Consider the following 57,671-nt stretch of genomic DNA (forward strand, 5'->3'; position numbering starts at 1 on the left):
ACCCGCGCGGATTGGGATACAGCACGGCCCATCCCTGGCCGGCGTAGTACTGGCCCGGGGATCCCCAGTTGGCCTTGAAGCCGTTGGTGTGGGCGCCCGTCGGGCCGCCGTGGACGTCCACCTTGAGCGGCACGCGCTGGCCGGGGCGGTATCCCACGGGCTTGAGCAGGATCCCTTCCACGGTCCAGCCGTCCGTGGACTTCCATGTGACGACTTCACTCTCGCCGAACGCGATCTGGGCGAGCTGCGGGTTCACGGTCGTCAGCTTTCGTGGAGCTGCGAAGGTCGCGTCGGTGACGTACACGTCCGCGGGTGAGGTCGGCGTGTCCATCGCGAAGGCCACCACGCGTTCGTCATCGGAGAATGACGCTGCGCGCAGCTGCGATCCTGTGGAGAGGCGCTGGTATTGGCCGGTTGCCGGCGTGTAGGCGAACATCGCGCCGAACACGCGATCCTGGGTGCTCACGAAGATGCGCTGTCCGTCGCGCGACCAGCGCAGCTGCCCGACCGAGTAGTCCCACGACGCGGCGGCCGCGTTCTTCGCGGTCCGGGTGGCGAGGTCGTAGGTGAACAGGTTGGTGTTGTGCAGCGAGCGCGGGTACATCCCGTCCCCGTTGGGCTTCCAGTCCTCGAGGAGTGCGCCGAACGCCAGGGTGCGGCCGTCGGGCGACCACACCGGGGTCGACTGCAGGGTCATGTTCGCCGGGCCCGCAACCGTCTCGCTCGCCTTGCTGGCCACGGTGACGATCCGCGCCTCGCGCCGTTCATCGCGAATCAGGGTCGTCGGGCGGGCCAGGAAGGCGAGGCGCGTCCCGTCCGGGGACCAGGTCGGCGTTCCGGCGACCGAGAACGCCCCACTCGTGATCTTCTCCGCCTTTTTTGTTGCGACATTCACGACCCAGATGTGCGGCATCCGCATGTCCCCCTCGAACGTCTTGGGGTCGTCGCGACGGCGCGCCTTCGCCTCGGCGTCACGGGTGAGCGAGTCCGTGGTGAGGTAGGCGATGGACTGGCTGTTCGGCGCCCAGGTGTATCCACTGACCCCGTCGCGTGCCGTGGTGAGGGCGAACGCTTCGCCGCCATCGGCGTGCATCAGCCAGACTTGTGGCCGTGGGCCGTCCGTGCCATTCGCCGCCCCTCGCGCGGAGACAAACGAGATGTAGCGACCGTCGGGTGACCACTGCGGGGCGGACTCTCCGCGTTCGCCAAACGTGAGCTGACGATTGCCACTGCCGTCGGCGCGAATGATCCAGACATGCGAGCGCATGTCGTGCTGGTCGCCCTTGCTGGTGTCGCGTGCGGCGGGGTGCTCCCACGCCGCAATGCTGTAGAGGATGCGCGACCCATCGGGGGAGACCTGCACGGACCCGGCGTTCTTCAGGTCCATGATGTCATCGATGGTGATCGGGCGCTGGGCACCGACGACAGAGGTGCCGAGCACGGTGACGAGGAAGGCAGTGGAGAAGCGCATGGCGGGGCGGGCTGGGGTCGAGATCGGGGAAATTGGGCACCGGACCCCTGTGGCGCGAGCGGTCGGGGGGCGACGGTTGTCATCGTCCGGACGGCGGTCCAGAATCTCTGCATGCGAAACGCCCTCCTTCTGGCCGGCCTTGCCGCGAGCGCCCTGGGTGCCCAGGACGCCGACCTCATCCTGCGCAACGGCCGAATCTGGACCGGGGATACCCTCCGCCCAGCCGCCCAGGCCGTCGCAATCCGCGGCGACCGGTTCATTGCCGTCGGCAGCAACGCGGCAATGTCCAGGCACCGGACCGCGCGGACCCGCGTCATCGACCTCGGGGGGAAGTTCGTCACCCCCGGGTTCATTGACGACCACACGCACTTCAACCAGGCCGGGGCGTTGCTCATCGGGGCGAACCTCCTGGACGTGAGCACGCCGGCGCCGTTTGCCGCGCGCGTCAATGCGGCCGTCGCCCGCATGAGCCCCGGGCAGTGGCTGACGGGTGGCGATTGGGGCGCCTACGAAGACAACCCCGCCAGCTCGACCGGTGCGCAGGCCGTGCCGGTGTCGCAGCGCTTTTCGCCGGATCGGTCGATCATCGATTCGGTTAGCGGGTCGATCCCCATGTTGTTCAATCGATGGGACCGAAGTGCCTGGCTTGCGAACGGGTTGGCGCTGGAACGGGCGGGCCTGTCGTGTGGGCAACCCGTGGCCGGGCTCGAGTGCGTGAGCGGGCGAGCGACGGGCCGCGTCGCGGATGACGCGCTCGCCCGCGTGCGGGCCGCCGTCGCCCCCAAGACCTTCGACCAGCGCCTGCGCGAGGCGCGCGCGGCCATGACGCACCTCGCCGAGTTGGGGGTGACGACGATCCATGACATCACCCCGCCGTTCCAGCTCCCCGTCTACACCGAGTTGAAGCGACGCGGAGAGCTGACCGTGCGGGTCTTCGCCCGGCCCACGCTCGACAAGTGGAACGAGATGACCTACGCCGGGATTGCGCCCGGCTTTGGCGACGACTGGGTGCGCGTGCGCGCGCTGAAGGGTTTCGTCGACGGGATCCAGGGGAACTCCACGGCCCGGTTCTACGAACCGCAGCTCCACAGCGGCAAGCGCGGCGAATGGCGCGACTCGACGAACACCGCCGCGACCGACGGCCCGGGCTCAGGCATGATGCCAGCCGGCAACATGGAGCGCCTGCTCTTTGGGCTGGACTCTGCCGGCTGGTGGGCGAACGTGCACGCCATTGGCGACGAGGCCATCGACAGCGTGCTCACCATCATGGAAAAGGTGATGCAGGTGAATGGGCCGAAGGAGCGTCGGTGGCGCGTGATCCACTCCCAGGTGATTCGCAACGCGGCCGTCGCACAGCGGTACAAGCGACTCGGGCTCATCGCCGAGGTGCAGCCGTATCACGCCATCGACGACATGCGCTGGATGGAACAGCGCATCGGGGAGCGGGCGCGGTGGGCCTACGCCTTCAAGACCTTTCACGACGCGGGGGTGCCGCTCCTCTTCGGCTCGGACTGGCCTGGGACGAATGCGAGCTGGTACACGGCCAACCCCATGACCATCCTCTATGCGGCGGTCACGAGACAAACGATGGACGGCAAGCCGGAGGGCGGCTGGTTCCCCGAGCAGCGCCTCGACCTGGAGACGAGCCTGCGGAGCTACACGGTGAACAACGCGTGGGCCGAGGGGGAGGAGGCGACCAAGGGGAGCATCACGACCGGGAAGCTCGCCGACCTGGTGGTCATCGATCGGGACCTGTTCGCGATCCCGGGGGTGCAGCTGAAGGAGGCAAAAGTGACGATGACGATGGTGGGTGGGAGGATCGTGTACGGGAAGGGAGCAGGAGGTACCGCACGGAGGTGACGCGGGGTCCGGGGTTGTTCAAGAGCGTGCAGTACGAGCAGTACGAGCGGCACGTGCTGCACGGGGCTGGCGGTGCTCAGCCTCGGGCGCGCTCGTATTGGCGGGGCCAGGGGCCGGCGACGCCTAACGCCTTCGCCGCGGCGAGCGGCCATCGCGGGTTCCTGAGCAATTCGCGCGCGAGCAGCACCAGGTCGGCATCGCCGTTGGCGATGATCGCCTCGGCCTGGTGCGGATCGGTGATCAGCCCCACCGCCCCGGTGGCGATCCCGGCCTCCTCGCGGATGCGACGGGCGAACGGGACCTGGTAGCCCGGTCCCAGCGCGATCTTCTGCGCCGGTGAGAGGCCCGCGGACGACGTATCGATCAGGTCGACCCCTTGCCCACGGAGTTCGCGGGCCAGCGCGACCGACTCCTCCACCGTCCATCCCCCCTCCACCCAGTCTGTCGCGGACAATCGGACGAAGAGTGGAAACTGCTCCGGCCACACCTCGCGTGTTGCGGCGACCACCTCGTGCAGGAAACGGGTCCGGTTCTCGAACGAGCCGCCGTATGCGTCCGTGCGCTGGTTCGCGAGCGGGGAGAGGAATTCGTGGATGAGGTACCCGTGGGCGGCATGCAGCTCAATGACCTGGAACCCTGCGGCGAGGGCGCGCCGTGCGGCCTCGCGAAAGGCGTCGACGGTCGGGTGGATGCCAGCGGCGTCAAGCGCAGCTGGCATCGGGTAGGTTGGCGAGAAGGCCACGGCGCTCGGTGCGACCGGCGTCCAGCCACCCTCGCTCACCGCGCCGCTCCCTTCCCACGGCCGGTGGGTGCTCGCCTTGCGGCCGGCATGTCCCAGCTGGATCCCCGGCACGGCCCCCTGGGCGCTGACAAATGCGGCAATGCGCTTCCACGCATCGCGCTGGGTGTCGTTCCAGATCCCGGTGCAATGCGGGCTGATCCGTCCGTCGGGGCTGACGGCCGTCGCCTCGGCGATGACCAACCCGGCACCGCCGGTCGCCAGCCCGCCCAGGTGGACGAAGTGCCAGTCGTTCGGCACGCCGTCCGTCGCCGAATACTGGCACATCGGCGAGGCGGCAATGCGATTCCGCAGGGTGACGGAGCGCAGGGTCAGTGGCTCGAACAGCATTCGGCGACGGGTCGGTGGAATCCCCGCTGGGGCGGGGACGGTGGAAGCAGCTCCCCTCAGGGCGTGCCGCGCAGGAGGGGGAGGGCCCGTTGCATGATCGGCGTCAGGGCGGCGGGCACGTCGCGCACGTTGCTGTCCGTGTTGAGCGCCACGACGACCCCCGTCCGGGTCTGCGGGTTCACCCAAAAGAAGGAAAGAAAGCCCGCCTGGCTCCCGGTGTGTCCGATCAGTGGGGTCCCCGCGTGGTCGAGGAGGAAGAAGCCAAGCCCCATCCGGCTCTCCGGGGCGGCGCCCTGACGGATGATCGGCTGCCACATCTCGGTGAGGGTCGCGCGCGACAGGACGGCGTCAAACCGGCGCTGCCGCTCGGTGTCGCCCCCGCTGCTGTTCGTCAGGAAGGCGACGTAGCGGGCGAGGTCATCGAGTGGCGCATTCCATCCACCGTTCGGGATGGTGATCCCCGGGTCGAAGTCGCGACCATTCTCTCGCACGGCCGTGGACTTCGTCGCGCTGTCGCGCACGATCGTGTAGTTGTTGGCGCGGTCGTCCGCGAGATGATACGGCGTGGAGCCGAAGTAGCTGCGGTCGAGCTGGAGGGGCGAGAAGATCTGCTTCTGGATGTACCCCACCCATGGATCGCCACTGATCGACTCAATGATGCGGGCAAGGTAGATGTAGGCCGGGTTTGAGTACCCCCAGCGCGATCCCGGACGGAAGACCAGCTGCTGGTACGGCATCATGGCGACCAGCTGGTCCCAGGTGGTGGGCTCGAACGGCTCCCACGGCTTGCCGTTTCCGTACGGCCAGGTGGGGTTCTGGAAGCCGGAGGTGTGGGCGAGGAGCATGCGCACGGTGATGCTGTCCATCATCCCAAAGGGGTCGTGCATGCGGCGCAGCTCCGGCACCCAGCGGATGACCTTGTCATCGAGCGACAGCTTGCCGCGATCCCGCAGCTGCAGGATGGCGATGGCGGTGAGCGTCTTGGTGATCGATCCGTAGTGAAAGATCGAGCGATCGGTGACGGGGGCGTTCCGCGTCCGGTCCGCGAGTCCGTAGTGGTGCCGGGCGACGATGTGCCCGTCCTTCACGAAGACCGCGCTCCCGCCGACCACGTGACCGGCGCGCGCGAGGCTGTCCATCTGCTTGGCGAACGCCGGCCACCCGGCGGGGCGATCCTGGGCGCGCGAGGGCGTGGGGAGCACGGCGGCGGCGAGGGCGAGGGAGAGGGAGAGGGTCAGTCGCATCGGAAGGGGATCGGTACGGGAAAAGCTACCGTCGGAAGCCGGAAGTCGGAGGTCGGGAGACGGCGCTGCCTGCACGGCAACTGCAGGCGACCTTTGGGCCGCATGGCGCGACCGGCGGCTACGCCCCCTGCTCCCGTCGGAGGAGGCGGACACCCTCGAGTCGCGCCAGATCGCGGTCGAAGGTGACCACGTCAAGCGACTCGCGGCGATAATCGGCATGAATGAGCCGATCCACGACTCCCGGCCGTGGCTTTGGCACTCGCGACGACGGGTCAGCCAGCACACCAGCCGCCACGCCGGCGCTGCGCACCCGAGGATCGGCGAGGAAGGCATGGAGCGCTCTCGTCGCCTCGCCGTGCGGCACCGCGTAATGATGCCGGAGCGCGAAGTACGTCTCCGCCACGACGAGGTCCGACACCACAACGGGTGCGCGAGCCGCGGCCAGTTCCGTGCGGGCCCGTTCTCCTTCCGCCTCTGGAAGTCCCGTCAGCAGCCGCAGCACCACCGACGTGTCGAGGCCGACGCTCATCGCTTCCGCCCCTTCACGGCAGCTGCCGCGCGACCGGCGGCGATGCTCGACCGGATCGCCGGCATCGAGTGATCCTCGACAGCGCGGGCATGACTCTCCAGTGCGCCGAACCAGGCCGGGCGCCAGTCCGCGGCACGCGCGGAGGCGTCAGGCGCTTCTGCGGGCGCCGGCGCGTCGAGGACCAGGCGGACTCCCTCCGCCATGAGCTCGCGCACCGTGCGGCCGCGACGGGCCGCCTCGACCTTGAGCCGCCGGTACAGATGTTCGTCGAAGTCGATCGTGGCTTTCATGCAAGCAAGCTAGCTGGTAATATGGGACCCGACCAGTGGCGCGCTTCGGCGTGGTGGACCGGGCAGGGTGCTCGCGATCAGTGGGGTGACGGTCGGACGTTCTCAGCGAGCGAGTCCAGGCATCATTGGGCCGGATGATGCGAATCCCGGAGGCCGCGAGGCCGGGCATCGAGGGCCTTCGCCGGGCCGAAGCCTTGTGACGTCAACTGCGACGCCGCAAACTGGTTAATGTCTAGTCAATGTGATGGTGGACGATGAAACGTGTGACCGCGTTCGACGCCAAGACCCGGTTCGGCGAGCTCCTCGACCGCGTCGCGAGCGGCGAGGAGATCATCATCACACGGCACGATCATCCGATCGCCCGGATTGTCCCGGAGGGGAGACGGCCGCTCGACCAGACCCGCGCCGCGGTCGCTCGCCTTCACGCGCTCCGTGATCGGATTGCCGCTCGACGCGGACCTCGGTCACCATTGACGGCCGCGGATGTCGTCGCGGCGATCGACGATGGCCGGGCGTAAGCGGCGGGCGGCCGCACGGCGACACCGGGTGCAAGTAACGCCCTGAGTGCCGGCCCCCCGACGGAACGCCGCGCGTGCGCCGGCCGTTTGAAATGAGCCGTGCTCGACTCCCCGTACAGCGCCGACATGTTCTGGTCCATCGCCCTCATCGCGCTGCTCATCCAGTGGGTCGCCTTCGTCCCGGCGTTCGCGAGGCGGACCGAGCGCTTCTATGACCTCGTGGGGAGCGCGACGTTTATCACGGCGACGGCGCTGGCGGTCTGGAATGGCTGGCCGCTGGACCTCCGCGCGGCGCTCCTCGCCCTGATGGTGGTAATATGGGCGCTGCGCCTCGGGAGTTACCTCGTCGGGCGCATCCAGCGCGCGGGTCGTGACGACCGCTTCGACGAGATCAAGCAGTCGGCACCGCGATTCCTCCTCGCGTGGACGCTACAGGGACTCTGGGTCGTCATCACCTCGGCCCCAGCGGTCCTCGGCATCGTGTCCGATCGCCGCGCCCAGGCGGACGTCGCGTTGGCGGTGGGTTTCGTCCTATGGGCGGCCGGGTTTCTTATTGAAGTGATCGCCGACGGCCAGAAGGCGCGCTTTGCCGCCGACCCACGGAACCGCGGTCGGTTCATCGCCACCGGGCTCTGGGCGCGTTCGCGTCACCCGAACTACTTCGGCGAGATCCTGCTCTGGGTCGGCGTGGCGGTGATGGCGGCCCCGGTGTTGGTGGGGTGGGAAAGGCTGGCCCTGCTGTCCCCGCTCTTTGTGGCCTGGTTGCTGATGCGCGTCAGCGGGATCCCCATGCTCGAGCGGAAGGCCGAGGCGCGTTGGGGGGCGGAGCCGGCGTATCGCGCATGGCGGGAGCGCACGCCGCGGTTGGTGCCTCGCATCATGGGCGGGCCGGGCGCCGCCTAACGAGCCTCGCGGTTCGCGCGCTGTGCCTGGGCCCACGCCGCGTGCTCGCGCACGATCGGCTCGGGGTCCTGCGCGGCGCGCTGGAGCGCGGGCGCATCGCCGGGTGCGCCACGGTTCCCCAGCGCCACCGCGACATTCCGCGCGAGGCCGCGCCGCTTGGTGCGCAACACCGGGCTTCCGCGAAAACGCGCCCGGAACTGCTCCTCGCTCAATTGAACCAGCTCGGCAAGGTCGGGAGCCACCAGCTCGGGGCGGGTTTGGAGCTCGGGGTCGGTGACGTCGTGGGCGAACTTGACGTTCCACGGACAGACCTCCTGGCAGATATCGCACCCGAACACGAGCTCGCCCATGAGCGGGCGCAGCGGCGCCGGGATCTCGTCCCGTAGCTCAATGGTCAGGTAGGAGATGCAACGCGTGGCGTCCAGCACCCGGGGCGCCACGAAGGCGCCGGTGGGGCACGCCGTCAGGCAGCGCGTGCAGGTGCCGCAATGATCCTCCTCGAACGGCGCATCCGCGGCAAGCGGGAGGTCGAGCAGCAGCGCGCCAAGAAAGAAGAACGAGCCGTGGCGGGGGTGGATCAGGTTCGTGTTCTTGCCAAACCAGCCGAGTCCCGCACGGCGGGCGAGGTCGCGTTCGAGGATCGGGCCGGTGTCTACATACGGCTTGCCGCGCACCGTGGGGGCCACCTCGCCGCGCACGCGGCTGAGCAACTCGTTGAGCCGGTCGACCAGGACGTCGTGGTAGTCGCGTCCGCGTGCATAACGAGCGATCGGTCCCGGCGGTTGCGTGCCCCCATAGTTCATCCCCACGACGATCGCCGACACCGCCCCATCATACACGAGTCGGGAATCCGCGCGCTTCTCGGCTCCACGTGCGAGGTATCCCATGGTGCCGGCGTAGCCCTGCGCGATCCAGTCGTTGAAGGCGCCGATTGTCTCCGACGGACCCAGGGTGGTGATCCCGACAAGGTCGAAGCCGAGGGCGTAGGCCAGCGCCTTGACCCGCGTGGCGTGCCCTGCGGCGTCAGCGGGCGGCGGCCCAGTGTGCATATCGCACCACGTCCTCGGCCGGGGGAATGACATCCGCGTCGCCGTACGCGGTGTACATCCGCCAGCGGACGTACTCGCGGGCCGGGAGCGGTAGGAAGGGGAGCTTGCGCCACCAGCGGCGATCGCGGAATCGCCAGGCGACGACCAGGAGTGCCCGTGCCAGTGCCGGGTTCACGAGCGCCCGAGCGGCCAGGCGCAACGAGAGCTGAAGCCATGACATGGCTGACAAGGTAATCCCTGCGCGGGGATCCCTCACGACGGGACGGGGAACTCCCCGATGGTCATCAGGCCGCGCGGGGCGGAGCATTCCCTCATGCTCCGGGCTTCCCTGGTCCGCGCGGTGGCGGCCGCCATTACTCTGACAACCCTGCTTGGGGTGATCGGGGCGTCGCCGTGCGTCCACCATGAGGCGGTGGACGCAACGCGTGGCGCGGCGCACCACGGTGGCGCGCCGGACCCGCAGCGCGTCCCATGCGACTGCCTCGGTGATTGCGCGGCCAGCGGAATGGTCGGGCTGCCCGAGAGCGCCGTGGCGTCTCACGCGCCACGCGAAGCGCCCGTACAGTTGGTGCCGCGACTCGTCAGTGTGCCGCCGGCGACGACTGACGGGCTTCTCCCGTTCTCGCGACCACCGCCGCGGATCCGTTGGACCTGAGTCGCGACGCGTCGTCCTGACGCGTCCGCTTTCCCCAACCGGACCCCTCATGTCACTGCTGCCCAGATGGGCGCCGCGACGCGTCGTCTTCATTGCCCTCGTCGCCGCTCCCCTTGCCCTCGACGCCCAGGCTCTCCGGGTAACCGGCGAGGTGCGTCATGCCGACTCAAAGCTCCCCGTCGTTGGGGTTCGCGTCACGGCGGCCTTGCGCGCGGTGGCCACCGATTCCCTTGGTCGGTTTGCCATCGACGCCCCGACTGATACCACCACCATCACCCTTCAGCGACTGGGGTTCCGCACCATCGTGCTGATGGCGCGGCTCGCCGGCGGCACGATCGAGCTGGAGCCGCAGCCGACCCTCCTGAATGAAGTGGTCGTGGCGGCCCGAGGTACCGACCTTGGCGCCGCAAGCGCCCTGAGCAGTGGCGCCGTGTTCCGCACGGCCGTTGGCGAACGGGGAGGGAGCTCACTCGCCGAGCGGCTGGAGGGGGTGGAAGGGCTGGCGGTGCAGCGCATGGGGGAGTGGGGGTCTCGTGCCCTGTTGCGTGGGCTCGGAGGGGAGCGGCTCACCGTGATGGTGGATGGGGCGCGCCTGAACCGGGCCTGCACCTTTGGCATGGACCAGGGGCTGTCGACAGTGGCTGCCGGGAGCGTCGAGCGTGTCGAGGTGCTCTCCGGTCCGGGATCCACGTTGTATGGCTCGGGGAACGTGGGCGGGGTGATCAACGTGGTCACGCGTCGACCGCCGGCGACAGAGGGCTGGAATGGTGAGCTGCGGCTGGGTGGTTCGTCCGCCGTGCCGGGCGCGACGCTGGGCGGGGCCCTCGGCGGACGGCGCGGTCGCGTCGACGCGATGGTGACGGCGGATGTCGCCTCGTTTGGAGACTACCGGTCAGGTGTTGGTCGCGTGGACGGGTCGTCCTATCGTGACGGGAACTTCGCGGCGACGCTCGGCCTGGCGCCGACCCCAGCCCAGCGCATTGCGCTTCAGTCAACCCTGTACGAGGGCCGGGACATCGGGTGGCCTGCGATGGCTGGCGCGGCGATTCCCCTTGAGCGACGCCTGCAGTTCGCCACCGACTACGGGTGGCAGGTGGGACGCGGCGTCGTCGATGCCTTCGCGGCGCGGGCGTATGTACAGCGCCTGGACCACCACATGACCATCGACATGTCGATGCCGATGACCGGTACGGGCGGCATGCCGATGACGATGCGATCGCTGACCGACGCGCGTTCGCACTCCACGACCTCCGGCGGACGCGCGCAGGTACGGCTCCTGCCCGCCAGCCGCGCGCGGGTGGACCTCGGACTGGACGCCACACTCTGGGATGCCGAGGCCACGCGATGGAACGAGAGCCTGCGCGTCAGTGGCTCCGGCGCCACCACGCCGGTGAGCCAGGTCGTCCTTCGCACATGGCCGGCCGTGCGGATGTCTGACCTCGGGGCGTTCTCGCAGGGTGAGGTCGACCTCACTTCACGCCTCGCCGCGACAGGCGGAGTGCGCGTGGATCGGGTGTCCCGCCGGGCCGACGACCGCACGTCCAGCGACGAGTCGGTCGGGACCGGCAATGTGGGGCTCCGCGCCGTGTTGCCGCACGGCTTCGCGGCGCGCACCTCGTTAGGCTTTGGCTACCGGGTCCCCGATCCCACGGAGTTGTACGGCGTGGCGCTCCGCCCGGACGGCTTTATTTACCGAGGGTCGCCCACGCTGAGCTCCGAGCGGAGCCGCAATCTCGAGGCGACGCTGGCGTGGGACGGACTCACGGAGCGCGGCCGCACTGGCGCGAGCGTGACGCTGTTCCGCAACGCGCTTAGCGACCTCATCGCTCCGCGGCTCGCGGTCGGGGACTCCGTGTCCGGCCGGCCGGTGCGTGAGTACGCCAACGTGGCCAATGCCCGGCTGCAGGGGATGAGTGCGTCGGCGGACGTGGCGTTGTCGGCCGCTGCCACCCTCCGGAGCACGATGACCTGGACGCATGGAGAGAACCTGGCGACGGGGACGCCGCTCGCCGTGACTCCGCCGCTCGAAGGACTGCTTGCGCTCCGCCTGTCGAGCCCCTGGATGCGCGCGCGGTGGGTCGAGGTGGAATGGAGCGTCGCGGCGCGGCAGGATCGCATCGCGCAGGATGCGGGTGAACAGGTCGCGCCGGGGTATGGTATCGCGCACCTCCGCGGAGGCGCTCCGGTACTCGGCACCACCGTGCAGGTGGGGATCGACAACGTGTTCAACCGCGCGTATCGAGCCCACGTGGACCCACTCAGGCTGTTGCGACCCGGGAGGAACGTGTTCGTGCGACTCACGCGGCCACTGTAGGATCGGTCGCGGCCTCTGCGCACGGTCGACCCTCTCCGCCATGAGGCCCGGCGGAGGGGGGCCGCCTTGGTGGCGCCACGGCGATGATCAGGGGGGGGGCCGCAGGACGCCGCGCCCTGCACTCGATCCGACAGCTTGCTGGCATGATGGTCGTCGCCGGCCGGTGGACCATCACCTCATCCCGCGGTTGCACCATCGACCACCCTCGCGAGGCCCCGGTCGCGGCCGCAGTATTGAGGGATGATCGCTGCTCTTCTCGATGATGTGCGCACGGCGTTGCGCGCCCTGAGCCGAAGCCCGCTGTTTGCGGCAGTGGTCCTCGGATCGCTGGCATTGGGGCTCGGCGGCTCCATGGCAGCGTTCGCGATCCTGGACGGCGTGCGGCTGCGTGCGCTGCCGTTCCCGGATGGCGATCGCCTGGTCTCCCTCAGCGAAGTCCCGGCGGCTGGACCGTCCGCGGCGTGCGGGGCGCGATGCGATGTCTCCTATGCGACGTTTGCTGACGTGCTGCGGCGCCACGAGTTCCGCACGCTGGACGCCGTCATCGGCTTCACCGCTGGCGGCAAGGTCTACATGGCAGGGGGGGAGCCGCTCCCGGTGATGGGTGGGGTGCTCACGCCGGAGGCCTTCAGCCTGTTGGGTGTGACCCCGGTGTTGGGCCGGCCACTGCTGGCTAGTGACGACCAGCTGGGTGCCCCGCTCGTCACCCTGCTCGCGCACGACTTCTGGACCAACCAGTTCGGCGCGGATCCCACCGTCGTGGGGCGGGTCATCAAGCTCAGCGACTCGCAGTACACCGTCGTTGGGGTGATGCCGCCCGGCTTCGACTTCGAGACAGGATCGAAGTTCTGGCTCCCGGCGGTGCCGACCCTCGATCCCAGCACGCGCCCGTCCATCCGGAGCCTCAGCGTGATTGGCCGCCTGCGCCCGGGGCACACCCTGCGGGACCTCGAGGCCGAGCTGCAGCAGCTTGAGATGCCGGACCAGCGCGGCCCAGCCGGGCCCACGCGGATGGTGGTCGCGGCGGCTCCGCTGCGCGAGCGGTACGTCGCCGCGGCGCAACAGTACGACCTGATCTTTGCCGGCATGGTTGGGGGGCTGCTCCTGCTCGCCGTCGCCAACCTGGCGAACCTGACCCTCGTGCGGGCCCTGGACCAACGACGCGAGGTGGCGGTGCGGGCCGCGTTAGGCGCGTCGCGCAGCCGCCTGGCCAGGCAGTTGGTGGTGCAATATGCCCTCCTGGTGCTGGGCGGCACCGTCGCCGGCGCCCTGGTGGCGCAGTGGTTACTGGGCGTCCTCGGTTCGGTGGACGTCCTGAACGCGGGCCGCCTCGCCGGGATGCGCCCGCGGGTGGATGCGCACGTGTGGGGATTCGCGGCGGGTTTGGCCCTGTTGGTCGGTGTCATCCTGTCGATGGCGCCGGTGCGTGTGGCACTCGGCGCCGCCGGCCGCACGGCCTTGCGCGCCGCGGCGGGCAACACGGCCCCGCGCAGCCGCTGGCAACATGCGCTCCTGGTGCTCCAGGTTGCCCTGGCCTTTGCCCTCGTGTCGAGTGGCGTGTTGCTGCAACGGTCGGCGGTGGCCCTCTCGCAAGTCTCGTTAGGTTTCGACGCCGACCGCGTGGTGCAGGGGACGCCGAGTTTCCCGCATCCGTGGCGTGTGCCCGGGGCCTACGTGCCGGTCACCGAGCGACTGCTGCTCGAGCTGGGGCAGCTGCCTGGTGTGCAGTCGGCCGCCGCGCGCACGACCGTCCCGCGTGGGACCGCCTCCTTCACGGTGGACGGCGGGGCACCGCTCGACGCGCGGCTGGCGCCGTCCGTGGAGATTGGGGTCACGCCGGGCTACTTCGAGACGCTGCGGGTGCCGGTGTTGCGTGGACGGGCGTTCTCCGCGGCCGACGTGGCCGGTGGCGCCCCCGTGGCGATGGTCAACGCATGGGCAGCCGCGCGCTGGTGGCCCGGCGCCGATCCGGTCGGCCAGACGGTCCGCGTGGACACCGCGTCCGGCGCGGGGACCACGCTGACGATCGTTGGCGTCGTGGCGGATCACCGGGCGGCGACGGCGACGGCCCTGACCACGGAGCTGGGGGCCGAGCTCTATCGTCCCTGGGCACAGGCGCTGAGTGCCTTTCCGTCGTTTGTCGCCGCGACCTCGGGTGATCCGACGACGCTGTTGCGGCCGTTCCGCGACTTGCTCGTGCGTCATGTGCCCGATCGTCCCGTCGGGGTGGCGCGCGCGACGGAGGGTTATGAGCTGCAGTGGCGCGGGATGCGCACCAATGCCACCCAGGCCGGATGGATCGCCGGCGTTGGTGTGGCGATCGCCTGGCTCGGCATTCACGGGATCACGGCGTATCGGGTGCGGCGGCGCACGCGCGAGATCGGCATTCGTGGCGCGATCGGGGCGTCGCCCGCGCACATCGTGCGGCTCGTCCTCGCCGATGTGGCCGTGTGGGCCCTCGTGGGCCTCGTCCTCGGCCTGCCCCTCGCCCTTGGCGGGGCACGACTGCTCAGCGGGCTCTTGTACCAGGTGCAGGCGACCGATCCCCGGGTGCTGCTGAGTGTTGGTGGCATCCTCGCCGCGAGCGTCGTGGCAGCCACCTTCGTCCCCACGCGTCGCGCCCTCCGGATTCCCGCGGTCGACGCCTGTCGCACCGACGAGTCCGGCGGATGACCCTGTACCACCCCGGAGTTCCCGATGGACATTGAACACGAGCTTGTGGTTGCCGCGCCGATCGACCGCGTGTTTGCCTGCTTCGGCACGGGCCCTGGCCTGGCCGCCTGGTGGACCGACGCATCGACGGCCGAGCCGCGACTCGGCGGCCGCTACACGTTCGGGTTCGACGCCGAGCATCAGTGGGCCGGCGTAGTGCGGGTCTACGACGCGCCCCATACGATCGAGTGGGAGATGACCGAGACCGCTCCCATGGAAGACTGGCGCGGCACGCGCGTGGGGGCGCGGCTGGTGGCCGAGGGGGATGTCACCCGGCTGCACTTCTACCATCGGGGTTGGGACGGCAAGACGGCCCACAAGCGGACTTCGTCGTTTTGCTGGGCGATGTACCTGCGCCTCCTGGCGCGGTTTTGCACCACGGGCGAGGTGGTCCCTTACGCGCGGCGCGACGACCTCTGAGGGGCGTTGCGGGCCTCGGGCGGCAGCTCGCCCGAGCGAGACGTCGACGCGAGTGGTCAAGACGCGTCGTGACAGCTTCAGAAACGCGGCGCCAACGGCTTCGTCCGCGCGAAATGTTGCACGGACGCCTCAGCACACGACCGACACGCGTGGCACCGTTCGCGATTCGCGTGCGTACACGAGCGTTTCCGCCTGCACCGGTGAACACACGCGTGTGCACAGCGGCAACTCCGGCGTCGCAGCTCGTCGCGCGCACCGCGCTCCTGGCATTTCCGCCTGCACCACGACCGTTTCGCGTATGACGATCACCGCGGCCGCCCTCCACACGAGCAATTCCGGGGTCACGCGTCGCAATTCCTGGCGCCACATCGGCGGCGCGCCCCGATACAGCACCAACTCCGGCCGACACAGCAGCGGTCCGCATGCGCACGCGAGCATTTCCGCCCGACACAGCACCTGCTCCGGCTGTACCGGGACCAACTCCGGCTATACCGGGACCAACTCCACTGTCACCGCCAGCAAATCGTCACGACACAGCGCCGCTCCCGGTCTGCATGGCCGTGGCGCGCGTGTAGACGCGAGCATTTCCACCCGACACCGCACCAACTCCGGCCGCACGACTCACGGCGCAGTGATCCAAAGTGGCGCCGCCGCTACACACGCCCTCGAAGACAGGGGACACGGCCTCCAAACCAGACGACACGGCGCCGAACCCGGTGTCGCGCTGGCCGAAACCGACCGGCAGATCAGCCCGTCCGCGCGCGCAGAGCCCGCAGACGTGGTACTTCAAGCGATTTCGGCGAAGCGTGCGGTCGCGCGCACGGACCCCATCCCCACGGCGCCGTGCATGGCCTTCGCGCACCCGTTCCCTTGCCTGCGCACGCTCGGCCGCCAGCGTGTCCCGTGCGTACCCCGGGTCCAACCACTCGGCGCTCGACCGACTGGCGCAACGTCTGGCCAATGGCTCCCGACCACTGCTGGCAATGGGGGTGACCGCGGCCTGCTCCAACGCGAGCGCCCCCACGACTCATGTCTACGGGGGGTCGGACGTGCAACCACTTCAGGAGAACACCGGGTTCGGGTTGTCACGACTCCCACGGCTCATGGGTAGGAGCCTCGGGGAATCCCGGGTGTCTTGACGTCGCACACGGCGTGCGCATCTTTCGTGCACGGGTTATGCGCATCCCCTGAGGCCCATGGCTCACACCGTCAAGAAACCGCGTAACCTGACCTTGGACGACGAAGCCATGGCGCGCGGTGAGCGCTATAGCCGGAAGCACGGCACCAGCATCTCACGTCTGGTCGGCGACTTCCTCCGCTCGCTTCCGCTCGGGCCCTCACCGGCGGCACTGTCGCCGGCGGTGCGCAGGCTGCTCGGCGTTGCCGCGGGCAAGGATGTCGACGCGCGCACGTATCGATCGCATCTCGTTCGCAAGTACGGCAAGCGGTAGTGGCCGAGCGACGTCGGCGGGCTCGCGTTGCGGAGGGCGAGGGGCTGCTCGAACGGACGCTCCTCCTGTTTGATACGAATGTCATCCTGGATGTCGTGTTGGCGCGTGATCCGTGGAGCGACGACGCGGCCGCGCTCCTCGACGCCTCTGCCCGGGGTGACATTGTTGGCTTGGTCGCGGGCCACACCCTCACCACTGTCCACTACCACGTGGAACGGGCGCGCGACCGTCGCACGGCGACGACCGCGGTGAATGACCTGTTGCAGGTCGTAACCGTGGTGCCCCTGGACAGCGCGGATTTTCATCGGGCCCTTTCGCTGGGCCTGCGCGAATTCGAGGATGCCGTTCAAGTGGCCGCTTGCCTGAGGGCGGGTGCGCATTTTCTCATAACCCGAAACGCGCGGGACTTTCGCGGTACTTCCGTCGCGGTGCGTTCACCCTCCGAGGCGAGAGGTCTTATTCCCAGAAACGCGGCAGAGTGAATGGGTGAGCCTACGATAGTCGCTAAAAGCACGAGTACGATCCGAAGAGCGGGCGATTCACGCAAGAAGATCCCATTGGCCTCGCCGGCGGCCTCAACCTCTACGGCTGCGCCGGCGGCGATCCGGTTCTTGCCTAACCGACGCGTGTACCCGTCGGCGCGATACCATCGCGCCGCAGGTGAAGCTCAAGGGTTAGGCCCATGGGCGATCAAAGAGGATTAATTGCGGACCTGTATGTCTCAACGCTCGTCGCAGAGCGCGTGGAGTCGAAGTGAACTAATACGGTAATACTCCATTTGCGACCTACCTTCCCGGTCGAATCGCGGACTGATGCACCGATCTCCGAGCGCCTCTCGTCGAAGGGGTCAACACTCAAGCGCCCTCCTCCAACGAACCTTAGCTCGCGGAGCCGCCGCTCCACCTCCGGCGGCTCTTGACCTAGAACCCCAGACTGTATTACCACGCCCTTAACTGCTTCCGGGGTGGGATCTGTGCTGCGGCAGGCCGCTTGTAAGCCAGCTGCAACGAGAATCGCGACTCTCCACGCTCGGCCTTGGGGCTTTGCTGACATCTGGTTTGGATGCACTAGGGAAGGAGGTTCACGTTGCCGGCGACGGCTCGCCGGTTCAATGAACGATAGGGAAGGCCTGATCGAAGCAGCATCGTGTTAACTACCGAGTTACTGTTCGCCGAAAACGTGTGGTACCCGATTCTTCGAGCGTTGATAGCGGCAGCGGTACCTTCCAAGGAGGCGTTGATGTCATCGCAAGGTTCCTGGTTGTCCACCACCGGTGAATCATAGGAAACAGCGCTCGGATTCTCGTAGTCACGAGCACCCCACGCCGAGTACGATTCGGCGCGAATCCTGCCAAAAGACGAGTTGTCCGCAGCCTTGGAGTCTGCACCACCCGCGTCGGCGGCCCGCCCAGACGAAGTCTTCGAGGAATTGCTCGCCCGTTCACTCCATGTATCGGTGGTAGGCCCGCCTCGGTACACCGTAGCCGTGTTGTCGGGGCTCGTCACGGTGATGAACGCATGCCTACCCAAGCTACGGACTCGGGTGTATCCAACTTGGACTTTGCAAGTCCCAAACGGGTCGGAGAAGTTGACGGGATCGCCGTTGGCGTAGCCATAGAGGTTGAGGCCGCCGGCCAGGCCGATGGGATCCTCCTGCGTGAAGCGCCCGCTCTTGGGGTCGTACAGCCGGTTCCGCTGATAGATCAGCCCCCCCGCCTCCCGCTTCTCCTGCAGCAGGCTCCCGTGCCAGCTTAACGTCAACAGCCCCCGTGCACCTGCCGATACGGATCCGCCGTGAACGGCCACGTAACGTCACACACCGCTGCGCCGTGGCCACGCCCGGCGCCGGGCACGCCGCCTGCCCCACCGCCACCGTGTACGGCCGGTACTGCGCCCCGTCGCTGAACAGCCCCAGCAATGGCGTCCCCCGCACGTCCCAGAACACCAGCAACGTGAAGCGCGGCCACGTCAGGCTCGCGCCCGACGGGTTGTCCTTGTAGTCGTAGCGCGTCACGCTCAGCGGTTGGTCCACCCCCAGCCCCGGCCCGTACACGACCCGCCCGAAGAAGGGGTTCGGGTCCAACGTCGAGGACGGGGCCTGATACGTCGGGAATCCGCTGTCCAACTCCTCCGAGCTCGCCCCATCGATCGGCGCCCGGATCTCGGCCAGCTCCTGATCCCCGTCCCAGATCGTGCGCCGCACCCCACTCGTCACACACCCCACGTCCGTCGTCGGCGCGCAGGTCGTGCTCGTGCTCACCCAGACGCGCCGCCCCAGCGGGTCGTAGCGGAACTCCTCCAACGTGCGCCGGCCCGAGAGCCGCCGATCCACGGCCGCCACCCGATCGTCGCCCCGATAATACGTCGCCCGCCCTCGCTCACCGCCGCCCCTGGGCGTGGTGGTCTCGAAGCAAGGGTGTTCCCCCGCCGTGTCGTAGGCATACTGCGTCCACGTCGGCGTTGACCCCGCATTCGCGACCTGTAGCCCAAGACGGCCGGCGGCATTGTACGTGTTTGTGGTCGCGAAGGTGCCAGCCTGAGGCGGCAGGGACCAGCCCCACTATTCGTCAAGAGATTGCCCAGGGCGTCGCACGTGAAGCTTCCGTTCTGGGTAAAGAGCGGCGTTGTCTGATTCACGAGGCTGTAGCCGCTCGCGACCAGGGGAGTCGGTGAGCAGGTACCCAAACCCGCTGTAGGTACCCCTGGGATACCCGCCGCCGGCGAAGGCCACCTGATCACTCGCGCTGAGGATCTGCCCGCGCGTTCCGCGAGGCGACGCTGAAGTTCCGGATGGTCGTGCTCCCAAAGTTCGGGAAGGCGGTCGACCCCGGGCGCAGGATCTGGTCAAGGTTCAGGCGACCCGCGAGGTCATAGCCCAGGGTCTGGGCGATCCCCGCGGGATAGCTGACGTTGGTCAGCAGGCCACGACCGTTATAGGTGAAGCTGAAGGAATTGCCGGCGATATCCGTGACCCCGGCGAGCGCACCCCACGAGGTGTAGCTCCAGCTCATGGCCGAGCCCGTGAACAACGTGGTCGGGCTCAGCAGCAGGCTGGTGCGGCGGCCGTTGATGTCGTAGCCGTAGTTCAGCGAGTAGGTGTGGGGCGTCCCCGTGCGGGAACGAGTCTTGACCACCTGGGTTTCCGACATGAGCGCCCCGCTCGAGTGGTACGATCGGGCAATGTCGGCGTCGAGGCCCGTTGCGGTCAGGACCTGGTTGGTGGCGTGGTACGTGAAGCCTGCGACTCGAATGAGGCTGAATAGTTGTAGGGGCCGTTCTCCCACCGGTCACGGGGCGTGATGTTCGGCGTAGGATAGTTGTAGGCGGTTGGTCCGCTGATCGATCGTGATCAGCCGATTGAGGACATCGTAGGACATGGTCATACTCCCGCCGGAACGCAGCGTGACCCCAGTGACATTCCCGGCGGCGTCATAGCTGGTGTATTGCGCGCCGCCCGTCGACCTGACTGAGACACGGCGCGGTCGGCATTGTCGTACACGTACGACGTGGTCTGTACCGCAATGTTCCGGGGTTTGGAGTCCACGATCGAGCGACCGACTGCACATTGTCCTCGGCGTCGTACACGTTCGCGATGGCTTCGTCCCACCACCGCCTGCCGCCGTCGTGACACTGCTCAGCACGTCGTTGCGCTCGGTGTACGTGAGCGTGGTGTTCTCGCGCGGAGTGCCACCCGCGTTGGTGCCGGTCGGGATCAGGGTTGTGGTGGTGAGCCCGGTGTTGGCGTTGTTGGTGTACAGCGTGGTCTGGTCGAGTTGGTTGTCATACCGGTTCAGATTCCCTTGGCATCGTGAAGTATCCTTCATCGCTGCCGTCGGGCGCGACGACCACCTCCACCTGATTGTTGCCGTTGTAGCTGAAGGTCGCGGCTCGGGAGACCTCGGTTGTCTTGCTGCCACAGGCGATTGCCATTGGTCGTGCTGATGCCAAACTCTGTGTAGTCGCCTGAGGGGTTGGTAATCCGGGTCACCTGATCCCACTTCGGCTCCCAGGTGACGCTGGTCGTTCCGCTGACGCCGCTTGGTGCCGGAGCCGTCTGCGACACGATGCGCCCCCGGGCGTCATAGGTCGCCGTCACGGCGTGGCCCGCAGGGTTTGAGGTGTAGGTCACCAATCCGGGCATTCCGCCTCCCCGGGTCAGGAGAGTGGACTGTCCCGCCGCGTCCAGAATGCTCGTGGGCGCGCCGTACCTGTTCATGCGAAACTGCGTGACTTGCCCGCTTCCCGGTCCCGTGATGGTGGTCTTCACCGTCGCGGTGTCCACCGCAGCCGCGAGCCCAAACGCCTGGGCGTTCGTCATACTGCGCGTGATCGCGCCAGGCATCGGCAAGCGACGCGCTCTGGACCCGGCTTGCTACATCGTAGGCGAACGTCGTCACCGCGCCGCGCCCGTTGGTGCGCGTGAGGATGCGATGGTCCGATCCATAGCCAAAGCTCACGAACCTCACCGGCGTCCCAGGGTCTTGAATCGCCATGATGCGCCTGGTTGGCGCGTCGTAGGTGACCGTGACCGTGCGCGTTCCAGAGTTTCCAGGGACGCTGACCGAGGCGAGCTGGCTCGGGGTGTAGCCGAAGGTGTAGACCGTCGGCGACGTCGTTGGCGGAAGGGTGATCGAGAGCAGCCGCCCTCCGCCGGAGTAGGCGAAGGTCGTGACGTGACCTTGCCGGTTGCGGGTCCGCACGTGCCGTCCCGCCGCATTGAACACTACCCACACGGAGTCCGGGAGTTGTCGCACGAACTCTGATCCCACTTCGCGGATCGTGTCCGGGTAGGTCATGGAGGGTGCCCCCCACACCCGATTGGGCGCGGTGGTGCCAGCCCGGAGCGCATACCGGCGCACTCCCCCGTCCCCACCAATCCACGTGAGGTTATTGGGGGTGCTCAGGTCGAGGCTTTCGAGGCCGCTGAGCCACCACCCGGCACCAAAGGTACTTGTCGTCCGATTGACGACGATGAGGCTACCGGTGCCCGTCGTGAGCGCCGACTGCGCGCCCCAGCTGGTCGTCACCTCGAGCACATACGGATACACCAGTGGCCAAGCCAGCGGAATCTGCGTTGAAGCCGAGGGCCACTCGACGGGTACTGCCTGCGGACCACTGCGAGCCGGGCCAAGACGCTGAGGCGCGCGGAACCCCGCTGACCTTGAGCACGGCGCTCACAAGCGTCGGAATCGCTGCCCCAGACTGCAGCGTGAGGTTCGCCGGCACGACGGGATAGGGCCGGGCGTGGTTGCTGTTGTACGTCAGGGTCGGTGTCCGGGTGACGTTGAGCGCTCGCACCGAAGGCAACGGGTGCACGATCCGCAGGTCCCCGCATTCCGACGCCGCCGACGACCCGAGCGAGAGCGAGAGGCATTGATCCCGGTATAGCAGCGAATCCGCAGTCAGGTTCATCGTCGTCACCGTCAAGCCAGCCAGTGCGGACTGCACTGTCACGTTGGCCACGCCGGTGGCGACGATTGGCCCGGTCGCGGAGTTGAGTCGAACCTCGAGCGTCACGGATCCGCTGCCGAGGGCGGTCGGCGTGAAAGTGGCTGGTGCGGCACTTGACTGGCCCTGTTGTACAACCGGACTCTGGCCGTTGTACCCGCACGGTGCGAGGATGGCGCTGCAGCTTACCGTGCGGTAATAGGTGATCGCTCCGGGGCCATTGTTGAGGAGTTGGAAATCGAGGGGAAGCGCCGCAGTGCCCATGGTCGCCGTGACTGGACCCGGAGCCGTGACAGTCGCGCTGGGAACCCTGATATTGACAGACCCCGTCGCCAGCGCCGTTCCTGCGGTCGCGGTCACGACAACCGTGCTGCTGCCCAGTGGAGCGCCGCTGGTGTACGTCAACGTCAAGGCTGTGGACCCGGTCGCGAGGCTCGTCACGGCTGCCGGCGATAGCGTGCAGGTCAACGCCGCCACCGGCGAGGGCAGGGCGCCGCAATTGTGCGAGAAGGTAACGTTGGCCACGGGGCCGCCACCGTTGGTCACCTGAAAGGCGATGGATTGCGATGGTTGGTTGGCAACGACCAGTACATCTGACGCAGGTCCGGTAATCGATACCGTCGTATTGACGTTGATCGCCAGGGTGGCCGTCGACAGGGTGCTGCCCGAGTACCTCAGGCGCAGCGGGAACGAGCCTGCCCCGACCGTCGGCGCGTCGTACACCACAGGCAAAGCCACCGTGCCGGTGCTGCCCGAGTTCACGACCATCGAGCTCGCTCCATTGCTAAACCGACAGTTGGTGACCCCTGCGCACGTCCCGTTCACCTCTGCGGTGAAGGCGACATTTGGTGTACCGACAATTGAGAATCCGGTGTAGGTCACGCCGATGTTGCCAAGCGTCGCGCTGGTTGTCGCCGCACCTGGCACGATGTTGCCCGTGATGGCCGCTACGGCGAGAGTGGCCGAGGAAAGCAGCGTCCCGTTGAACGACACATCGAGCCGCACACTGCCGGTCCCAGATGGGGGTGCGTCCAGAAGCACGGTGGGCGAGGTCGCGGGCGTTGCCGGACCGAGTGACACCGATGTGTTGGACGAGGCGTTCTCACTGAAGCGGGCACCCACGCCTCCTGTGGATACCAGGGTAAGCTGGTAGGTCGCCGGTGGCCCCCCCGGCGCGTTGGTGACCGTGAAGCCGGTATAAGCGTGTCCGGCCGCACCCTGTGGCAGCGCCAGTCCGGTTGGATTCGCCGTCGCCGACGCATCCACAATCGTGATCATCAGCGGCAGCGAGGCGACCAGCCGGGCCCCATGCATAGCGACGGCCTGCAGGGTGACCAAGCCGGCAGCCGCTGCCGTCCAGGCGTAGGTGACGTTACTACTTCCGTTGACCGGGAGCACACCCGTCGTGGATGGGGTTCTGCTGCAGGAGGAAAGAACTCCCGAGCACCCGGCGACGTCGTCGAAGGAGAACGCGGTTGGCAGTTCGCCACTATTGGTGAGGGTCAGCACCGCGTTGGCAGGTGCGCCGCGCGCCATGGTGAACGCGGTCGGTGAGCCAACCAGGGTCGCGACCCCCGGTTTTACCGCGGTGAGATCCCACCACCCAGCGGCCGTGTCCGCATACGTTGATCCGCCCACGCTTGCTTCGGCAAAGGCGGTCAGCGTCACCGTCATGCCTGCTTGTGCCAGCCCCATGGTCGCCACCAGCGTCACGTTGACGGCCCCGAGGGGGTCCTGTGCATCGGCCGGCGGAACGAAGACCTGCCCTGGGCACGTCGTGACGGTGATCCCTGAGCCACCGCAACTGAACGTTACGCGTGCATCGGGGCCCCCAATGGTGCCGTAATTCCGGAGAGTGAAGCTGAAGCTATGCCCGCCACTGAATTCCAGGCGAGGCACCGCGTCACTAAGCCCATTGGGCGTGACCTCGATGTCCACGACGACCTGCGCGGAGCTCGCCCGTGTGGTGGCCAGCGCGGGCCAGGGGCTGCGCCCGCCCGGGTGACGCCCGCCTAAGCGCGGATGACGGGACGGTTGACAGCGGGCGCACTCCAGGGGAGGGTGGAAGGCCTCGTGTGCGCGCCGCAACCCACGGCCGCAACACGCGGCTGTGCTCGACGTTTGGAGTGTGCCGCGCGCGCGAGCGCCTGGCCTGCAATGTCCGTGCCGTCTAACCCCGTCGTGTCATCCACCTACTAACTGAGAGCAGGTCGCGAACGCGGGGTCAACGCCGACGTGGACGCAGTATGCCTACGACACGCGGGGAACACCGCCCGAGATCACCACCACCCCCAGGGGGCGGCGGTGAGCGAGGAGCGGGCGACGTATTATCGGGGCGACGATCGGGTGGCGGCCGTGGATCGGCGGCTCGGGCCGGCGCACGTTGGAGGAGTTCCGCTACGACCCGCTGGGGCGGGCGCGTCTGGTGAGCACGAGCACGACCTGCGCGCCGACGACGGACGTGGGGTGTGTGACGAGTGGGGGTGCGGCGCACGATCTGGGACGGGGGATCAGGAGCTGGCCGAGATCCGGGCGCCGATCGATGGGGCGAGCTCGGAGGAGTTGGACAGCGGATTCCCGACGTATCAGGCCCCGTCCTCGACGTTGACCCGGAACCCTTCTTCGGGCGGGTCGTACGGGCCGGGGCTGGGGTGACCAACCGCTGAGCGTGACGCGCTACGACTACAAGGACAACCCGTCGGGCGCGAGCCTGACGTGGCCGCGCTTCACGTTGCTGGTGTTCTGGGACGTGCGGGGACGCCATTGCTGGGGCTGTTCAGCGACGGGGCGCAGTACCGCCGTACACGGTGGCGGTGGGGCAGGCGGCGTGCCCGGCGCCGGGCGCACACGGCGCAGCGGTGTGTGTACGTTACGTGGCCGTTCACGGCGGATCCGGTATCGGCAGGCACGGGGGCTGTTGACGTTGAGCTGGCACGGGAGCCTGCTGCAGGAGAAGCGGGAGGCGGGGCTGATCTATCAGCGGAACCGGCTGTACGACCCCAAGAGCGGGCGCTTCACGCAGGAGGATCCCATCATGCGGCCGGCGGCCTCAACCTCTATGGCTACGCCAACGGCGATCCCGTCAACTTCGACCCGTTTGGGCTGCGCGCGAAGAACAAGGAAGGCGTAGAGGACCCGAGTGTCGACGGCTGGTGACAACCACGCGCGACGGCTCGGGAACGGGGCGATCCTTGCCCAGAGGGGCGCCAACATCTTCAGCCAGGCCGCTGATGCTTTTGAGGCGACTGATCTCGATGTTTCCTCCGTCAGCCCCACGGACCGCACCTGACACGAGACGGAAGAATTCAGATGGCAATCCCAACACCGGTGTGCTCGGTCGCACGTTGCCCGGCCGCATTCTGATCCGGAATGATCTCGGTGCTGGAGACCTGATATCCACTGCTTCGCATGAGATTTTGCGCACGGCGGGAGCGCAATGGCGTCTACATCGGCGACCGTCAAGCGGTGCACGAACAACCAATCGTCTGATCACAGCAGCTGCCGCCAGGCCTCTATGCCAGTCAAGCGTTGTTCCGTCGATGGTTGTCGCCACGAGGACTAGCTCCATTTGCATCCGAGCTGCCGCCTGTGCACCTGTGACCTTCTCTCCTCGCCGAGGCAGCCTGCTCATGGTCCGGAGCCTCTCGCACGAACTACGCAGGCGGCCTTTGTCTCGGCAAGAGAAGCAAACGGCGCCGAGCTTCGAGCAAGGATGACCGCAGACACGGTATTCGCGGGAGATAGCACACCCGTTGAGGTCGTCTACTCAATTGTAAACGGCCAAGTCCATCGAACTTCGACAATCATCCCGACGATTCTCCTTTCAGCCTGACCGACCGGATGGAGGGCCGGCGGAGTCTTTGGGGCGCGGGGTAGGCTCTGGGGCACTGGAGAGTTCTTGGTGCTCCTCCCCGAAAGGCCGCGCTGCTGCAACGGCAAGACCTTAGGTGTGTCAGCGATGGGGCGTACGAGTCGGTGCCCCTTTCGCGGAAGATTGCCTTGCGGCGCTATGCGCTGGCACGTCCTGGGAGGTATCGGCTGATCGTGTCGTACGACGGACCCGGATACATGGCCTCGACATCGATACCGCGCGCAGCAGCAGCGCGTGGTGAGCACAAGACCGAATGTATCGCCCAACCGCACAGGGCCTTCGCCTCGCTGACACAGTGGGATTTACGGTGAGGCTGCCGTGACAGCGGAAGCAACGTAGCAGCCTAACCCATAAGCGTCAGCTGCAGGGCGGTGGTATCACCCCGCCAGCTGCACGCCCGGTTAGGGCAAACAGCAGAGGAACGAGACGGGAAGCCCGGCCCACGCGGTCGGGCTTTTGTTTTAGCGGCCCGCACTGCTGTTGCTTGCGCGGGCCCGGTGGGCCGCGCGGTGCTGCTTCCGCGGTGCGCCGCGGGCGGGCCACCTGCTGGAGGACGCCGTCGAGCGCGGCGAGGACGGTTCGCTGGGCTTTGGGTGGCGCGAGAGGCGCTCGAGCTGACGCTGGAGCTTGAGGTGGGCCCGCGCTTAACGGGTGGGCGTCGATAGGGAGAGTTCGATCGGGGTCGCGGGGAACATACGGCGCGAAAGGCGCGCCGAAGGTTGAGCTGGGAGGAACACGAAGGCAGTTAAGAGGTAAACTTCGGGAGTCCTTGGGAGCTTCTATGCGCCAACTTCGACTGTGGCTTATTGGGACGATCGCCCTGAGCAGTGGCGCGACGTCGCCGGTAATCGGACAAGCGCCTCTGGCGAGCTGTACCTACGCGACCTGCTCGCTCCGCCTTGAGAGCAGTCGGCTCGTCCGGGGAACGAACCAGGTCGTGGGCCGTACGACGTTGACCGGGATGCCGCGACTAGCCTCTTTGGTCGTCTCCGATTCCGCACAGGCCTACGCGCGCGCCTTTGATCACGCGGTATCCGCGAAGCCGCTGGTTAGGAGTGACAAGCGGCGTGCTCCTCGGCCTGGGCGCGGGCATCGCGCTTCAGACCGGATCGATGCACCTGAACGAGGTTTTGTCCTGGCGCTCCGGAGTTGCTGGAGTGACCACGGGGGCTCGCCTGGCACTTTGATCGACGCGCCGCGCGGGCGCTCAGCCGGGCGCTCTGGTGGCACAACGGGCAGCTGGTCGGGCCTTCTGGCGGCTCCTTAGCCCCCTCACCTGGCCCCCAGGAGCTCCAGTGGGGGGCGGCGGGCGGCGCGGGCGCGTGATGAGCGATCCGTCACATCGCGCTGCTCGAGACCGCGCGGGCAGTTATCGTACCGGTCCATTCGCAGAACTGGGAATCATGGACCAGGTGGGCACGCATCTCTTTCGCCCGAACAGAAAGCCAGGAACTGTTCCGACGATTGAAGATCGCGGCTTGATTGCTGCGGGCAAAACAGGGGCAGCTCCGCGACGATCGTGCGCATTGCACGCGACGATTTCGGCGTCGACCAGCATTGGGGCAAGAAGATTGTCAGGGGCAAGCCTCAATACCCTGCAGCCCTACGCGTCGGATCCGTCAGATGTGATGATCCAGGAAGGCGACATTCTGTTTTGCGATTTCCATCCCGTCTTCGACGGCTGGGAGGCAGACCTGGGACGAACCTATGTCCTGGGCAATGACCCGCTAAAGCAGAAAATTCGCACGGACGTCGAAGCGGCGTGGCGCCGGGAAGGGAAACGCCCTGGTATTTCACCCAGAGCCGCCCCTCACTGGTGCAAGAATTCTTCGCCTACGCGAACGGTCTCGCACAGCGCTACGGCTACGAATTCGGAAACGCGATTGCCGGGCACATCATAGGAGAGTTTCCGCACGAACAACCCGATGATCCCAGCGATCTCTGCCTGGATGTGCACCTGACAACCACCAGGACATTCTTCAGCTCGACAAGAACGGGAACCCGAGGCACTGGATTCTGGAGCTGCATTTTGTGGACCGCAAAAACAACATAGGTGCCTTCTTCGAGCAACTCCTGGCGCGCTGATCGCCCGCTCCGTCTGTTGTTCGTCGTGCGAGTCTTTTCGGCCAGCCCTCCAGAAGGCCTCCGGCATCTGAGACGCGCGGGTTGCCTCGTTCCGCGTGCCACACGTGCGCACCGGAGTCAGCGAGGACCGAGCCTGCCGATTGTGACGACGGACGAAATTCAGCTGGCTACCTGCTCGCTACGCGCAGGGTCGCAGCCGAGAAAGACGCTCACCCGCCCTAGCTCTGCCTCGAGCGACGCCGCAAACCCGGCGTCACCCGGCGCTCGGCCGTTCCGCAACCCGACGTCCGGCACCAGCACACCGTCGTTCACCGAGAGGTTGGCCCAGCCAATCACCGTATCGCGCCAGAGCAGCGGCAGCGCGTAGTACCTCGCACCCGCTTCGGCGCCGGCGTGTACGCCTCGAAGCGATAGCCCCAGCCGTTGAACAACTCAAAGCGCGGCCGATCCCACAAACGGATCAAACGGCGCCAGCAGGCGCACCACGTCGGGCACAACCCTGCGTCGCGATGACGGCGATTCCCCGTCAGGCCAGTACCAGTCCACGCCGTCGATACGCATATGCGGCAAGCGCGTGCGTGCGCGGGCTCGCCGCCGCTCGCTCACCTTCCCATTGCGGCGCCGCGCAGCCCGGCGCGCGCGGTGAGGTGGAGCAAGGTCGTCGCCGGCACCGGGGCATTTCGCCAACGACGATGTCCACCATACGATCCATGGCGGCCGTGATATCCCGCGGCGCCTCAACCGCTGGTCGCGCGGCGTAGAGCCGTGCGCCGCCCTCGCGTCGCGCAATCCGCAGCAGGCCGCGATAGTGCATCGCATCCATCACCTGCGTGGTGACGTTCGACCGACCACCAAACCAGTTCGTCGCCTTGCCGTGCGAAAATGTGAATCCACGTCGCGCGGATGCACCACACCATGTTGCGCACGAACGCGAGAATGTTATCCGCGCGCTTTCGCTCCGCTGCCGACCACCGGCGGCGCCGTCCGCGGATGCATCAGCGCATGGAGCTCGGGTGTCACGAATCCATAGTTGATGAAGAAGTCTTCTTCGACATCCAGCCGTGCGTACCGGCGCTCCAGGTCACCGGCGACATAACCAGTGACGCGATGGCGGAGGATCAGGTCCTGCGCACGTGCCGGCGCCCGGATCGGGTCGGCCTGCACGGAAGCCAAGGCGAGCGATCGCGCGGCCCAACGAGGTTGGCGTGGGAACTGCCGACGAAGCGCAAACTGGCGCAGGCGAACGAGAGCTGACGACATGCGCCGAAAAGTACGAAACGGCTGTCTTCAGCGCCCGGCCGCCGATGCCGCTCGCTCACGAACGCTCGACGAGCTTGAGGCCGAGGTGTCGCCCGCGCATCTTCCGGACATGATGCGCTACCGTTGCTTGTCGTTCGTCGTGCTCGCTGCCCTCGCGTGTGCGCGGGTCCCTGCCTCGGTGGGGGCGGCCGCTCCCGAGGCGGCTGCCCTGGACCCCAGGACCGCGCTGCCGCGCGCGGGCCGCGCCTGGGTGGATCGCACCATGGCCTCGCTCACCCTCCGCGAGAAGGTCGGCCAGATGGTGATGGTCTGGGTGCTCGGCGACTACACCTCCAGCGGGGACTCGACCTACGCCGAGGTGGCCCGATGGATCACACGCGACGGCATCGGCGGGGTGAGCATGTCGTTAGGCACGCCGGTGGAGGTTGCGGCGAAGGTGAACGCCTTCCAGCGGCTCGCCAAGGTGCCCCTGCTGGTCTCATCGGACCTCGAGCCGGCCCTGGGGCGACTGGAAGGCGGCGTCTTCTCGCACTACCTCATGGACGCCGGTGGGCGACGGTCTTCCCGACGGCGATGGGGATTGCGGCCACCGGGCGCGATGAGGATTATGCGCGACGCGGCGTACATCATCGGGCGCGAGGCGCGCGCCGTCGGCATCCACATCAACTTCGCCCCCACGGTCGATGTCAACAACAATCCGGCCAACCCGGTCATCAACACCCGGTCGTTTGGTGAGGACCCGGCCCGGGTGGCACGCCTGTCGGCGCTGTTTGTCCGCGGGTCGATGGACGCCGGCACCATCGCCACGGCCAAGCACTTCCCGGGGCACGGGGACACGGAAGTGGACTCCCACGTCGGGCTGCCGATCGTTGGGGCGGACTGGGCGCGACTGCGCGCCGTGGAGCTGGTCCCCTTCAAGGCAGCGATCGACGCGGGAGCGTCCATGGTGATGTCCGCCCACATCGCCCTCCCGGCGGTCGAAGGCGATTCGTCCACGCCGGCGACGCTCGCGCCGCGCATCATGACGGGTGTGCTGCGCGACACGCTCGGCTTTCGGGGCGTCGCCATCACCGACGCCATGACCATGGAAGGGGTGGGGAAGGGATACGGCGTGGCCGAGAGCTCCGTGCTCGCGGTCAAGGCCGGATCGGACATCCTGCTCAAGCCCAGCGACCCCACGAAGGCCATCGACGCGGTGGTGGCGGCGGTGGAGCGCGGCGAGATCTCGCGGGAACGCATTGACGCCTCGGTGCGACGCGTGCTGGAACTCAAGGCGCGCAGTGGCGTGGCCTTCCACCCGTTCGTTTCGCTGGACACCCTGCGCGAGGTCGTTGGAGCGACGGCGCATCGCGCGAAGGCCGCCGAGATCGCCCAGCGCTCGATCACCCTGCTCCGGGACCGGGACACCCTCGTGCCCATGGCGAGCCGCGGGACCCTGGTGATCCAGTACATGCCGGAGACCGAGTTGCGCGCCGGCCGGGTCTTCAGCGCGGCCATGCGCGCGGGAGACACCTCCGTGCGCGTGATAAAGATCTCGCCAGCCACGACCCAGCCGCAGCTGGACGCCATGGCCCCCGCGATCCGCCGGGCCGAGCGTGTGGTGCTCGCCGCCTATGTGCGTCGCATCGAAGGGGAGGGCCGCCCGGCGATCCCGGCGGCCATCGCCACCTGGATGGCATCCCTCCCCGCCATGAATGCGCGTACCGCCATGGTCGCGCTCGGGAATCCGTACCTCATCCGGCAGGTGCCGACGGTCGGGACGTACCTGGTGACCTACAGTGTCGGCGACGCCTCGGAGCGGGGGGCCGCGCAGGCGCTGCGAGGCCGTTCCCCGATCACCGGGGTGTCCCCGGTCTCGTTGCCCGGGTTTTTCGCGCGAGGCGACGGGCTCCGTCGTTAGGCGCCTGTCGGTTCGGAGGCTCGCCGGCGGGTAGCGACGGGCCGCGGGCGGACGGCGCCGAGCGCGGCCAACCGCAAGGCACCGCGGGCCACCAGCGCCGGACTCCAGCCGCTCCGGGCACCCGGGTCACGGTGACGACTGTCGGACCGGCGAGGCGGCGGAAACGGCTCGTATTCCGGGAGTCCCCGCCGTGGCGGTAGCTTTCCGCGTATCGCGCGGCGCGTATCCCGGCCGCACCACCACAATGGCTCCCATGAAACGACACGTTCTCCTGCTGGCGACCCTCGCGTCGTTGGTCCAGGCGCAGGGCCCGGCGGCTCCGCCGGCGACCACGCTTCCCGCTCAAGACGGCGCGCACCCATTCCCTTCACGACCACGAAGGGGACGTGGATCTCGCTGGACGTGTCGCCGGATGGACAGACGATCGTCTTCGACATGCTTGGCGACCTCTACACCCTCCCGGTTGGCGGCGGGACCGCGACGCGCCTGACGAATGGCCTCGCCTACGACGCCCAACCGCGCTTTTCCCCGGATGGCAAGCGCATCGTGTTCGTCTCTGACCGTTCGGGCGGCGACAACGTCTGGATGATGTCGCTCGACGGCAAGGACACCGTGCAGGTGACCAAGGGGAATACCTCGGAGTATGTGTCGCCCGAGTTCGCCCCGGACGGCAAGTACATCGTCGTGTCGCGGGCCACGGGCCAGTTCGGGACGGCGAAGTTGTGGATGTACCACGTCGACGGGGGCAACGGGGTCGCGCTCGGGACCGCGGGTCCGCAAGTCAAGCAGCTCGGCGCCGCCTTCGGCAACGACGGGCGCTACGTGTGGTATGCGCAACGCTTCGGTGACTGGACGTACAACTCGTTAGGTCCCCAGTACCAGCTCGGGGTCTACGATCGCGAGACCGGCAAGTCGTCGACGATGTCCACGCGTCAGGGGTCGGCCTTCCGTCCCACCCTCTCGCCCGACGGCAAGCACCTCGTCTTCGCCTCGCGTCACGAGATCAAGACGGGGCTGCGCATCCGGAACCTGGAGACGCAGGCCGAGGATTGGCTGGCCTTTCCCGTGCAACGCGACGACATCGAGTCGCGTGCGCCGCTCGATGCCTATCCCGGATTCTCCTTCACTCCGGATTCGCGTGCGGTGATCGTGACCTACGGCGGCGAGATCTGGCGCGTCCCGGTCGACAAGTCTGCCCCGACGAAGATCCCGTTCAGTGCGAAGGTGGACCTGGAGCTGGGCCCCGAGGTCAAGTTCTCCTATCGCGTCGACACGTCCGCGACGCTGACGGCCAAGCAGGTGCGTGACCTCTCGCCATCGCCGGACGGTCGCCAGCTGGCCTTCTCCGCCCTCGATCGCGTGTACGTGATGGACTGGCCGAATGGCACGCCGCGTCGGGTGTCGAATGCCGACGTGGGTGAGTTCGGGCCGACCTGGTCCCCCGACGGGAGATCGTTGGCCTGGACGACCTGGAACGACGTGACGGGCGGGGACATCGTCCGTGCGTCACAAAACGGCAGCAGCTGGACGACGCAGACGATCACGATGGCGCGCGGGCTGTATTCCGACCTCGCGTGGTCGCCACGGGGCGACCGGATCGTGGCCACGCGTGCCGCGGCGCCGGGAGCTGCAGGAAGCCGGGGGCGCCTTCTGGGGCGCGACGGCGGCCGACCTCGTTTGGGTGCCGGCCACCGGGGCACCGCGACCCTCATCATGCCATCGGGTGGGACCGGGAACATGCACTTCACGACGGACCCCGACCGCATCTTTGCTTATAGCGGCCGTGACGGCCTCGTCTCGTTCCGCTGGGACGGCACCGACCAGAAGTCGCACCTGAAGGTCACCGGGCCAATGCCCCCGGGGTTCGGTGGGCAGCTGACCCTCGATGGACAAATGGTCAAGAACATGTCGCGCAGTTGGCTGGGTGGCCGCGCCGCGCGCCCCATGTGGGGGGACGAGAACTTCCAGACGCACCTTGGCGACGATACCGAGCCTGCTCCCCCGTCCGCACCACCGGCCTCCCTGGTGATGATGGCGCCGCGCGGCGACCAGGCCCTCGCCCTGGTCGGGATGGACATGTACACGATCACGGTGCCGCAGGTGGGGGCGACCCCGCCGACGGTAAGTGTCGCCGCTCCTGCGAGTGCGGCGGTCCCGGTGCGCAAGCTCAACGAGGTCGGCGGCGAGTTCCCGAACTGGTCGCGTGACGGACGTCGCGTGATGTGGGCGCTCGGGAACGCGGTATGGACCTACGACCTCGATCGGGCGAAGGTCGTCGAGGACTCCCTCAAGGCGGACGCCCGCGTCAAGGCGGCGGCGCCGAAGGACACCACCAAGCGGGACTCGACGGCGGCGAAGAAGGAGACCCCGGGGTACAAGCCGAGCGAGGTGCGGGTGGCGGTGACCGCGCCGCGCGACATCCCGCGCGGGGTGGTCGTGTTGCGCGGTGGACGCGCCATCACGATGAAGGGGAAGGAGATCATCGCCAACGCCGACATCGTGGTCCGCGACAATCGCATCGAGGCGATCGGCCCGCGCGGACGGGTGCGCATCCCGGCCGGGGCACGCACGATCGACGTGAGCGGCAAGACCATCACTCCAGGGTCTGTCGACACGCACTACCATCCGCAGTGGCTCACGCCACAGATCCACAATACGCAAACGTGGCAATACCTCACCACGCTGGCGTACGGCACGACGACGACTCGCGACCCGCAGACCGCCGTGACCGACTTCCTGACGTATGGCGACCGCGTGGAGACGGGCGAGATGGTCGGCCCGCGCATCTACACGACGGGCCCCGGCGTCTTCCTCGGAGAGGCCATCCGCGACTCCGCGCACGCCGTGCAGGTGCTCAAGCGGTACGCCGACTACTACAAGACCGGCACCCTCAAGATGTACATGACCGGGAACCGGCAGCAGCGGCAGTGGGTGATCATGGCCGCCAAGCAGCTGGGGATCATGCCGACCACCGAGGGCGGCCTCGACCACAAGCTCGACATCACGCACGGCCTCGATGGCTACCCGGGGATCGAGCACACCCTGCCGATCACCCCCAAGTACGACGACGTCTTCGAGTGGTACAAGGGCACGCAGACGCTGAACTCGCCGACGCTCATCGTCGCCTACGGCGGGCCGTTCGGCGAGAACTACTGGTACACCAACGAGGACCTGGTCAACGATGCGAAGCTGAAGCGATTCACGCATCCGGTGGACTTTGACGGCAAGGTCCGGCGCCGGGGGAGTGGTGGCGGTGGAAGCCCCGGGCCTGGTGGGTGGTTCCTCAAGGAGGAGTACTCGTTCTTCCAGCACGCGCAGGACGTGGCGAAGACCGTCGCGGCCGGCGGTCGCATCGGCGCCGGTTCGCACGGCCAGCTCCAGGGGCTCGGGATGCACTGGGAGATCTGGATGCTGCAGAGTGGCGGGTTGTCGACCCACGACGCGCTGCGCGTCGCGACCATCTTTGGAGCCGAGGGGATCGGGATGGGGCAGGACATCGGCTCGCTCGAAGCCGGGAAGATGGCCGACCTGCTCGTCCTCGATCGCGACCCGCTGGTCAACATTCGCAACACCAACTCGATCGCGCGGGTGATGGTGAACGGCCGGTTGTACAATGCCAACACGCTCGACGAGGAATGGCCCCGCGTGCGGAAGCTGCCGCCGATGCCGTGGGCGAACCAGGCTCCGTCGGCGGTGCCGGCCGGGCTGCGCTGATCAGCCAAGACGGTAGGTGGTGGTCATCACGGGTCGCGCGAGCGGCCCGTGATGCGTTTTCGGACGTTGCTTCGGGCCTCGGTCCGGGCGAGTTTCAGATGGTTGGTGCGACGCAGACCCTTCGACGTGAGACCTGATATGCATAGTTCGGCCTGGCGGCTTCTTCCCTTCCTCCTTGGGGCCGGTGCCCTGGGGGCCCAGCAGGGACCGCGGATCGTGGTGACGCCCACCAATCCCCGGATGGTGGCCAAGGACACCCTGCGGCTGTCGGCCCGCCTGCTGGATGCGACCGGTCAGCCCGTGCCTAACGCGAGGATCCGCTACTTCGCCGGTGGCGCCGGATTCGAGGCGGCGGTGGACTCAACGGGGCTCGTGACGTCCGGGGCCGTGGGCAAGTTCCCGGTCACGGTGTCGGCATTGGTACCCGGCAGCCGGCCGGTGACGGCGCGCGTCGAGGTGCAGATGGTGGCGGGTCCGGCGGCGCGGGTGGCGATCACGCCGCGTCCGGCGCGCATGCTGGCGGGGCAGCGCCTGCAACTGCAGGCCGCGGCACGTTCCGCGGACGGGGACTCCGCCACCGAGCGCGTGAGCTGGCGGTCCTCAGCGCCGAGTGTCGTGCGGATTGACGAGCGCGGCATCGCCACGGCAGTCGCGCCGGGTCGGGCGACTGTGACCGCGGTGGCCGGGGCAGCCACGAGTACGCTGGACCTCGCGGTGGTGAGCGCCACGGGCGCGACCGTCGCCCTCACGCCGTCGTCGGCGACCGCGCGGCAAGGCGACGTGTTGCGATTTGGCGTGCAGGTCAAGAACGCAGCCGGGCGCGTGATCGACGGATTGGTCCCGAGCTGGACGATGGCCCCTGGTCGGGGCGAGATCAACAGTGACGGATCGTTTGTCGGATTCGAACCCGGGTCGTATCTGGTGACAGCCAACCTGGGCCGGGTCAGCGGGGACGTCTCCGTGAACCTCACGGACCGCAACGTCCGGCGAAAGACCACCGTCGTAGGCTCGGTGCTGCGCACCGCGTTCGTGACCTCGGAAGTCTGGGTCCACCCCAACGGCAAGGTGGCGTACCTCGGCACGCACGCTGGCGGCGACCGCTTCTATACGATCGACATCTCGAACCCCTCGGCGCCGGCGATCGTGGACTCGGTGGTGGACAACTTCCGGATCGTCAACGACATCATGACCGACGAGAAAGGGGAAGTCCTGGTGTTCACCCGCGAGGGGGCCGACAACCGCCGCAACGGGATCGTGGTGATGACCCTCGAGGATCCCCTGCGGCCGAAGAAGGTGGGTGAGTTCACCGATGGTGTGACGTCCGGCGTCCACTCGGCATTCATCTACACCGACCCGAAGCACGGGCGCCACGCCTACATCACGAATGACGGCACCGGCGCCGTGCACATGATCAACATCGACGATCCCGCGAAGCCGCGGGAGGTCGCCCAGTGGAAGACCCCCCGCCCGGGGAACAGCGATGTTGGGCGCACGCTGCATGACGTGGACGTGCAGGACGGGCTGCTCTACGGCAGCTGGTGGAACGATGGCCTGATCATCCTGGATGTCGGCAACGGGATCAAGGGCGGCACGCCGTCCAAGCCCGTGCTCGTGTCGCAGTTCAAGTACGACCTCGACGCGCTGTACAAGACGCGCGTGGAGACCGAGGCCGGGGCCGGCTACATCCGCGGGACGCACACCGCCTGGCGGCACCGCAACTATGTCTTTATTGCTGACGAGGTGTTCGACCCCGTGGAAGTCCAGAACGCGCTGGGCGACAAGGTCGGGCGCGCGTACGGGCGGCTGCAGGTGGTCGACGTGAGCGACATCATGAACCCGAAGAGCGTGGCCTACTACGAGCCGGAGTTCGGCGGGGTGCACAACATCTGGGCAGCTGGCGACACGCTCTACATGGGGGCCTACAACTCGGGGTTCCACGCCTTCGACGTGTCCGGTGAGCTCAAGGGTGACCTGCAGAAGCAGGGGCGCGAGATCTCGCACTTCCAGCCGCAGAGCCCCAAGGGGCGCGTGCCGAACGCCACGATGACCTGGGGCGTGGTCGTCAAGAACAACCTGATCTTCCTCAACGACATGAACTCCGGGCTCTGGATCGTGAAGATGGAGCCGAAGCCGACCGTCGTTCCCTAGTCACCCACGTCCTGATCCATGCTCCTGCCCTTCCTGTTCCTTCAAGTCGCGGCGACGTCTCCCGTCGCGCGTGTCGTGGTCACCCCGGCGAAGCCGGAGATGATCGCGGGGGACACCCTCCGCCTGCGCGCCCAGGCGCTGGATGCCTCGGGGCAGCTGGTGCCTAACGCGCGCATCCGTTTCCAGGCCGATGGCGGAGACTTCGAGGCGGAGGTGGACTCGGTCGGGCTTGTCCGATCCGGAGCCACGGGGACGATCCCCGTTGTTGTCGTGGCGACCGTCCCAGGCGCGCGGCCTGTAGTGACGCGGGTCGACGTCCGCATGATGCCGGGCCCCGCTGTCCGCGTGGTCCCATCGCAGGGAGCCCTGCGGCTGGCCGTGGGGCAATCGTTTCACCTCACGGCGAAGGCCTTCAGCGCGACCAACGACGAGCGGCAGGACGCGGTCACCTGGCGGGCGAGTGGCGCGGCGGCCACCATCGATGCGGCCGGGATGGTGCGTGGGGTGCGCCCGGGAAGGACTCGAGTCACGGCCCAGGTGGGCGCCGTCGCACGCGCCGTCGAGGTCGAGGTGGTGCCCCAGCGCGTCGCACGGCTGGACGTTACGCCCGGCCGGGTCGACGCCCGGCAGGGAGATGCGATCCGCCTGCAGGCCGTGGCGCGTGACGGCGCGGGACGCACCATCCCGGGGCTCGCAACCAGCTGGTCGTTTGCACCAGGCCAGGGGGTCATCGACCAGCAAGGCAGCTTCGTCGCCTACGAGCCCGGGGAGTACCTCATCACGGGCTCGCAGGGAGGCCAGACCGCCCATGCCATCGTGCGCGTCGCGCCACGCGACGTGCGACGGCCCATGTCGGTCGTCGGCCGCTTGCCGCGCACGCGCTTCCGTACCGAAGAACTCTGGCTCCACCCGGACGGCAAGCACGCGTACCTGGGGAGCGGCCGGGGTGGCGACGTGATGTACGCGATTGACATCGCGAATCCCGCGGCGCCCGTCGTCACCGACTCGATCGTGACCAACACGCGGCGCGTCAACGACATCATGACGACGCCGGACGGGAAGTTCCTCGTCTTCACGCGCGAGGGGGCGAGCGACCGGAAGAACGGAATCGTGATCTGCTCGCTGGAAGATCCCAAACACCCAAAGGTCATCAGCGAGTTCACCGACGGGGTGACCTCCGGCGTGCACTCGGCTTTCATCTTTAGGCAAGAGAAGTTCGGCACGCACGTCTACCTGACGAACGACGGCACCGGGGCGCTGCACGTCATCGACATCACGGACCCGTACAAGCCGCGTGAAGTGGGTCAGTGGAAGACCCCCAAGGCCCACGGGGATGCCGGACGGTCCCTGCACGACATCGACATCCAGGACGGGCTGCTCTACGCCTCGTGGTGGAACGACGGGCTCGTCGTGCTCGACGTCGGGAACGGGATGAAGGGGGGCTCGCCCTCCAGTCCGCAGTTGGTGACGCAGTACAAGTACGACCTGAATGCGCTGTACCGCGACGTGGAAGCCGTGGGTGGACCCGGCTTCATCCGGGGCACCCATACGGCCTGGCGCCACAAGAACTACGTCTTCATCGCCGACGAGGTCTTCGCGGCAAAGGAAGTGCAGGGGGCGAAGGATGCGGCCGCCTCACGGGCGTATGGCCGCCTGCAGGTGATCGACGTGAGTGACATGGCCAACCCGAAGTCGGTGGCGTACTACGAGCCCGAGTACGGCGGCGTGCACAACGTGTGGGTGACGGGTGACACGTTGTTCATGGGCGCCTACGAGGCCGGCTTTCGCGCGTTCGACATTTCAGGCGAACTCCGCGGGGATTTGCGGGCGCAAGGACGCGAGATCGGGCACGTGAATACCGCCGACATGGACGGCAAGGTGCAGAATGCGTCTCGGGTCTGGGGCGTGATCTACAAGAACGGGCTCGCCTGGGTGAACGACAACCAGAACGGGTTGTGGGTCATCCGCATGGAGCCGAAGCCGAAGGTCGTGCCGTAACTGCTCCCGGCGTTCGGCATGGCAACTGGTTTCTTTCCGCCACCTACCGCGGCTCCATACAATATGATCATGACACGCCGACCCTCCTTCGCCGCCGTCGCCCTCGCGCTGCTCGCCGCCTCGTCGCTCGGCGCCCAGTCAACGTCATTCACGTGGCCAACGTCGACCCCGTCGAAGGTCGGTATCAACCCCGCCGTCCTCGACAGCCTCGACAAGGAGATCACGGCGGGGAAGTACGGCAACATTGATCGCATGGTTGTCATTCGGCGCGGTCGTCTCGTGATGGACAAGCGGTATCCACGCGACTACGACAAGATCTACGGCGACTCGTCGCGCGCCGCTTCGTCGCTGAACAACTCGCACGACCCCACTGGGCCCTTCAACTACTTCAATCCGTGGTGGCACCCGACGTATCGACGGGGCTCACTGCACACCCTGCAGTCTGTCTCCAAGACCGTGGCTTCAGCGGTGATCGGGGTGGCGGTCACCCGCGGTGAATTCCCGGCACTCGACACGCCGATCCTCACCTACTGGGATACCGCCGCCGTCGCGAACCTCGACGATCGCAAGCGGCGCATCACCATCCGCCACTTGCTCACGATGACGGGCGGATTCGACTGGAACGAAAGCATTCCGTATAGCGATCCGCGCAACACGGCGGGCGCGCTCGAGGCCAGCCCGGACTGGGTCAAGTTCACCATCGACCGGCCGATGATGCGCGAGCCGGGAACACAGTTCAACTACAGCAGCGGCGAGAGCGCGTTGCTCGCGCACATCTTCTTCCGCGCCACCGGCGTCGACATCGAGGAGTACGCGGCGCGCCATCTCTTCGCGCCACTCGGCATCACCAACTGGCACTGGAAGCGCTCGACCTCAGGAGCCATCGACACCGAGGGTGGTTTGTATCTCGAAGCGACCGACCTGGCGCGGATCTGGCAGCTGTGGCTGCAGGGCGGCCGGTGGAAGGGAACGACCGTCGTGTCGGAACGCTGGGTGCGTGAATCCGTGACACCGCACATCGCGACCAGCACGCGCGCCGGCGCGCCGAAGTACGGGTACAAGTGGTGGCTCTACAGCAATCCGGTACAGCCGGACGCGTTCATCTGGGCCGGGTCCGGGTTCGGTGGGCAGTTCCCGATGGCGTTTCCCGACCAGGAGATGGTGGTGGTCTTCAATGCGTGGAACATCAGCGGCGGGCCCGGGCTTCCGCTGCGTGCGGTGCAGGAACGGCTGATCAGGGCGGCGAAGTAGGCAGGACGGGGCGCCTAACGCGCCCCGCGCAGCTCCAGGCGGGCCACGGTGCGCTGGTGCACCTCGTCCGGCCCATCCGCGATGCGCAGCGACCGCTGCCCCGCGTACATGCTCGCGAGGGGATGGTCCGCCGACAGCCCGCCGCCCCCGTGCGCCTGGATCGCCAGGTCGATCACGCGACAGGCCATACGCGGGGCCACCACCTTGATCATGGCGATCTCCTTCTGGGCGCCCTTGATCCCCACGGTGTCCATCATCCACGCCGCCTTGAGCACCAGCAGGCGCGCCATGTCGATCTCGCACCGCGCGTCGGCGATCCGCTCATGCCACAGGGATTGCTCGGCCACCGGCTTGCCGAAGGCCACGCGGGACTGCAAGCGCGCGACCATCATCTCGAACGCACGCTCCGCCGCGCCGATTGACCGCATGCAGTGGTGGATCCGCCCGGGGCCGAGCCGCCCCTGCGCGATCTCGAATCCACGACCCTCGCCAAGGATCATCTGGTCCGCCGGGACGCGCACTCCCTGGAAGTCGATCTCGCAGTGCCCGTGCGGGGCGTCGTCGTAGCCAAACACGCTGAGCGTGCGGACGATGCGCACCCCCGGCGCGTTCCGCGGCACGAGGATCATCGAGTGCTGCTGGTGCCGCGGCGCCGCCGTGCTGCTGCGCCCCATCACGATGAACAAGGCGCAGCGGGCGTCGGCCGCGTTCGTCGCCCACCACTTGCGCCCGTTCAGCACGTAATCGTTCCCGTCGCGACGGATCTCCAGCGCGACGTTGGTCGCGTCGGATGACGCCACGTCGGGCTCGGTCATCACATAGGCCGAGCGGATCTCGCAGGCGAGCAGCGGGGTCAGCCAGCGCGACTGTTGGTCTGGCGTGCCGTAGCGATCCAGCACTTCCATGTTGCCGGTGTCGGGCGCGGCGCAGTTGAACACCTCGCTGGCCCATTCCACCCGGCCCATCACCTCCGCGAGGTGTGCGTACTCGACGTTACTCAGCCCGGCGCCGCGGCTGCTGTGGGTCAGGAAGAGGTTCCAGAGGCCCGCCGCGCGGGCGTGGGCACGCAGCTCATCCACGAATCCTACCGGCGCCCACCGGTCGCCCGCTTCCACCTCGGCACGGTATCGCGCTTCGTTGGGGTACACGTGCGCGGCCATGAAATCGTGAAGTCGCGCCAGCAGCTCGGCGGTGCGCGGTGTCGGCTGGAAGTCCATTCCCCAAGCTACGCTGCGGTATTTCCGGCGGCGACCACGACCCATCCGACGACGGCGGGTCACTCACGTGCGAGGGCGTGGCAGTCGGAACGCCGGCCCGGCGACCTTACACGGAACGGGCCAGGGCCCAGGCGCCGTCCGCGATCGGTTCGACCAGGCGTCCCATCTCCGTCGCACGTGCACTGGACGCATTCCCATCGATGGCACGCCGAGCGACCCCCTCGAGGATCGCCGCCAGGCGAAAGAGGTTGTACACGATCGCGACGTCCCAGTCATCGGGACGTTTGAGCCCGGTGCGCTCGCTGTACATCGCCAGGTATTCGGCCTCGTCCGGGAGCCCCTCGCGCACGAGGTCCACGCCGCGCAGGCTTCCGAAGGCCCCTTCCGGGAGGTGCCAGACCATGCACTGGTAGCTCAGGTCCGCCAGCGGGTCGCCTAACGTGGACAGCTCCCAGTCAATCACCGCGCGCACCACTGGGGCGTCGGGATCAAAGATCAGGTTGTCGAGCCGGAAGTCGCCGTGCAGGATCGCCGACCGGCCGGACTCGCGCGGTTGGTGGTCCCGCAGCCAATGGACGAGGGCATCCATCGCCGGGATGTCGCGCGTGCGTGAGGCCAGGTACTGCTCGGACCACCGGGCGACCTGCCGCGCGAAGTAGCCGTCGCGACGGCCGAAGTCCCCAAGGCCCGCGCCGTCGATGTCGATTGCGTGGAGCCGGGCGAGGACGCTGGCCATTTCGGCGAACATCACGCGACGGCCGGCGGCAGGCACGCGCGGCAACCGCGGATCCCAGTGGATGGTCCCCTCGACGTACTCCATCACGAAAAACGGCGTGCCGATCACCGACGGGTCGTCGCAGAGGGCCAACGGCCGTGCGACCGGGAATCCAGCGGCGTGCAGCGCTCGGGTGACGCGGAATTCGCGGTCGACGGCGTGCGCCGTGCGCAGGGTGGGCCCGGCGGGCTTGCGGCGCAGGACGTACTGCCCCGCGGACGCGGTGAGCAGGAAGGTCGGGTTCGACTGACCACCCGCGAACTGCGCGACTTGGACAGGCCCTTCGCACGGACCGACCTCCTGGCGCAGCCACGCCACCACGCGCTCCAGCTCAAACGCGTGGGCCGGATCCACCGGACGAGTTGTCGCCGAGCTCATCGTGCGAATGAAGCACCCCCCGTGCCCCTCGGCAACGGGCACGGCTGGCCCGCCGGCGTCCCCCGGAGAGGGGGCGCCCTCGTTGCCCAAGGTCAGGTCGGGGATGCATCGTTCCCGTTCCATCCTGACGGACCTTTCTACATGCACTCCTTCACACGTGCCGCCGCGCTACTCGGCGCCGTTTCGCTGCCGGCGGTAACCGCGGCCCAGACGCCGGAAGTCGCGCGGCTCATCGTGACTCCGGCCAAGCCCACGGTGGTCGCCGGGGACACCATGCGACTGCGTGCCCAGGCGGTGGATGCCCAAGGGCGTCCGGTTGCCGGCGTGCGCTTCCTCTTTCTGGGACAGGGGGCGCGATTCGAGGGCCAGGTGGACTCGCTCGGCCTGGTCACGTCCGGCGCGACCGGTACCCTCCCGGTGGCGGTGACGGCGCTGATCCCCGGTCAACGGCCAAAGACGGAACGCATCGAGGTGAAGATGGTCCCGGGCCCGGCGGCCACGATCACCCCGAGTTATGGGGCGGTGAAGATGGCCCTCGGCCAGCGGCTGCGGATCGGTGGTCAGGTGTTCTCGAAGACCGGCGATCCGCGTCCCGATGAGCGGATCAGCTGGCGGTCGTCCGCACCGGCAATCGTGCGAGTGGACCAGGACGGGATGCTCGCCAGTGCAGGTGCCGGGCGCGCGACCCTGACCGGCTCGTCGGGTGCCGCCACCGTGACGGTTCCGGTGGAGGTGCTCAATACGACGGTCGCGTCGATGGAGTTGTCCCCGGCCCGCGTGGACGCCCGGCAGGGCGACGTGGTGCGCTTCAAGACGGTCGCGAAGGATGCACGCGGTCGCGAGATCGCGGGCCTCTCAACGGGGTGGTCCTTTTCGCCGGGTGAGGGGATCATCGCGCAGGATGGGGCGTTCACCGGGTACGCGCCCGGTGAGTTCGTGGTGACGGCGAGCCAGGGGTCGCGTACCTCCCAGGCCGTGGTGCGGCTCGCCCCGCGCGACGTGCGACGACCGCTTTCTGTCGTTGGTCGCCTGCCGCGCACGCGCTTCTCCACGGAGGAAGTCTGGATTCACCCGGACGGCAAGCACGCCTACCTCGGGAGCGGTGGCGGCGGTGACGTGATGTACGCCATCGATATCAGCAACCCGGCCCAGCCGGTCGTGACCGACTCGATCGTGTCCAACACCCGCCGCGTCAACGACGTGATGACGACCCCGGACGGGAAGTTCCTGGTCTTCACGCGCGAGGGGGCCAGCGACCGCAAGAACGGGATCGTGATCTGCTCGCTCGAGGACCCGAAGCACCCGAAGGTGATCAGCGAGTTCACCGACGGCGTCACGTCCGGCGTGCACTCGTCCTTCATCTTCAAGCAGGAGAAGTACGGGACGCACATCTACCTCACGAACGACGGCACCGGCGCGCTGCATGTCATCGACATCAGCGACCCGTACAAGCCGAAGGAGGTCGCCCAGTGGAAGACCCCCAAGGCCCATGGCGACGTCGGGCGCACGTTGCATGACATCGACGTGCAGGACGGCCTGCTGTACGGCAGCTGGTGGAACGACGGCCTCGTGATCCTCGACGTGGGCAACGGCGTCAAGGGTGGTTCGCCGAGCAATCCGCAGTTTGTCTCACAGTTCAAGTACGATCTCAACGCCCTGTACCGGGACGTCGAGGCGAGTGGTGGCCCCGGCTTCATTCGCGGCACCCACACGGCCTGGCGCCACAAGAACTACGTCTTCATTGCCGACGAGGTCTTTCCCGCCGCCGGTGTTAAGGGGGCCAAGGACGCCTCGGCCGGGCGGGCGTATGGCCGCCTGCAGGTCGTCGACGTCAGCGACATGAACAACCCGAAGTCCGTGGCCCACTACGAGCCGGAGTTCGGCGGGGTGCACAACGTCTGGGTCGCCGGCGACACGCTCTACATGGGCGCGTACAACGGCGGCTTCCGCGCGTTCGATGTCAGCGGCGAGCTGCGTGGTGACCTGCGCGCCCAGGGGCGCGAGATTGCGCACCTCAACACCGCCGACATGGACGGGCGCGTGAAGAACGCGGCGATGACGTGGGGCGTCGTGGTCAAGAACGGGCTGGCCTACGTCAACGACATGTACAACGGGCTCTGGATCGTGCGCATCGAGCCGAAGCCGCAAGTGATCCCGTAGCCCCAACGAGCCCGCGCGGATCCGCTTACAGGAAGACGGCTCCGTCCACCGCCGTCGGTGGGGATACCCCGAGCGCCCGCATGGCCGTCGGCAATACGTCGACGGTCCGTCGCGGTGCGGCCACGCATGGGCGATTCAGCAGCAGCGGGACGAGCATGTGATCGCGGTGCAGGGCCCCATGCGACGAATGGTGCGGGATCGGCTCGTATTTGGCCCGCAGGTCCCAGTCGCGCGCGGCCGAGACCATCAGGTCGCCGATCCGCGACGATCGCAGCATGGACACGACCTGGACCAAAACGTCCGGATAGTCGGATGCACGGGTGGCGTCCCAGGCGCCCGTCGGGTCGCTCGCGGCCATGGCCCCGGTGCCTAACGGGTCCCCCGTCACGGGGTGGTAGCGGTACCACCCCGCCTCGAGCGCGATCGTTCCGTGGCCGCGGCCCCGGCCGTGGACCTCGGCCCGCGTGGCATCCAGCGGGGCGATCACGAGGTCCACGGAGGGGCGCGCCAACAACGCCTCCAGCGTGCCCTGCCACTGGGAGCGCAGGGCGTCCCACCCCCTGGGCGCGCGCGCGGCAAGATCCAGGTACAGGTGGGCCATCGCATTGCCGCTCACCATCACCGCCACGTCATGCCCGCCACCCAGGGTCCAGGGGTGGGCCAGCACGCGATGACCGTCCGCGCGCATCCACACGGCCAGGTCGTCGTGTTGCCGCACTGGGGAGTGCCCGTGGTCGCTCACAATCCACAGGTGCGTGTCGCGCCACGTGTCCGCGCGCTCGGCGTCGTGCCGGATCTCGGCCACGGCATCGTCCACAATGCGCATCGCATCGCGAACCACGCGGGCATCGTGCCCTTCCGAATGCGATGTCTTGTCAATGCCGGTAAACGCCGCAAAGACGAACTGTGGCCGATCCCGACGAATGCGGTGGGCGACGGCCTGTCCGATCTCGCGATCGATCGCGAGCCAGCCACGCACGTTGCCGCGAAAGTGCGTGCGGGCCGCCCGCAAGGCGAACGCTGCCCCGAAGCCGAGCCGGTCGCTCCAGGGGAGCCCGCGATGGATCACACTCAGCGCGCCAAGCCGACGCTCCGTCATCTCGTACGCCGTGCGCGCATCACCGGTCAGGTCAGCGTCCACGTGGCGCATGCCCGAGCCCACGTAGCTCCGCGCGTGACCCATCAGGCGCCCAATGCGCCGCGATCGGTCAAACCAGCGCAGTCCTGGCAGTCCCACGTGACCCGGGAACATGCCCATGAGAAAGGGAGCGTAGGCCATCCCCGTCACCGAGGGCCAGCACGTCGTGACGACATGCGCGCCTCCCTCGGCGCGGAGTTGTGACATGGCCGGGAGCTCGCCGCGGTCCATCGCCGCAGCGAGGGTGTCCGGGCGCGCCCCGTCAGCGACAAGGATGATGACGGGCATCGGTGGGTTGATTAAACTCAGGCGCGCGTGGGCGGCGAATACTTCACCAGAACAAGGGCGATGGCAAATCGAAAGCCGCGTGCACGCGGACCCAAGTCGGCTGGCGGTCGTGCGATGGATCCCGATCGCCTCCTCAGTGCGAGTCAGGAAGCCGTCGCCGGGTTGCGTGAGCGAACCGAGCAAGGCCATCGTGCCGCCGGTCGCACCCCGCCCTCCGCTGTCCCCGGGATCCGGACGAGCGGCGCGCATCAGGCGATTGATACCTCGATCCGCGAGATCCTGCCGACCACCGAGGACGCCAAGCTCCTCCAGCACGGCATGCCGCACGTCGATTTCACGCGCTCCGACACCTGGCGCGTGATGCGGATCATGTCGGAGTTCATCGAGGGGTTTGATGTCTTCGCCGACGTCGAGAAGGGGGTGACCCTCTTCGGCTCGGCGCGCACCGGCCCCGACGATCCGCAGTACCAGGCCGCGCAGGAAGTGGCGCGCTTGCTGGCCGAGGCGGGCTTCGCGATCATCACGGGCGCGGGCCCAGGCATCATGGAAGCGGCCAACAAGGGTGCCAAGCTTGGCCACGGCCGTTCGATTGGCTGCAACATCGAGTTGCCCTTTGAGCAAGGGGCCAACCCGTACGTGGACACCCTCGTCAACTTCCGCTACTTCATGGTGCGGAAGACGATGTTCATCAAGTACTCGAACGCGTTCATCATCTTCCCCGGCGGCTTCGGCACCCTCGACGAGTTGTTCGAGGCGCTGACGCTCATCCAGACAGGGAAGATTTACCAGTTCCCGGTGATCCTGTTCGGCCGGCACTACTGGGCCGGGCTGGTGCGCTGGCTGCAATCGCGCGTGCTCAACGAGCGCAAGATCGCGGCGGGCGACATGGACCTCATGCTCGTGACGGACGATCCCCAGGAGGCCGTCCAGGCCGTGGTCGCCGCGTACGACGCCCAACTCAGCGCCGCCCGTCGGCGCCTGGAGCACACTCGATGAAGTCACGGAAATCGGCCGGGCGCTCGCTCGGCCTCAAGGGGTCGCGCGTGGGCAAGCCGGTCAAGCGGGCGAGTGCTTCCGGTGACAAGGCCACGCAGAAGGCGGCGGCCGAGGCGCGCGAGCGGGCCGGCAAGGGACACACTATGGCCGCTTCCCGCTTTCTCCGGGGCCAGCGCATCATGCCGCGCAAGATCACGGGCAAGGAGCGCGTCGTTGACCTGATCGAGGGAACGTACCTCGCGTACAACGCCGGACGGCTCCGCGAGGGGTGCCAGTTGTTTGCCGACAAGATGCTCGAGCGCGACGTCACTATCGGCCTCACGATGACGGGGGCGCTGACGCCCGCCGGCCTCGGCATGGCGGCGGTGATCCCGCTCATCGAGGCGGGGTTTGTCGACTGGATCATCTCCACCGGCGCCAACCTGTACCACGACACGCATTTCGGGCTTGGCCTCGCCATGCACCGCGGCAACCCGTCCACCTCAGACGTGGTGCTGCGCGAGGAGGGCGTCGTGCGGATTTACGACATCTTCTTCGACTACGACGTGCTCCTGTCCACCGACGCGTTCTTTCGCGCCATCGTGCAGGGCAAGGAATTCCAGCGCACGATGTCCAGCGCGGAGTTCCACTGGCTCTGCGGCAAGTACGTCGCCGAGCGGGAACGCAAGCTGGGGATCGGGCAGAAGTCGCTGCTGAGCGCGGCGTACAAGTGTGGCGTGCCGATCTACACGTCGTCGCCCGGCGACTCGTCGATCGGGATGAACGTCGCCGCGCTCTCCCTGGATGGCAATCGCTGCATGATCGATCCCAACGCCGACGTGAACGAGACGGCGGCAATTGTCCTCGGCGCCAAGCGACGGGGCGGCAAGAGCGCGATCACCATCCTCGGTGGGGGCAGTCCCAAGAACTTCGCCCTCCAGACGGAACCGCAGATCCAGGAAGTCCTCGGCATCGACGAACGAGGGCACGACTACTTCCTGCAGATCACCGACGCGCGCCCCGACACTGGCGGACTGTCGGGCGCGACACCCGCCGAGGCGGTGAGCTGGGGCAAGATTGACCCGGATCGCCTCCCGGACGCCGTGGTCTGTTACCTGGACTCCACGGTCGCTCTCCCGCTCCTGACGTCGTACGCCCTCGCCAAGCGCCCCAAACGCCCGCTGCGCCGCTTGTACGACCAGCGCGGTGCGCTCATGCAGGCGTTGCGGGACGAATACGCGCGATCCAAGGGGTAACGCGTCGGGCCTAGCGACGGAACACGAACTGGTCGCCGTTCGGCACACTCACATCGCCGACGGCCACGTCGGATGCGCTGTGCGAGCCGCGGTAGCGTACCGCGGTGTCCCCCGCGACGCGCATCGCCAGCTGGGTCCCTGCCAGGCCGTAACTCCCGCGCGCGGTGATCGTGCCGACTTGTTCCGAGCTCCCTCCTCTCGTTCGCACGATGTAGGACAGGATAAAGGTGGAATCGGTGGCCAGGGTCAGGGCGCCACGGGTCACCTCAACCACCGTTTGCGCTTGCACCACCTGCGCGGGGATGGACGCCCCGTTCACGGACACCAGGGAGTACACTACGCCGGGGCCCGTTTCGGGCTCGACGTCGTCCCCCAGCGGCTCCAGGGAGCAGGCGGCGGCCAGCAGGGCGAGGGCAGGGCGAAGGACGGACAGGCGCATGCGGGGTGGTGGAGGCGGGAACATCCAAGTTCAGCTGGGGTTCGGCGGGAGGCCAGCCCCCCGGGACCAACCGATTGCCAAGGGCAAGGGCGGCCCCTAGGTTGCCATCAGACCCTCCCTTGGCGCCCGGCCGCATCCTGACGGCCGGGCGCTCCCCTTTTGTTGTCCAGCCATGCTCGAAGAACTCAAGCAGAAGCTCGGTGCCGAGGTCGAAAAGCTCCAGCACGAGCTCAACGTCGTCATCCCCAACGAGATCCGGAAGGCGGTCGAGCTGGGTGACCTGCGCGAGAACAGCGAGTACAAGGCAGCACTCGAGCGTCAGCAATTCGTCCAGGCGCGGCTGGGCCAGCTCCGGCAACGCCTCTCGAAACTCTCGTCGGTCGACATGACCCAGATCCCGCTCGACAAGGTGGGGCTGGGCTCGCGCGTGGTGGTCGAATGCCAGGACACGAAGGCGCTCGAGACGTACAACCTCGTGTTCGGTGACTCCGAGCAGTTCGATGAGGGGTACGTCTCGATGGCCTCTCCGATCGGCAAATCGCTCGTGGGCAAGGCCGTCGGGGAGATCGCCTTCCTCAAGCTCCCGGCACGCACGCGGCGCCTGAAGATCCTCGAACTTTTCACGATCCACGCCCAGCAGGGGTAGGGTCAGCCGCGGGGCCGTGTGTCGTTGGCACAGGGGGGCACCCCCGGGGTAGCACGACTCAGACACAGGAGGATGACGATGCGCACGACGTCCCAGGTACTCGCACTCGCCCTGCTGCCGATCGGTAGCCTGACCGCCCAGTCTTTCCAGGGCATCGTGGTGGTGGGCGCCGGAAAATCGGCCGCCCAGCAAGCCAAGGTGGTCCTCCTGGGCAAGCGCGACCGCATCGTCGACTCGGCGACCACCGACGCATTTGGCGGCTTCTCCGTCCGCGCCGACAAGGCCGGCAAGTACACCCTGCTCGTTCGTCGGCAGGGGTTCCTGCCGGTCAACACCGAGTCGTTCGAGCTGCCGGCGAACGAAGTGCTGACGGACACCGTGCACCTCACTGGCCGCAGCGCGGAACTTGGCGTGCGTGACGCCCTCGAACAGAGCATGCGACGCGTTTTTGGTGGTACGGTACTGGCCGGGTTCACGAGGATGGTCGGGCCGGATTCGATCTCGGTCCTTCGCTCGCGCTTCACCACCCTTGGGGACTACGCCCGCGCCGGACGCATGCTGGGCGTCTCCATGCCCAGTGGGGTCAACAGCTCCTGCCTGCGCTTCTCGGGCGAGTCATATTGCGGCCAGCTCTTCATCGACGAGCTGCCCGTGAACCTTCGCCCGGACCAGGTTTTCATGTCGGATGTCGAAGCGGTGATCGCCATTCGCGGGATGGAACTGGGGCAGGTGGTCATGGACACTCGCCGCTTTGACGCCAGTCGTTTCGGGGTGGTCATGGTGTACACCAATCGGTTCCACCTCCGATAGCTGCCGGAGCGAACTGACACCCGCGCCGCGCGGGTGCCGTAGGGCCCAGCGGGGCGCACCAACATGCCGGTGTGCCCCGCCTCATTTTCAGCCCCGAGGTTCCCATGGGATTCGTCGCCCGACTTGTCATCTTCGCCCTCGGCCTGACCGTCTTGCTCGGCGGCTATCGCATCGTGCAGAAGGTCCGCGGTCCGGAGCCTCGTCGGGGAGTACAGGTCGACCTGGCCGAGCTGGACGCCGCCCCAGCGATTCCCCGTTCCGCGCATGACGTGGAGATCGCGATCGCCGGGCCACCAGCAGGAATGGACGCGCCCAGCGTCGTCGAAATGCCCGCGACCCCCGAGGTTGCCCTCCCGCCGCTCCGGGCGGGTGAAGTCCGGATCCTCACGACCAATCGCGCGGCCTTTATGGCGCTGCGGGACGATCACATTGTGGCGGGGCTCTCCGATTCGATGCGCCGACACATCCGGCTGGAGATGAAGCGGGAACTCGACAAGTCAAAGGCAGAGGGAGTGGGCGCGGCCATCGGCAAGGTGGTCGTGGACGGCGTCAACAAGCTTCTGGGGGGCGAGATCACCGTGCCCGTTTCCGATGTGCGCGACATCTCGTATGACGGTCGCAAGATTGTCATCCGGTATCGCAAGGGCGAACCACATGGCATCAACCTCGAGACCATCAAGTCCGACGGCGATCGCACCCTCCTTGAGCAGTTTTCCGCACAGGACGCCCAGCGTTTTGTCGAGGCGGTGAAGGTACGCGTGAAGTAGGGCGGGGGCACCGGCCCTTGCCTCCACGGCGGGGACCGGACTGCTTTCCGGAATGGGCACTTATGGAAACGGAAGGCGCGTCGCCATCGTGGCTGGCGTACGTACGCCGTTTGCTCGTTCGGGGACTGTCTTCCGCAACCTGACGGCCGTGGACCTCGGCCGCCATTGCGTGGCCGAACTCGTCCGCCGCTACGGCCTCACCGGCCCGCAGGTCGATCTCCTGGTGTTCGGCACCGTCCTTCCGTCGCCACTCGCGCCCAGTGTCGCCCGTGAGGTTGCGCTCATCCCGCAGCTGGGGCGAACGGTCCAGGCGCACAGTGTTGGTCGTGCCTGCGCGTCGGCCAACCAGGCGATCACGGATGCGGCGGACCAGATCGTGTTGGGGCATGCCGATGTCGCCATCGCTGGAGGGACGGAATCACTCACCAACGTCCCGATCCTGCACACCAAGACCTTCTCCGACGCTCTGATCGCGGCCTCCAAGGCGCGCTCACTCGGCGCGCGACTTGGTGCCTTCGCACGCGTTCGTCCCAAGGACCTGGTCCCTGTTGCTCCGGCCATCGCCGAGCCGAGCACGGGGGAGACGATGGGTCAGGCGGCGGAGCGGATGGCGAAGATCCATGGGGTCACTCGAGAGGAGCAGGATCAGTTTGCGCTCCGGTCGCATCGCATGGCTTGGGCTGGCACCGCGGATGGGCGGCTTACGAGTGAAATCGCGCCGTTCTTCGTGCCGCCCGATGGCACTGCCATCGCGACGGACAACGGGATTCGGGAAGACACCAGCCTGGAGCAGCTGGCGTCACTCAAACCGGCGTTCGATCGGCGCTACGGGTCGGTGACCGCCGGTAACGCGTCGCCGCTCACCGACGGCGCCGCGTGTGTGCTGCTCATGGGAGAGGATCGCGCAAAGGCCGCAGGGTACACGCCGCTGGCGTACATCAGGTCGTACGCCTACGCGGCCGTAGACCCGGCAGATCAGCTTCTCATGGCCCCGGTGTTGGCCGCGCCGCTGGCCCTGCGACGGGCCGGGCTGACGCTGGCGGACATTGACCTCGTGGAAATGCACGAAGCGTTTGCTGCGCAGGTGTTGTGCAACCTCAAGGGGCTGGCCTCGCGCGAGTGGGCGGCCAAGGCCGGCTTCACCCAGCCCGTGGGCGAGGTCGACCGGGCGCGCCTCAACGTCCTGGGCGGGTCCGTGTCGATCGGGCATCCGTTCGGGGCGACGGGGGCGCGCATCACGACGACGTTGTGCAATGAACTGGCGCGCCGTGGGGGCCAGTTCGGCCTGATGACGGTGTGTGCTGCGGGCGGTTTGGGTTTTTCCATGGTCGTGGAGCGGGAGTGAACCCATGACAGCCTTGACGGTGGAGCGCGTGGGGGCCGTGGCGGTGATCACCTTTGACCTGCCCGGTGAGCCCGTGAACAAGTTCTCGCGCGTAGTGAAGGACGAGTTCGTGGCGGTCCTCGACGCGTTGGAGCGTGATACGGCAGTGGGGGCGGCCGTGCTGTTGAGCGGCAAGCCGGACACCTTCATTGCCGGTGCGGATATCGAGGAGTTTCTGGAGTGGACGACGGCCTTCCAGGCCGAGGCGGCGTCCAAGGAGGGTCACCAGCTGCTCGATCGGTTGGAGCGTGCCCGCGTCCCGATGGTCGCGGCGATTCACGGTGCCTGCCTCGGAGGCGGTCTCGAGACCGCGCTTGCCTGCGCCTACCGGATTGCGAGCGATCATGAGAAGACAGTGTTGGCGTTGCCCGAGATCCAGCTGGGGCTGATTCCCGGTGCCGGTGGCACGCAGCGGCTCCCGCACGTGGTGGGGTTGCAGGCCGCCCTGGACATGATCCTGACCGGGCGCAACGTGCGAGCGAAGAAGGCGCTGCAGATGGGGCTGGTGCACGAGATGGTTCATCCAGCCATCCTGCGGCGCGTCGCGCTGGAGCGTGCGAGCGCCATCGCAGCGGGTACCATGCGACGGAAGGCGCCGGGGCGCCATCGGACCCTTATGGATGTGGCGCTGGAAGGCAATCCGCTGGGCCGGTCCGTGGTGCTCAAGAAGGCGGGCGAAATGGCGATGGCGAAGAGCAAGGGACACTACCCGGCGATTCCCGCCGCGCTCGCGGCCGTGGATGCGGCCTACGGGAGTCGTGCCGCCGGCTTTGCCACCGAGGCGAAGCTGTTCGGGGAGCTGGCCGCGTCTCCCGTGTGCCGCGAGCTCATCTTCCTGTTCTTCGCGACGACGGCGCTCAAGAAGGACCCCGGCGTGGCGGCGGTGCCTGCGGTGGTGCCGCCGGTCGAGTCGTTAGGCGTGCTGGGGGCGGGGTTCATGGGGGCCGGGATCACGACGGTGGCGGTGCAGCAGGGGGTCCCGGTGCGGTTGAAGGACGCCAGCCTGGAGCGCGTGGGGAAGGGTCTTGCGTCGGTCCGCGCGGTGTTATCCGAGCGCCTGAAGAAGCGCCAAGTCACCCGCCAGCAGCTCGACGACCAGCTGCTGCTCGCGGGGGGCACGGTAGACTACACGGGGTTTGGTCACGTAGACCTGGTCATCGAGGCCGTCTTTGAGGAGCTCGCGGTGAAGCACCAGGTCGTGCGAGAGCTGGAAGCGGTACTCGATGCGGGGGCGATTGTCGCGTCCAACACCAGCACGATCCCGATCGCGCGGATCGCCGAGGTGTCGCGCCGCCCGGAGCGGGTGCTCGGGATGCACTTCTTCTCGCCCGTGCACAAGATGCCGTTGCTGGAAGTCATCGTCACGCCCTCGACCCGGGATGACGTCACGGCCGCCGCCGTGGCGTTTGGGAAGCGGCTCGGGAAGACCGTGATCGTGGTGCGCGATGCGCCGGGATTCTATGTCAATCGCATCCTGAATCCCTACCTCAACGAAGCAGGCCGATTGCTCGACGCGGGATGCGCGATTGATGCCCTGGATGCGGCGGTCGTGGCCGACGGATTCCCCGTGGGCCCGATCACGCTGCTGGATGAAGTCGGGCTCGACGTGGCGGGCAAGGTGGCGCCGATCTTCCATGAGGCCTTTGGCGAACGCATGGCGCCGCCGGCTTCGCTGCGGGCCGTGGTCGAGGCCGGGCGCCTGGGGCGCAAGGGCAAGAGCGGCTTCTACCTGTACGATGCCGACGGCGTACGAGGTGGCGTGGATCCATCCGTGTACGCGCTGTTCCCGACCGGGGCGCAACGCGTGGCCGTGGAGCCCGGCGAGATCACCGAACGCCTCATGTGTGCGATCCTGGGCGAGGCGGCGCGCTGCCTTGAGGAGGGGATCATCCGCTCGCCGCGCGACGGTGATGTGGGTGCGGTCTTCGGCTTTGGGTATCCCCCATTTCGCGGCGGACCGTTCCGGACGATCGATGCCATGGGCCCCGCGGCGCTGCTCACGCGGCTCGAGAAGCTCAATGATCGGTTTCCGGGGCGCTTTGTGCCGGCGGAAATCCTGGTGCACATGGCGCGGCGGGGCGAGCGGTTCTACCCGCAGACGGGGCACCCACTGGCGTAAGGTGTCAACGGGCGAGGGGTCGCGCGCCGGCGGGTGATGCAGCGCACACCCTAACGATGAAGTTGCTGAGGGGGTCGACCCGGGCTTCGGGACCCGCCAGATTGGGGGACCACCCGTGGGGTTCCGGACGCCAGGGAAGGAGTCCGAGGGTCTGGATACGGCTCGGGCCGCCATTTTCTTCATTTCCGCAACTCGTTGTGTTGCAACGAGTTGCCCGACATTACCACGGTCGAGCCCGCTCGGTCGTGACCCGACGTTGACGAATGACGCTTTCGCAGGGTCTACCCGTACAGAACGACGACGCGGCCATCGTGGCGCGGGTGCTGGCCGGTGATACGGCGGCATACGCGATTCTGGTGGGGCGGTATCGGGCGCAGTTCGCGCGATACGCTGTGCGGATGCTCGGGACGCGGGAAGATGCGGAAGAGGCGCTGCAGGATGCCTTCGTCCGTGCCTATCGCTCCCTGGCACGGTGCGATGACCCAGAGCGGTTTGGGTCATGGCTCTTCCGCATCCTGGCGAACCGGTGCCGAACGACCGGGACGCGACGTGGTCGGCGGGAGAAGACGTTCGTACGGGATGAAGGAGCGCTGCTTGGTGCGGCGCATGAGCATCCGGCGGAACAGGCGGCATGGCGGGAAGAGATCGACCGCGCCCTGGCACGATTGGACGTGGAGCAGCGCGAGGCGTTCCTGTTGAAACACGTGGAAGACCTCGGGTATGAAGAGATGTCGGAGTTGACGGGGGTGGGGGTGTCGGCACTCAAGATGCGAGTCAAGCGGGCCTGCGAACGATTGCGGGTCCTGCTCCAGGAGGCCCAAGGGTGAGAGACCAGGAAATCGACCTATTCATCGCCAAGGTGGCGCGCGAGCTCAAGGAGCCCGTCGACTTGGATCCGCAGTTCGACATGCGGGTCATGGCGTCGTTGGCTCCCGAGGTGATCTCGCTGGAGAGCCGCCGGGTGCGGCAGCCGTGGTATCGTCGCCAGCTCGCGGTGCCCGCGCCGATCGCCGGGCTCGCAGCAGCGGCGGCCTTCGCCGGTATCGCCGCGGTAGGTATGCTGGCCCGACAGCCGGCGGGGTCGTCCGTGGTTGATGCATCGCAGGAAGTGCTGGTGCCGGTGAATGACACCCCCGAGCGCGAAGCGGCCTTGACCGCGCCTGCGCAGTTTGTGCTGGTCGCACCGCCGACCTCCCGCGTCGAGTTGATCGGCAGCTTCAATGACTGGACGCCGACCCCCATGACGTACGATGTGGAGACGCAGGCGTGGCGCGTCACGTTGTCTCTTCCCGTGGGTGTCCACGAATACCAGTTCCTCGTGAACGGAACCCAGCGTGTGGTGGATCCGATGGCGAGTGTGTCGCCGAGTGACTTCGGTTCCCCGAACTCGATCGTGAAGGTCACGCCGGTCCCATGAAGACGACACGCGCCCTCACGCTGCTCCTCGGACCCGTGGCCCTCGCGGCGTGGACCGCGATGACCGACGACCAACGGCTGGTCGGACGCCTGGACGCGCGCACGCGTGAGGCCGTGGTGGCGGTGGTCGATGCGGCGCGTCGGGATGGACTGCCGACCGAGCCGATCATCGACAAGGCCCTGGAAGGGGCGAGCAAGCAGGCCACGGGCGCACAGATTGTCGCTGTGGTGCGCTCGCTCGTTGGCGACCTCAAGCGTGCCCGGGAAGCCCTGGGACCGACGTCGAGCGTCAAGGACGTCGAGGCGGGGGCGCAGGCCCTGCGTGCCGGGATCGCGCTCCATGAGCTCGAGCGACTGCGCGTGGCACGTGCGGCCTCGCCGGTCGCCAGCGCGCTCGAGGTGATGACCATCCTGACCAATGATGGCGTGCCGGCGGATAGCATTGCCCCACGGGTCGTCAGTCTCGTGCTCGCCGGTGCGAGTGCAGACCAGCTCTACGTCCTCCGTCAGGAGATCAAGCGCTTCATGAATGGTGGCGTGGCGGCCCCAACCGCGGCCGCGCTCGGTGGGCAGGGGCTTGAGCAGGTTCTGGCCCAGCAGGCTGCAACCAGCGGCAATAGCGGTGGTCCGGGGAGCCCATTACCTTCGGTTCGGGGCCAGTCACGTGTGGCGGACCCCCTGGCCACCACGAATGCTGCAGGCGCGGTGCAGGGGAACGCCAATGTCTCCGGAGCGGGCGACGGAGCACGTCCGGCTGGTCCGCGGGGCAAGCCGAAACCCAAGCGCCCGTAACGACCCCTTCGCCGTATTCGCGGACTGTCCTGGCGCGGTGGGGCCCCTGGCTCCGCCGCGCATCTGTTTGTTAGGGTTGCAGCGTTCGCCGTGGTATCTGCGAATGCTGGGGCACAGGCCACCCGCACCCGAGATGTCGGCTTCGCCAGCGTAGCGTACGACAATGGCCAGACCTTCGGCGCCATCACGCTGAATGACCTGGCGGTCATCGAGCGGCCGACCGGAGTCCTGTCGGCCAATTCGCTGCTCTCGCTGTTCAACGACGGGCGGTGGAGCATGCAGGGGTACCTCGCAGGTTCGCGCTTCAGCGCGCCCATGGCGCCGAAGGGACGCCTCGGTCGGTGGTTCAACGACGTGCGCGGCGAAGTGGGGCTCCAGGCGGCCGCCACGGCGCAGCAGGGATTCATGCCGACCCTGCAGGTGACGGGGGAGACCCGCCTGCACCTGGGGGCCGCCCGGTATGCCACGCGGGTGGGGGCGTCGGTGGCGCGGACCTTCGACGGTGTGGGGTGGCGCACCACCGTCATGGGGGAAGCCGGGGGATGGTGGCAAGCCGGGTCGCGCACCGTGGTGGCCCTCACCACCCGGCCGATGCAACTCCAGTTTGGTGACTTGTTAGGCGACACCGAAGGCAGCCTCTCGTGGGTGCGCGGCCGCACCACCTGGGACGCCACCGGCGGCATCCGGGTCGGTGAGGCCGACAAGGCGGAGAGTTTCTGGGGAAGTGTCAGCGTGACCTGGCCACTGGTGGCCGGGCTCTTCGCGACCGCCTCAGCGGGGAGCTATCCCGTGGACCTGATCCAGGGACTGCCAGGTGGCACCTACGGCGCCATGGCGCTGCGCCTGCCTGGGGGGAAATGGTCGCTGCGGCGCCCAGCGCCGCCACGGCCGG

Annotated in this window: 44 protein-coding genes and 3 pseudogenes (2 of these 47 only partly in view); 29 read left to right on the forward strand and 18 right to left on the reverse strand. The window is 67.7% G+C overall.

What is annotated here, in order from left to right:
* A protein-coding gene (locus IPK85_24100; GenBank protein ID MBK8250452.1) for a S9 family peptidase crosses the window boundary here: on the reverse strand, positions 1-1,471 show its 5' portion. It extends 590 nt beyond the left edge of the window; the window shows 1,471 of its 2,061 coding nt (coding positions 1-1,471); the start codon lies at positions 1,469-1,471; its stop codon lies off the left edge, out of view.
* 111 nt (positions 1,472-1,582) lie between these two features.
* Between IPK85_24100 and IPK85_24105 the strand changes: the two genes are divergently transcribed.
* Entirely contained in the window at positions 1,583-3,331 is a 1,749-nt protein-coding gene (locus IPK85_24105; protein ID MBK8250453.1) for an amidohydrolase, read from the forward strand.
* Positions 3,332-3,407: 76 nt separating this feature from the next.
* Here the strand turns inward: IPK85_24105 and IPK85_24110 are convergent, their stop codons facing one another.
* From IPK85_24110 to IPK85_24125, 4 genes are all read right to left on the reverse strand, one after another.
* Positions 3,408-4,460: an NADH:flavin oxidoreductase/NADH oxidase gene (locus IPK85_24110; protein ID MBK8250454.1), complete on the reverse strand. Its 1,053-nt coding sequence runs from the start codon at positions 4,458-4,460 to the stop codon at positions 3,408-3,410.
* Between the two features lie 56 nt (positions 4,461-4,516).
* A complete protein-coding gene (locus IPK85_24115) occupies positions 4,517-5,704 on the reverse strand; it encodes a beta-lactamase family protein (protein ID MBK8250455.1) in 1,188 nt (395 codons plus the stop codon).
* 118 nt (positions 5,705-5,822) lie between these two features.
* The gene (locus IPK85_24120; GenBank protein ID MBK8250456.1) at positions 5,823-6,233 is read right to left on the reverse strand and encodes a PIN domain-containing protein; all 411 of its coding nucleotides are present in this window, start codon (positions 6,231-6,233) and stop codon (positions 5,823-5,825) included.
* Positions 6,230-6,523, reverse strand: a complete 294-nt coding sequence (locus IPK85_24125; GenBank protein ID MBK8250457.1) for a hypothetical protein — start codon at positions 6,521-6,523, stop codon at positions 6,230-6,232. Before IPK85_24125 ends, IPK85_24120 begins: the two co-directional genes overlap by 4 nt.
* A 254-nt stretch (positions 6,524-6,777) precedes the next feature.
* Here IPK85_24125 and IPK85_24130 point away from each other — a divergent pair, with 254 nt between their 5' ends.
* Positions 6,778-7,041 (forward strand): type II toxin-antitoxin system prevent-host-death family antitoxin, encoded by a 264-nt coding sequence (locus tag IPK85_24130; protein MBK8250458.1) that lies wholly within the window; start codon positions 6,778-6,780, stop codon positions 7,039-7,041.
* Positions 7,042-7,167: 126 nt separating this feature from the next.
* The gene (locus IPK85_24135; GenBank protein ID MBK8250459.1) at positions 7,168-7,944 is read left to right on the forward strand and encodes a DUF1295 domain-containing protein; all 777 of its coding nucleotides are present in this window, start codon (positions 7,168-7,170) and stop codon (positions 7,942-7,944) included.
* Here IPK85_24135 and queG read toward each other — a convergent pair.
* Together queG and IPK85_24145 are read right to left on the reverse strand one after the other, a co-directional pair.
* Positions 7,941-8,993, reverse strand: coding sequence for a tRNA epoxyqueuosine(34) reductase QueG (gene queG, locus IPK85_24140; GenBank protein MBK8250460.1), 1,053 nt, complete (start codon positions 8,991-8,993; stop codon positions 7,941-7,943). The genes IPK85_24135 and queG overlap by 4 nt on opposite strands.
* Positions 8,968-9,213, reverse strand: coding sequence for a hypothetical protein (locus tag IPK85_24145; GenBank protein MBK8250461.1), 246 nt, complete (start codon positions 9,211-9,213; stop codon positions 8,968-8,970). Before IPK85_24145 ends, queG begins: the two co-directional genes overlap by 26 nt.
* 484 nt (positions 9,214-9,697) lie before the next feature.
* On the opposite strand from IPK85_24145, the gene IPK85_24150 reads away from it, so the two are divergent.
* The 6 genes and pseudogenes from IPK85_24150 (at position 9,698) to IPK85_24175 (ending at position 17,164) form a co-directional block, all read left to right on the forward strand.
* Positions 9,698-11,962 carry a TonB-dependent receptor gene (locus tag IPK85_24150; protein ID MBK8250462.1) on the forward strand — a complete coding sequence of 755 codons (2,265 nt, stop codon included), beginning with the start codon at positions 9,698-9,700 and terminating at the stop codon, positions 11,960-11,962.
* Between the two features lie 240 nt (positions 11,963-12,202).
* Positions 12,203-14,635, forward strand: a complete 2,433-nt coding sequence (locus tag IPK85_24155) for an ABC transporter permease (GenBank protein MBK8250463.1) — start codon at positions 12,203-12,205, stop codon at positions 14,633-14,635.
* Between the two features lie 24 nt (positions 14,636-14,659).
* Entirely contained in the window at positions 14,660-15,094 is a 435-nt protein-coding gene (locus tag IPK85_24160; protein MBK8250464.1) for an SRPBCC domain-containing protein, read from the forward strand.
* 1,196 nt (positions 15,095-16,290) lie between these two features.
* Entirely contained in the window at positions 16,291-16,545 is a 255-nt protein-coding gene (locus IPK85_24165; GenBank protein MBK8250465.1) for a toxin-antitoxin system protein, read from the forward strand.
* On the forward strand, positions 16,545-17,027 hold the full coding sequence (locus IPK85_24170; GenBank protein ID MBK8250466.1) for a PIN domain-containing protein: 483 nt from the start codon (positions 16,545-16,547) through the stop codon (positions 17,025-17,027). Before IPK85_24165 ends, IPK85_24170 begins: the two co-directional genes overlap by 1 nt.
* Positions 17,028-17,059: 32 nt before the next feature.
* Positions 17,060-17,164 (forward strand): annotated as a pseudogene (locus IPK85_24175) (RHS repeat-associated core domain-containing protein).
* Between the two features lie 448 nt (positions 17,165-17,612).
* On the opposite strand, the gene IPK85_24180 reads toward IPK85_24175, so the two are convergent.
* The 6 genes from IPK85_24180 to IPK85_24205 all read right to left on the reverse strand — a co-directional run bounded on the left by IPK85_24180 (position 17,613) and on the right by IPK85_24205 (position 23,930).
* A complete protein-coding gene (locus tag IPK85_24180) occupies positions 17,613-18,350 on the reverse strand; it encodes an RHS repeat-associated core domain-containing protein (GenBank protein ID MBK8250467.1) in 738 nt (245 codons plus the stop codon).
* A gap of 929 nt (positions 18,351-19,279) precedes the next feature.
* Positions 19,280-19,828, reverse strand: a complete 549-nt coding sequence (locus IPK85_24185; protein MBK8250468.1) for an RHS repeat protein — start codon at positions 19,826-19,828, stop codon at positions 19,280-19,282.
* A gap of 3 nt (positions 19,829-19,831) precedes the next feature.
* Positions 19,832-20,368, reverse strand: coding sequence for an RHS repeat protein (locus IPK85_24190; GenBank protein MBK8250469.1), 537 nt, complete (start codon positions 20,366-20,368; stop codon positions 19,832-19,834).
* Positions 20,365-20,640 carry a hypothetical protein gene (locus IPK85_24195; GenBank protein ID MBK8250470.1) on the reverse strand — a complete coding sequence of 92 codons (276 nt, stop codon included), beginning with the start codon at positions 20,638-20,640 and terminating at the stop codon, positions 20,365-20,367. The genes IPK85_24190 and IPK85_24195 overlap by 4 nt, the downstream gene beginning before the upstream one ends.
* Entirely contained in the window at positions 20,624-21,580 is a 957-nt protein-coding gene (locus IPK85_24200; GenBank protein ID MBK8250471.1) for a hypothetical protein, read from the reverse strand. Before IPK85_24200 ends, IPK85_24195 begins: the two co-directional genes overlap by 17 nt.
* On the reverse strand, positions 21,522-23,930 hold the full coding sequence (locus IPK85_24205; protein ID MBK8250472.1) for a hypothetical protein: 2,409 nt from the start codon (positions 23,928-23,930) through the stop codon (positions 21,522-21,524). The genes IPK85_24200 and IPK85_24205 overlap by 59 nt, the downstream gene beginning before the upstream one ends.
* 366 nt (positions 23,931-24,296) lie before the next feature.
* Here IPK85_24205 and IPK85_24210 point away from each other — a divergent pair, with 366 nt between their 5' ends.
* The 3 genes and pseudogenes from IPK85_24210 (at position 24,297) to IPK85_24220 (ending at position 27,948) form a co-directional block, all read left to right on the forward strand.
* Positions 24,297-24,647: a hypothetical protein gene (locus IPK85_24210; protein MBK8250473.1), complete on the forward strand. Its 351-nt coding sequence runs from the start codon at positions 24,297-24,299 to the stop codon at positions 24,645-24,647.
* Positions 24,648-24,660: 13 nt separating this feature from the next.
* A complete protein-coding gene (locus IPK85_24215; GenBank protein ID MBK8250474.1) occupies positions 24,661-25,122 on the forward strand; it encodes a hypothetical protein in 462 nt (153 codons plus the stop codon).
* A 2,163-nt stretch (positions 25,123-27,285) separates the two neighbouring features.
* Positions 27,286-27,948 (forward strand): annotated as a pseudogene (locus IPK85_24220) (M24 family metallopeptidase).
* A 159-nt stretch (positions 27,949-28,107) separates the two neighbouring features.
* On the opposite strand, the pseudogene IPK85_24225 reads toward IPK85_24220, so the two are convergent.
* Positions 28,108-29,208: pseudogene (locus tag IPK85_24225) on the reverse strand (winged helix DNA-binding domain-containing protein).
* Between IPK85_24225 and IPK85_24230 the strand changes: the two are divergent.
* The 5 genes from IPK85_24230 to IPK85_24250 all read left to right on the forward strand — a co-directional run bounded on the left by IPK85_24230 (position 29,207) and on the right by IPK85_24250 (position 40,219).
* A complete protein-coding gene (locus tag IPK85_24230; GenBank protein MBK8250475.1) occupies positions 29,207-31,108 on the forward strand; it encodes a hypothetical protein in 1,902 nt (633 codons plus the stop codon). The pseudogene IPK85_24225 and the gene IPK85_24230 overlap by 2 nt on opposite strands.
* Positions 31,109-31,510: 402 nt before the next feature.
* Positions 31,511-34,822, forward strand: coding sequence for a PD40 domain-containing protein (locus IPK85_24235; GenBank protein ID MBK8250476.1), 3,312 nt, complete (start codon positions 31,511-31,513; stop codon positions 34,820-34,822).
* Between the two features lie 138 nt (positions 34,823-34,960).
* Complete coding sequence (locus IPK85_24240; GenBank protein MBK8250477.1) at positions 34,961-36,970, forward strand: Ig-like domain-containing protein; 2,010 nt, start codon at positions 34,961-34,963, stop codon at positions 36,968-36,970.
* Between the two features lie 18 nt (positions 36,971-36,988).
* A complete protein-coding gene (locus IPK85_24245) occupies positions 36,989-38,968 on the forward strand; it encodes an Ig-like domain-containing protein (GenBank protein ID MBK8250478.1) in 1,980 nt (659 codons plus the stop codon).
* A gap of 69 nt (positions 38,969-39,037) precedes the next feature.
* Positions 39,038-40,219: a serine hydrolase gene (locus IPK85_24250; GenBank protein MBK8250479.1), complete on the forward strand. Its 1,182-nt coding sequence runs from the start codon at positions 39,038-39,040 to the stop codon at positions 40,217-40,219.
* A gap of 14 nt (positions 40,220-40,233) precedes the next feature.
* On the opposite strand, the gene IPK85_24255 is transcribed toward IPK85_24250, so the two are convergent.
* Both IPK85_24255 and IPK85_24260 read right to left on the reverse strand, forming a co-directional pair.
* Positions 40,234-41,436, reverse strand: a complete 1,203-nt coding sequence (locus tag IPK85_24255; GenBank protein ID MBK8250480.1) for an acyl-CoA dehydrogenase family protein — start codon at positions 41,434-41,436, stop codon at positions 40,234-40,236.
* Between the two features lie 106 nt (positions 41,437-41,542).
* A complete protein-coding gene (locus IPK85_24260) occupies positions 41,543-42,589 on the reverse strand; it encodes a phosphotransferase (GenBank protein ID MBK8250481.1) in 1,047 nt (348 codons plus the stop codon).
* 141 nt (positions 42,590-42,730) lie between these two features.
* Here IPK85_24260 and IPK85_24265 point away from each other — a divergent pair, with 141 nt between their 5' ends.
* Positions 42,731-44,749, forward strand: coding sequence for a hypothetical protein (locus tag IPK85_24265; protein ID MBK8250482.1), 2,019 nt, complete (start codon positions 42,731-42,733; stop codon positions 44,747-44,749).
* A 25-nt stretch (positions 44,750-44,774) separates the two neighbouring features.
* Here the strand turns inward: IPK85_24265 and IPK85_24270 are convergent, their stop codons facing one another.
* Positions 44,775-46,175, reverse strand: a complete 1,401-nt coding sequence (locus IPK85_24270) for an alkaline phosphatase family protein (protein MBK8250483.1) — start codon at positions 46,173-46,175, stop codon at positions 44,775-44,777.
* Positions 46,176-46,493: 318 nt separating this feature from the next.
* On the opposite strand from IPK85_24270, the gene IPK85_24275 reads away from it, so the two are divergent.
* Together IPK85_24275 and IPK85_24280 are read left to right on the forward strand one after the other, a co-directional pair.
* Positions 46,494-47,171 carry a TIGR00730 family Rossman fold protein gene (locus tag IPK85_24275; protein MBK8250484.1) on the forward strand — a complete coding sequence of 226 codons (678 nt, stop codon included), beginning with the start codon at positions 46,494-46,496 and terminating at the stop codon, positions 47,169-47,171.
* A gap of 143 nt (positions 47,172-47,314) precedes the next feature.
* The gene (locus tag IPK85_24280) at positions 47,315-48,406 is read left to right on the forward strand and encodes a deoxyhypusine synthase (protein MBK8250485.1); all 1,092 of its coding nucleotides are present in this window, start codon (positions 47,315-47,317) and stop codon (positions 48,404-48,406) included.
* Between the two features lie 10 nt (positions 48,407-48,416).
* Here the strand turns inward: IPK85_24280 and IPK85_24285 are convergent, their stop codons facing one another.
* Complete coding sequence (locus IPK85_24285) at positions 48,417-48,845, reverse strand: hypothetical protein (protein MBK8250486.1); 429 nt, start codon at positions 48,843-48,845, stop codon at positions 48,417-48,419.
* Positions 48,846-49,017: 172 nt separating this feature from the next.
* Here IPK85_24285 and IPK85_24290 point away from each other — a divergent pair, with 172 nt between their 5' ends.
* The 9 genes from IPK85_24290 to IPK85_24330 all read left to right on the forward strand — a co-directional run.
* Positions 49,018-49,491, forward strand: a complete 474-nt coding sequence (locus IPK85_24290; protein MBK8250487.1) for a GreA/GreB family elongation factor — start codon at positions 49,018-49,020, stop codon at positions 49,489-49,491.
* A 78-nt stretch (positions 49,492-49,569) separates the two neighbouring features.
* A complete protein-coding gene (locus IPK85_24295) occupies positions 49,570-50,301 on the forward strand; it encodes a carboxypeptidase regulatory-like domain-containing protein (protein MBK8250488.1) in 732 nt (243 codons plus the stop codon).
* Between the two features lie 104 nt (positions 50,302-50,405).
* Positions 50,406-51,068, forward strand: a complete 663-nt coding sequence (locus tag IPK85_24300) for a hypothetical protein (GenBank protein ID MBK8250489.1) — start codon at positions 50,406-50,408, stop codon at positions 51,066-51,068.
* Positions 51,069-51,120: 52 nt separating this feature from the next.
* On the forward strand, positions 51,121-52,413 hold the full coding sequence (gene fadI, locus IPK85_24305) for an acetyl-CoA C-acyltransferase FadI (protein ID MBK8250490.1): 1,293 nt from the start codon (positions 51,121-51,123) through the stop codon (positions 52,411-52,413).
* Between the two features lie 4 nt (positions 52,414-52,417).
* Positions 52,418-54,571, forward strand: a complete 2,154-nt coding sequence (locus tag IPK85_24310; protein MBK8250491.1) for an enoyl-CoA hydratase/isomerase family protein — start codon at positions 52,418-52,420, stop codon at positions 54,569-54,571.
* A gap of 263 nt (positions 54,572-54,834) precedes the next feature.
* Positions 54,835-55,398, forward strand: coding sequence for an RNA polymerase sigma factor (locus IPK85_24315; protein MBK8250492.1), 564 nt, complete (start codon positions 54,835-54,837; stop codon positions 55,396-55,398).
* Complete coding sequence (locus tag IPK85_24320) at positions 55,395-55,988, forward strand: glycogen-binding domain-containing protein (GenBank protein MBK8250493.1); 594 nt, start codon at positions 55,395-55,397, stop codon at positions 55,986-55,988. The genes IPK85_24315 and IPK85_24320 overlap by 4 nt, the downstream gene beginning before the upstream one ends.
* Positions 55,985-56,779 carry a hypothetical protein gene (locus tag IPK85_24325; protein ID MBK8250494.1) on the forward strand — a complete coding sequence of 265 codons (795 nt, stop codon included), beginning with the start codon at positions 55,985-55,987 and terminating at the stop codon, positions 56,777-56,779. The genes IPK85_24320 and IPK85_24325 overlap by 4 nt, the downstream gene beginning before the upstream one ends.
* Before the next feature lie 90 nt (positions 56,780-56,869).
* Positions 56,870-57,671: the 5' portion of a hypothetical protein gene (locus IPK85_24330; GenBank protein ID MBK8250495.1), read on the forward strand. 329 nt of this gene lie beyond the right edge of the window; the window shows 802 of its 1,131 coding nt (coding positions 1-802); the start codon lies at positions 56,870-56,872; its stop codon lies beyond the right edge, outside the window.

The sequence above is a fragment of the Gemmatimonadota bacterium genome (genome assembly GCA_016712265.1).
Lineage (GTDB): Bacteria > Gemmatimonadota > Gemmatimonadetes > Gemmatimonadales > Gemmatimonadaceae > RBC101.

Bases quoted from the DNA above. Each gene is read 5' to 3' on its own strand.
- IPK85_24105 (MBK8250453.1), top strand. From the start codon at position 1,583: ATGCGAAACGCCCTCCTTCTGGCCGGCCTTGCCGCGAGCGCCCTGGGT.
- IPK85_24110 (MBK8250454.1), bottom strand. From the start codon at position 4,460: ATGCTGTTCGAGCCACTGACCCTGCGCTCCGTCACCCTGCGGAATCGC.
- IPK85_24115 (MBK8250455.1), bottom strand. From the start codon at position 5,704: ATGCGACTGACCCTCTCCCTCTCCCTCGCCCTCGCCGCCGCCGTGCTC.
- IPK85_24120 (MBK8250456.1), bottom strand. From the start codon at position 6,233: ATGAGCGTCGGCCTCGACACGTCGGTGGTGCTGCGGCTGCTGACGGGA.
- IPK85_24125 (MBK8250457.1), bottom strand. From the start codon at position 6,523: ATGAAAGCCACGATCGACTTCGACGAACATCTGTACCGGCGGCTCAAG.
- IPK85_24130 (MBK8250458.1), top strand. From the start codon at position 6,778: ATGAAACGTGTGACCGCGTTCGACGCCAAGACCCGGTTCGGCGAGCTC.
- IPK85_24135 (MBK8250459.1), top strand. From the start codon at position 7,168: ATGTTCTGGTCCATCGCCCTCATCGCGCTGCTCATCCAGTGGGTCGCC.
- queG (MBK8250460.1), bottom strand. From the start codon at position 8,993: ATGCACACTGGGCCGCCGCCCGCTGACGCCGCAGGGCACGCCACGCGG.
- IPK85_24145 (MBK8250461.1), bottom strand. From the start codon at position 9,213: ATGTCATGGCTTCAGCTCTCGTTGCGCCTGGCCGCTCGGGCGCTCGTG.
- IPK85_24150 (MBK8250462.1), top strand. From the start codon at position 9,698: ATGTCACTGCTGCCCAGATGGGCGCCGCGACGCGTCGTCTTCATTGCC.
- IPK85_24155 (MBK8250463.1), top strand. From the start codon at position 12,203: ATGATCGCTGCTCTTCTCGATGATGTGCGCACGGCGTTGCGCGCCCTG.
- IPK85_24160 (MBK8250464.1), top strand. From the start codon at position 14,660: ATGGACATTGAACACGAGCTTGTGGTTGCCGCGCCGATCGACCGCGTG.
- IPK85_24165 (MBK8250465.1), top strand. From the start codon at position 16,291: ATGGCTCACACCGTCAAGAAACCGCGTAACCTGACCTTGGACGACGAA.
- IPK85_24190 (MBK8250469.1), bottom strand. From the start codon at position 20,368: ATGAAGGATACTTCACGATGCCAAGGGAATCTGAACCGGTATGACAAC.
- IPK85_24230 (MBK8250475.1), top strand. From the start codon at position 29,207: ATGCGCCGAAAAGTACGAAACGGCTGTCTTCAGCGCCCGGCCGCCGAT.
- IPK85_24240 (MBK8250477.1), top strand. From the start codon at position 34,961: ATGCATAGTTCGGCCTGGCGGCTTCTTCCCTTCCTCCTTGGGGCCGGT.
- IPK85_24245 (MBK8250478.1), top strand. From the start codon at position 36,989: ATGCTCCTGCCCTTCCTGTTCCTTCAAGTCGCGGCGACGTCTCCCGTC.
- IPK85_24250 (MBK8250479.1), top strand. From the start codon at position 39,038: ATGACACGCCGACCCTCCTTCGCCGCCGTCGCCCTCGCGCTGCTCGCC.
- IPK85_24255 (MBK8250480.1), bottom strand. From the start codon at position 41,436: ATGGACTTCCAGCCGACACCGCGCACCGCCGAGCTGCTGGCGCGACTT.
- IPK85_24260 (MBK8250481.1), bottom strand. From the start codon at position 42,589: ATGAGCTCGGCGACAACTCGTCCGGTGGATCCGGCCCACGCGTTTGAG.
- IPK85_24265 (MBK8250482.1), top strand. From the start codon at position 42,731: ATGCACTCCTTCACACGTGCCGCCGCGCTACTCGGCGCCGTTTCGCTG.
- IPK85_24270 (MBK8250483.1), bottom strand. From the start codon at position 46,175: ATGCCCGTCATCATCCTTGTCGCTGACGGGGCGCGCCCGGACACCCTC.
- IPK85_24275 (MBK8250484.1), top strand. From the start codon at position 46,494: ATGCCGCACGTCGATTTCACGCGCTCCGACACCTGGCGCGTGATGCGG.
- IPK85_24280 (MBK8250485.1), top strand. From the start codon at position 47,315: ATGGCCGCTTCCCGCTTTCTCCGGGGCCAGCGCATCATGCCGCGCAAG.
- IPK85_24285 (MBK8250486.1), bottom strand. From the start codon at position 48,845: ATGCGCCTGTCCGTCCTTCGCCCTGCCCTCGCCCTGCTGGCCGCCGCC.
- IPK85_24290 (MBK8250487.1), top strand. From the start codon at position 49,018: ATGCTCGAAGAACTCAAGCAGAAGCTCGGTGCCGAGGTCGAAAAGCTC.
- IPK85_24295 (MBK8250488.1), top strand. From the start codon at position 49,570: ATGCGCACGACGTCCCAGGTACTCGCACTCGCCCTGCTGCCGATCGGT.
- IPK85_24300 (MBK8250489.1), top strand. From the start codon at position 50,406: ATGGGATTCGTCGCCCGACTTGTCATCTTCGCCCTCGGCCTGACCGTC.
- fadI (MBK8250490.1), top strand. From the start codon at position 51,121: ATGGGCACTTATGGAAACGGAAGGCGCGTCGCCATCGTGGCTGGCGTA.
- IPK85_24310 (MBK8250491.1), top strand. From the start codon at position 52,418: ATGACAGCCTTGACGGTGGAGCGCGTGGGGGCCGTGGCGGTGATCACC.
- IPK85_24315 (MBK8250492.1), top strand. From the start codon at position 54,835: ATGACGCTTTCGCAGGGTCTACCCGTACAGAACGACGACGCGGCCATC.
- IPK85_24325 (MBK8250494.1), top strand. From the start codon at position 55,985: ATGAAGACGACACGCGCCCTCACGCTGCTCCTCGGACCCGTGGCCCTC.